The 57,671-nt window shown below is 61.7% G+C and carries 51 protein-coding genes and 1 riboswitch (2 of these 52 cut by a window edge); of the genes, 29 read left to right on the top strand and 22 right to left on the bottom strand.

Annotated features, from left to right (window positions below; translation table 11 throughout):
- The 3 genes in view from FE240_RS06495 to FE240_RS06485 are tightly spaced (at most 12 nt apart) and all read right to left on the bottom strand, a layout consistent with a single transcriptional unit that may run on beyond the window.
- Window positions 1–441, bottom strand: the beginning of a protein-coding gene (locus FE240_RS06495) for a LutB/LldF family L-lactate oxidation iron-sulfur protein (protein ID WP_193003853.1). 996 nt of this gene lie to the left of the window's left edge; 441 of the gene's 1,437 nt are visible here — the first part of the coding sequence; its start codon is at window positions 439–441; its stop codon lies beyond the left edge, outside the window.
- A complete protein-coding gene (locus FE240_RS06490; RefSeq protein WP_193004473.1) occupies window positions 434–1,225 on the bottom strand; it encodes a (Fe-S)-binding protein in 792 nt (263 codons plus the stop codon). The genes FE240_RS06495 and FE240_RS06490 overlap by 8 nt, the downstream gene beginning before the upstream one ends.
- Window positions 1,226–1,237: 12 nt before the next feature.
- Window positions 1,238–2,935, bottom strand: coding sequence for an L-lactate permease (locus FE240_RS06485; protein ID WP_193003852.1), 1,698 nt, complete (start codon window positions 2,933–2,935; stop codon window positions 1,238–1,240).
- A gap of 61 nt (window positions 2,936–2,996) precedes the next feature.
- Between FE240_RS06485 and FE240_RS06480 the strand changes: the two genes are divergently transcribed.
- Window positions 2,997–3,974, top strand: coding sequence for a LysR family transcriptional regulator (locus FE240_RS06480; RefSeq protein WP_226799030.1), 978 nt, complete (start codon window positions 2,997–2,999; stop codon window positions 3,972–3,974).
- Here the strand turns inward: FE240_RS06480 and FE240_RS06475 are convergent.
- Window positions 3,962–4,762, bottom strand: a complete 801-nt coding sequence (locus FE240_RS06475) for an alpha/beta fold hydrolase (protein ID WP_193003850.1) — start codon at window positions 4,760–4,762, stop codon at window positions 3,962–3,964. The two genes, FE240_RS06480 and FE240_RS06475, sit on opposite strands and share 13 nt — an antisense overlap.
- A gap of 78 nt (window positions 4,763–4,840) precedes the next feature.
- Between FE240_RS06475 and FE240_RS06470 the strand changes: the two genes are divergently transcribed.
- Genes FE240_RS06470 through FE240_RS06460 form a run of 3 tightly spaced genes read left to right on the top strand, consistent with a single transcriptional unit; the run spans window position 4,841 to window position 6,049 of the window.
- A complete protein-coding gene (locus FE240_RS06470; RefSeq protein ID WP_193003849.1) occupies window positions 4,841–5,194 on the top strand; it encodes an MmcQ/YjbR family DNA-binding protein in 354 nt (117 codons plus the stop codon).
- A complete protein-coding gene (locus FE240_RS06465) occupies window positions 5,188–5,658 on the top strand; it encodes a GNAT family N-acetyltransferase (RefSeq protein ID WP_193003848.1) in 471 nt (156 codons plus the stop codon). Before FE240_RS06470 ends, FE240_RS06465 begins: the two co-directional genes overlap by 7 nt.
- A 55-nt stretch (window positions 5,659–5,713) precedes the next feature.
- Window positions 5,714–6,049 carry a DUF3802 family protein gene (locus FE240_RS06460; RefSeq protein ID WP_193003847.1) on the top strand — a complete coding sequence of 112 codons (336 nt, stop codon included), beginning with the start codon at window positions 5,714–5,716 and terminating at the stop codon, window positions 6,047–6,049.
- A 204-nt stretch (window positions 6,050–6,253) separates the two neighbouring features.
- On the opposite strand, the gene msrA is transcribed toward FE240_RS06460, so the two are convergent.
- Window positions 6,254–6,886, bottom strand: a complete 633-nt coding sequence (gene msrA, locus FE240_RS06455) for a peptide-methionine (S)-S-oxide reductase MsrA (protein ID WP_193003846.1) — start codon at window positions 6,884–6,886, stop codon at window positions 6,254–6,256.
- 238 nt (window positions 6,887–7,124) lie between these two features.
- Between msrA and argA the strand changes: the two genes are divergently transcribed.
- From argA to FE240_RS06440, 3 genes are all read left to right on the top strand, one after another.
- A complete protein-coding gene (gene argA, locus FE240_RS06450; RefSeq protein ID WP_042045608.1) occupies window positions 7,125–8,453 on the top strand; it encodes an amino-acid N-acetyltransferase in 1,329 nt (442 codons plus the stop codon).
- Window positions 8,454–8,561: 108 nt separating this feature from the next.
- Window positions 8,562–8,751, top strand: a riboswitch (Lysine riboswitch).
- An 86-nt stretch (window positions 8,752–8,837) separates the two neighbouring features.
- Window positions 8,838–10,190, top strand: coding sequence for a lysine-sensitive aspartokinase 3 (gene lysC / locus FE240_RS06445; RefSeq protein ID WP_193003845.1), 1,353 nt, complete (start codon window positions 8,838–8,840; stop codon window positions 10,188–10,190).
- A 140-nt stretch (window positions 10,191–10,330) separates the two neighbouring features.
- Window positions 10,331–12,574, top strand: a complete 2,244-nt coding sequence (locus tag FE240_RS06440; protein ID WP_193003844.1) for an LTA synthase family protein — start codon at window positions 10,331–10,333, stop codon at window positions 12,572–12,574.
- Between the two features lie 82 nt (window positions 12,575–12,656).
- Here FE240_RS06440 and asd read toward each other — a convergent pair whose 3' ends face one another.
- On the bottom strand, window positions 12,657–13,772 hold the full coding sequence (gene asd / locus FE240_RS06435; protein WP_193003843.1) for an aspartate-semialdehyde dehydrogenase: 1,116 nt from the start codon (window positions 13,770–13,772) through the stop codon (window positions 12,657–12,659).
- A gap of 301 nt (window positions 13,773–14,073) precedes the next feature.
- Between asd and sugE the strand changes: the two genes are divergently transcribed.
- From sugE to pflB, 4 genes are all read left to right on the top strand, one after another.
- Window positions 14,074–14,388, top strand: coding sequence for a quaternary ammonium compound efflux SMR transporter SugE (sugE, locus tag FE240_RS06430; protein ID WP_042045614.1), 315 nt, complete (start codon window positions 14,074–14,076; stop codon window positions 14,386–14,388).
- Window positions 14,389–14,501: 113 nt separating this feature from the next.
- Window positions 14,502–16,262, top strand: a complete 1,761-nt coding sequence (gene ycaO / locus FE240_RS06425) for a 30S ribosomal protein S12 methylthiotransferase accessory factor YcaO (protein WP_193003842.1) — start codon at window positions 14,502–14,504, stop codon at window positions 16,260–16,262.
- Window positions 16,263–16,671: 409 nt separating this feature from the next.
- Window positions 16,672–17,520: a formate transporter FocA gene (gene focA / locus FE240_RS06420; RefSeq protein WP_042045617.1), complete on the top strand. Its 849-nt coding sequence runs from the start codon at window positions 16,672–16,674 to the stop codon at window positions 17,518–17,520.
- A 42-nt stretch (window positions 17,521–17,562) separates the two neighbouring features.
- Window positions 17,563–19,845, top strand: a complete 2,283-nt coding sequence (gene pflB / locus FE240_RS06415; RefSeq protein ID WP_193003841.1) for a formate C-acetyltransferase — start codon at window positions 17,563–17,565, stop codon at window positions 19,843–19,845.
- 93 nt (window positions 19,846–19,938) lie between these two features.
- On the opposite strand, the gene FE240_RS06410 is transcribed toward pflB, so the two are convergent.
- On the bottom strand, window positions 19,939–21,159 hold the full coding sequence (locus FE240_RS06410) for an ROK family protein (RefSeq protein ID WP_193003840.1): 1,221 nt from the start codon (window positions 21,157–21,159) through the stop codon (window positions 19,939–19,941).
- A gap of 77 nt (window positions 21,160–21,236) precedes the next feature.
- Window positions 21,237–22,904 carry a methyl-accepting chemotaxis protein gene (locus FE240_RS06405; RefSeq protein ID WP_193003839.1) on the bottom strand — a complete coding sequence of 556 codons (1,668 nt, stop codon included), beginning with the start codon at window positions 22,902–22,904 and terminating at the stop codon, window positions 21,237–21,239.
- Between the two features lie 144 nt (window positions 22,905–23,048).
- Here FE240_RS06405 and FE240_RS06400 point away from each other — a divergent pair, with 144 nt between their 5' ends.
- From FE240_RS06400 to FE240_RS06345, 12 genes are all read left to right on the top strand, one after another.
- Complete coding sequence (locus FE240_RS06400; protein WP_193003838.1) at window positions 23,049–23,501, top strand: YchJ family protein; 453 nt, start codon at window positions 23,049–23,051, stop codon at window positions 23,499–23,501.
- Between the two features lie 54 nt (window positions 23,502–23,555).
- The gene (locus FE240_RS06395; protein WP_193003837.1) at window positions 23,556–24,305 is read left to right on the top strand and encodes a PilZ domain-containing protein; all 750 of its coding nucleotides are present in this window, start codon (window positions 23,556–23,558) and stop codon (window positions 24,303–24,305) included.
- 177 nt (window positions 24,306–24,482) lie between these two features.
- Complete coding sequence (gene glpA / locus FE240_RS06390) at window positions 24,483–26,114, top strand: anaerobic glycerol-3-phosphate dehydrogenase subunit A (protein WP_193003836.1); 1,632 nt, start codon at window positions 24,483–24,485, stop codon at window positions 26,112–26,114.
- Window positions 26,111–27,373: a glycerol-3-phosphate dehydrogenase subunit GlpB gene (gene glpB, locus FE240_RS06385; protein WP_193003835.1), complete on the top strand. Its 1,263-nt coding sequence runs from the start codon at window positions 26,111–26,113 to the stop codon at window positions 27,371–27,373. The genes glpA and glpB overlap by 4 nt, the downstream gene beginning before the upstream one ends.
- A 51-nt stretch (window positions 27,374–27,424) precedes the next feature.
- Window positions 27,425–28,627, top strand: a complete 1,203-nt coding sequence (gene glpC, locus FE240_RS06380; RefSeq protein ID WP_193003834.1) for an anaerobic glycerol-3-phosphate dehydrogenase subunit GlpC — start codon at window positions 27,425–27,427, stop codon at window positions 28,625–28,627.
- A 267-nt stretch (window positions 28,628–28,894) separates the two neighbouring features.
- A complete protein-coding gene (gene nrfA, locus FE240_RS06375; protein ID WP_404800062.1) occupies window positions 28,895–30,283 on the top strand; it encodes an ammonia-forming nitrite reductase cytochrome c552 subunit in 1,389 nt (462 codons plus the stop codon).
- A gap of 55 nt (window positions 30,284–30,338) precedes the next feature.
- Window positions 30,339–30,887, top strand: coding sequence for a cytochrome c nitrite reductase pentaheme subunit (nrfB, locus tag FE240_RS06370; protein WP_193004471.1), 549 nt, complete (start codon window positions 30,339–30,341; stop codon window positions 30,885–30,887).
- Entirely contained in the window at window positions 30,884–31,615 is a 732-nt protein-coding gene (locus tag FE240_RS06365; protein ID WP_193003833.1) for a 4Fe-4S dicluster domain-containing protein, read from the top strand. The genes nrfB and FE240_RS06365 overlap by 4 nt, the downstream gene beginning before the upstream one ends.
- Window positions 31,612–32,571: a cytochrome c nitrite reductase subunit NrfD gene (gene nrfD / locus FE240_RS06360; RefSeq protein WP_404800061.1), complete on the top strand. Its 960-nt coding sequence runs from the start codon at window positions 31,612–31,614 to the stop codon at window positions 32,569–32,571. The genes FE240_RS06365 and nrfD overlap by 4 nt, the downstream gene beginning before the upstream one ends.
- A gap of 55 nt (window positions 32,572–32,626) precedes the next feature.
- Window positions 32,627–34,465: a heme lyase CcmF/NrfE family subunit gene (locus FE240_RS06355; RefSeq protein WP_193003832.1), complete on the top strand. Its 1,839-nt coding sequence runs from the start codon at window positions 32,627–32,629 to the stop codon at window positions 34,463–34,465.
- Complete coding sequence (locus FE240_RS06350; protein WP_226799026.1) at window positions 34,453–34,965, top strand: DsbE family thiol:disulfide interchange protein; 513 nt, start codon at window positions 34,453–34,455, stop codon at window positions 34,963–34,965. The genes FE240_RS06355 and FE240_RS06350 overlap by 13 nt, the downstream gene beginning before the upstream one ends.
- Window positions 34,962–35,975 carry a cytochrome c-type biogenesis protein gene (locus FE240_RS06345; protein ID WP_193003830.1) on the top strand — a complete coding sequence of 338 codons (1,014 nt, stop codon included), beginning with the start codon at window positions 34,962–34,964 and terminating at the stop codon, window positions 35,973–35,975. The genes FE240_RS06350 and FE240_RS06345 overlap by 4 nt, the downstream gene beginning before the upstream one ends.
- On the opposite strand, the gene FE240_RS06340 is transcribed toward FE240_RS06345, so the two are convergent.
- Window positions 35,972–36,550 (bottom strand): LysM peptidoglycan-binding domain-containing protein, encoded by a 579-nt coding sequence (locus FE240_RS06340; protein ID WP_193003829.1) that lies wholly within the window; start codon window positions 36,548–36,550, stop codon window positions 35,972–35,974. The genes FE240_RS06345 and FE240_RS06340 overlap by 4 nt on opposite strands.
- Window positions 36,551–36,909: 359 nt before the next feature.
- Window positions 36,910–37,881: a glucokinase gene (gene glk / locus FE240_RS06335; protein ID WP_193003828.1), complete on the bottom strand. Its 972-nt coding sequence runs from the start codon at window positions 37,879–37,881 to the stop codon at window positions 36,910–36,912.
- A gap of 344 nt (window positions 37,882–38,225) precedes the next feature.
- Here glk and FE240_RS06330 point away from each other — a divergent pair, with 344 nt between their 5' ends.
- Window positions 38,226–39,083 (top strand): MurR/RpiR family transcriptional regulator, encoded by an 858-nt coding sequence (locus tag FE240_RS06330; RefSeq protein ID WP_042045676.1) that lies wholly within the window; start codon window positions 38,226–38,228, stop codon window positions 39,081–39,083.
- A gap of 114 nt (window positions 39,084–39,197) precedes the next feature.
- Window positions 39,198–40,637: a pyruvate kinase gene (pyk, locus tag FE240_RS06325; protein ID WP_193003827.1), complete on the top strand. Its 1,440-nt coding sequence runs from the start codon at window positions 39,198–39,200 to the stop codon at window positions 40,635–40,637.
- A gap of 114 nt (window positions 40,638–40,751) precedes the next feature.
- On the opposite strand, the gene FE240_RS06320 is transcribed toward pyk, so the two are convergent.
- From FE240_RS06320 to FE240_RS06310, 3 genes are all read right to left on the bottom strand, one after another.
- Window positions 40,752–43,076: an acyl-CoA dehydrogenase gene (locus FE240_RS06320; RefSeq protein ID WP_193003826.1), complete on the bottom strand. Its 2,325-nt coding sequence runs from the start codon at window positions 43,074–43,076 to the stop codon at window positions 40,752–40,754.
- A 49-nt stretch (window positions 43,077–43,125) separates the two neighbouring features.
- Entirely contained in the window at window positions 43,126–43,779 is a 654-nt protein-coding gene (locus tag FE240_RS06315; protein ID WP_042045633.1) for a TetR/AcrR family transcriptional regulator, read from the bottom strand.
- A 233-nt stretch (window positions 43,780–44,012) separates the two neighbouring features.
- On the bottom strand, window positions 44,013–44,885 hold the full coding sequence (locus tag FE240_RS06310; protein ID WP_193003825.1) for a LysR family transcriptional regulator: 873 nt from the start codon (window positions 44,883–44,885) through the stop codon (window positions 44,013–44,015).
- A gap of 94 nt (window positions 44,886–44,979) precedes the next feature.
- Here FE240_RS06310 and FE240_RS06305 point away from each other — a divergent pair, with 94 nt between their 5' ends.
- Window positions 44,980–46,191 carry an MFS transporter gene (locus tag FE240_RS06305; protein WP_193003824.1) on the top strand — a complete coding sequence of 404 codons (1,212 nt, stop codon included), beginning with the start codon at window positions 44,980–44,982 and terminating at the stop codon, window positions 46,189–46,191.
- Here FE240_RS06305 and FE240_RS06300 read toward each other — a convergent pair.
- The 4 genes from FE240_RS06300 to FE240_RS06285 form a co-directional block, all read right to left on the bottom strand.
- Complete coding sequence (locus tag FE240_RS06300; protein WP_193003823.1) at window positions 46,188–46,730, bottom strand: VOC family protein; 543 nt, start codon at window positions 46,728–46,730, stop codon at window positions 46,188–46,190. The two genes, FE240_RS06305 and FE240_RS06300, sit on opposite strands and share 4 nt — an antisense overlap.
- A gap of 3 nt (window positions 46,731–46,733) precedes the next feature.
- Entirely contained in the window at window positions 46,734–47,501 is a 768-nt protein-coding gene (locus FE240_RS06295) for a DNA repair protein (protein WP_193003822.1), read from the bottom strand.
- Between the two features lie 108 nt (window positions 47,502–47,609).
- Window positions 47,610–48,335, bottom strand: coding sequence for an oxygen-insensitive NADPH nitroreductase (nfsA, locus tag FE240_RS06290; protein ID WP_193003821.1), 726 nt, complete (start codon window positions 48,333–48,335; stop codon window positions 47,610–47,612).
- A gap of 159 nt (window positions 48,336–48,494) precedes the next feature.
- Window positions 48,495–50,492 carry a putative bifunctional diguanylate cyclase/phosphodiesterase gene (locus FE240_RS06285; protein WP_226799024.1) on the bottom strand — a complete coding sequence of 666 codons (1,998 nt, stop codon included), beginning with the start codon at window positions 50,490–50,492 and terminating at the stop codon, window positions 48,495–48,497.
- Window positions 50,493–51,065: 573 nt separating this feature from the next.
- Here FE240_RS06285 and FE240_RS06280 point away from each other — a divergent pair.
- The 3 genes from FE240_RS06280 (at window position 51,066) to FE240_RS06270 (ending at window position 53,449) form a co-directional block, all read left to right on the top strand.
- Entirely contained in the window at window positions 51,066–51,959 is an 894-nt protein-coding gene (locus tag FE240_RS06280; protein ID WP_193003820.1) for a LysR family transcriptional regulator, read from the top strand.
- A gap of 66 nt (window positions 51,960–52,025) precedes the next feature.
- Entirely contained in the window at window positions 52,026–53,015 is a 990-nt protein-coding gene (locus FE240_RS06275; RefSeq protein ID WP_193003819.1) for a response regulator, read from the top strand.
- A gap of 8 nt (window positions 53,016–53,023) precedes the next feature.
- On the top strand, window positions 53,024–53,449 hold the full coding sequence (locus tag FE240_RS06270; protein WP_193003818.1) for a PAS domain-containing protein: 426 nt from the start codon (window positions 53,024–53,026) through the stop codon (window positions 53,447–53,449).
- Window positions 53,450–53,497: 48 nt separating this feature from the next.
- Here FE240_RS06270 and ltaE read toward each other — a convergent pair whose 3' ends face one another.
- The 5 genes from ltaE to hppD form a co-directional block, all read right to left on the bottom strand.
- On the bottom strand, window positions 53,498–54,511 hold the full coding sequence (ltaE, locus tag FE240_RS06265; protein ID WP_193003817.1) for a low-specificity L-threonine aldolase: 1,014 nt from the start codon (window positions 54,509–54,511) through the stop codon (window positions 53,498–53,500).
- Window positions 54,512–54,615: 104 nt separating this feature from the next.
- Window positions 54,616–55,251, bottom strand: coding sequence for a maleylacetoacetate isomerase (maiA, locus tag FE240_RS06260; protein WP_193003816.1), 636 nt, complete (start codon window positions 55,249–55,251; stop codon window positions 54,616–54,618).
- A 23-nt stretch (window positions 55,252–55,274) separates the two neighbouring features.
- Window positions 55,275–56,264: a fumarylacetoacetate hydrolase family protein gene (locus FE240_RS06255; RefSeq protein ID WP_193003815.1), complete on the bottom strand. Its 990-nt coding sequence runs from the start codon at window positions 56,262–56,264 to the stop codon at window positions 55,275–55,277.
- Window positions 56,265–57,410: a homogentisate 1,2-dioxygenase gene (locus FE240_RS06250; protein WP_193003814.1), complete on the bottom strand. Its 1,146-nt coding sequence runs from the start codon at window positions 57,408–57,410 to the stop codon at window positions 56,265–56,267. It lies immediately after the preceding gene.
- Window positions 57,403–57,671: the 3' portion of a 4-hydroxyphenylpyruvate dioxygenase gene (gene hppD / locus FE240_RS06245; RefSeq protein ID WP_193003813.1), read on the bottom strand. It continues 835 nt past the right edge of the window; 269 of the gene's 1,104 nt are visible here — the last part of the coding sequence; the start codon falls outside the window, past its right edge; its stop codon occupies window positions 57,403–57,405. The genes FE240_RS06250 and hppD overlap by 8 nt, the downstream gene beginning before the upstream one ends.

The following is a 57,671-nucleotide window of genomic DNA, read 5'->3' as shown; positions in this document are numbered from 1 at the left end:
GAGCTGGACGATAAACTCCCCCATGTCGCTCTCAAGGCAGCGGATGCCGTGGCGCGCCATCTCGTGGTTGAAGCCCACCTCCTCGCTCACCATGGACTTGCCCTTGACGATGCTGCTCACCCCGTGTTGCTGGGCGATGCCAAGGATGATGGCGTTGGCCTCATCGGGGGTCTGGGCCCAGTGCACCCGGATGCCGTTTCGCTCGCAGTTGGCTTCGAGCTGCACCAAAAGATCGGGCAGGCGCGAGAGGCAGCGCTGGCGAATGCTCTCGGCGGCATCGCGCACCGCGTCCTCTTCCGCCGGATCGGCAAAGGCATCGCGGCGCTTGGCGCGCAGGTAATCCATGGCGCCGCGAAAATTCTGGCGCAGCACGGGGTCGGCCAGGGCCGCCTCGGCCTGGGGATGGAAGCGGCGCGGCGAATACTTGGCATGCTCACTCATGATGGGCCCCCTGTTTTTGCGCTGGTAAGCCCTGAGCCACCGGCTCGCTGTGGGCGAGCAGGAAGCTCGCCAGGTGCATGGCGGGCAGTGTCTTGCCCTGATAGGCCAAGGAGCCCTTGATGTTCAAGAGACACCCCCAGTCGGCGCTCACCAAGGTGTCGGCGCCGGTCGCCAGCAGGTGGCGGGTCTTGTCTTCGACCATGGCCTGGCTGATGTGGGGATGGCGCACCGAGAAGGTGCCGCCAAAGCCGCAGCACTCGCTCTCGTAGGCCTGCTCGTGCAAGGTGACGCCACCCAGTTGCCCCAGCAGGGCGCGGGCCGTGGTGTGTACCTGCATCTCGCGCCGGGCCGAGCAGGAGGTGTGCATGACGATGCTCGCCTCCCCCACCGCGCGCCAGCGCACCCGGCAGATCTGGGCCAAGAATTCAGTCAGCTCGAACACCCGCTCGCAAAACGCCGCCACCTCGGGGTTGCCCGGAAAGAGGCGGCCATAGTGATGGTGCATCATGCCGCCGCAAGAGCCCGAGAGCACCACCACGGGCCAGGGCTCGGGAAAGAGCGCCATCTGGCTTTTGGCCACCTGGCGCGCCTCCTCTTCATGACCCGAGGTGTAGGCCGGCTGCCCGCAGCAGGTCTGTTTCTCGACAAAGTGCACCCTTATCCCTTCCCGCTCGATCAGGGCGATGGCATCGAGCCCCGCCTCCGGGTCGAACAGGTCCACCAGACAGGTGGCGTAGAGATAGACATCGGCCGGCTTGGCCGGATAGACCCGCATTACCTTCATCACTTGCTCTCCTTACTTCAATTGCAGCAAGACGTCCGAAATGTGGAAGCTGTAGATGATCGCCAACCCGATAAGGCCGGTAGCCAGCAGGTAGTAGAGGGTCGGCAGCGCGGTCTTGCGCAGGGTCGCCCCCTCGCGCCCCAAGAGCCCCACGGTGGCCGAGGCCGCCACCACGTTGTGAATGGCGATCATGTTGCCAGCGGCAGCGCCCACCGCCTGAAGGGCCAGCATGGCGGCGGTGGAAACCCCCAGGGTCTGCGCCACCTCGAACTGGAACTGGCTAAACATCATGTTCGACACCGTGTTGGAGCCAGCGATAAAGGCCCCGAGCGCACCGATAGTGGCGCTCAGCGCCGGGAAGAACTCCCCGACCAGCCCGGCAGCGAAATTGGCAGTGGTCACCGGCATGCTGGCAAGCTCCGCCCCGTTAATGCCGGAGTTGATGAAGATGCGCACCATGGGCACGGTGAAAATCAGCACAAAGCCGGCACCGACCAAGGTGCGACCGGACTCGCCCATGGCCTTGCCAAAGGGGGCGAGGGAGCGGGACTGGATCAAGGTCGCCAGCAGGGCGCACAGCACCAAGAGGCCCCCCGGCAGGTAGAGCGGTTCAATGGACGCGCTCACCCCCTTCTCACCCATAAGATCGGTGAAGGCGAGGCTCACCGACAGGAGGCTTGCCTTGAACTCCGGGCTCACCCGGCTCGCCACCAGCAAGAGGGCCAGCGCCACATAGGGGAGCCAAGCCAGCATGAGCGACATGGGGCGGCCAGCGGCTTCCTTGAGATCGAGCTTGATAGAGCCGAGCCATTCGGCCGGCCACTCTTTTTCGGGGGCAAAATCCCACTGAGTCTTGGGCACCAAAAAGCCGTGGCGCGCCGCGGTCACCACCAAGGCCAGCCCCACCAGGCCGCCGATAAGGGATGGGAACTCGGGGCCGAGCAGCATGCCGGTCAGGGCATAGGGCACGGTGAAGGCGAGCCCGGCAAAAATCGCGAACGGCAAGATGGCAAGCCCCTCGGTCCAACTGCGGTTGCGGCCGAAAAAGCGGGTCAGCATCATCACCATCAATACCGGCATCAGGGTGCCGACGGTGGCGTGAATGAGGGCCACGTTAGTGGTTACCTGCTGCAAATAGATATCCCAGCTGCTGCCACCTGCGCTTAACGTCTGGCCGATGGCCTGGCTATCGAGCCCCTTGTTGATGCCAACGAGGATGGGGGTGCCCACCGCACCGAACGACACCGGGGTGGACTGGATCATCATGCCGAGTAGCACGGCGGCGAGCGCCGGGAAGCCGATGGCCACCAGCAAGGGGGCGGCGATGGCGGCCGGGGTGCCAAAACCGGAGGCCCCTTCGATAAAGGCGCCGAAGCACCAGGCGATGATGATGGCCTGGATGCGCCGATCCGGTGAGATGTTGGTAAAGCCGCTGCGAATCGCCGTGATGGCGCCGGTGTGCTTGAGGGTGTTGAGCATCAGGATGGCGCCGAACACGATCCAGAGCACGGTGACCGTGATGATGAGCCCTTGCAGGGTGGAGGCGAAGACTCGGGTTGGGCTCATCTGCCAACCCCACAGGGCGATGAACACGGTGAGCAGGAAGGCGATGGGCATGGCGCGCTTAGCGGGCCAGTTGAGGCCAACCAGTAGCACGGCGGCCACCAAGATCGGCGAGAAGGCCACTAGGGCCAGCAGGGTGTCGGTCATCATTGCGTCCTTGTCCAGAGGGGGTGCAGGAGGCACCTTGTTGTTGTTTTGTTAAACGGACGTGACCTTACCCTGTTCCTTTTTCGCGATATATGGAAATAATGAACAACATTCATTCCAAAAGTTGATCAATATGGCCCGCACCGACGACCTCATCCTCTTCGCTCAGGTGGTAGAGGCAGGCTCCTTTAGCAAGGTGGCTGAACAAAATTCCCTTACAAATTCAGTGGTTAGCAAACGGATAGGGCGTCTTGAGGAAGAGCTCGGGGTGCAACTGCTCTATCGCACCACCCGTCGGCTCACCTTGAGCGAGGCTGGAAAGGAGCTCTATCAAGGTGCCAAAAATGTGAAGGCTGCCGCATTGGATGCCTTCGATGCGGTGGCTGGATTTGGCGAAAAAGTAAGCGGCCATGTGCGCATGTCGGTACCCACCATCTCGGGAGAGCTACTGCTGGCCGATGCGGTCGCCGATTTTTGCCAGCAGCATCCTGGGCTCACGGTGGAGATGTCGCTCGACAATCGCTTCGTCAATCTGGTGGAAGAGGGGTTCGATCTGGTCATTCGCACCGGGTATCTGGATGACTCGAGCCTGATTGCCCGCCACATCCTCGACTCCCAGTGGGTGATCTGCGCCGCACCTGCCTACGTGCGCCACTTCGGGGCACCGCGCGAGCCATCAGACTTGCGTCAGCACAACTGCCTGCGCTACGCCTACCAGAGCACAGGAGCGTCCGAGTGGGCCTTCAAGGGACGTGAGGGCAACTACCTGGTGTCGGTATCGGGCAGCTTTTCAACCGACAACGCCGGGGCCCTGCGCAAGGCGGCGCTCGGCGGGCGCGGCATCGTCTATGTGCCGCGCTGTCTCGTTTATCACGATCTGATGCAGGGGGATCTGGTGGACCTCTTCCCCGATCAGGTGGGCAAAAAACTCGGCATCTATGCCGTCTACCCCTTCACCCGCCAACCGCCGCGAAAGATAAGACTGCTCATCGAGCACATTCGCCAGCGCTATCTCGACATCGCCCACTACTTTGTCTGAGGGGCCCTGTCGCGCTGGGTCGAGAGAAAGGCCAACGACTGGCGGTTGAAGAGCTCGGGGTGTTCGACGTTGCAGACGTGACCGCAACCGTCGATGACCGCCAGGGTACTGTGTGGGTCACGCGCCACCTGCTCGCGCACCGGCGAGAGGAACAGGTAGTCCTCCTCCCCCATGATGTAGAGAGTGGGGATGCCGGCCGGGCGCTCGCGAAAGTAGCGCATCAGGGGATTGACCTCGGTGGCGAGGCGAAACCAGCGTTTGAACTCTTTTTGGCACAATTTGCGCGCCTCGCGCACAAACAGGAGACGCGACTCCTGGTGGCGCTTGCGCGGCATGATGATGAAGGCAAACAGGCGATAGAGCCACATATAGGGCAGGAAGTGCTGGCCGAGGCGCCCGAGCTGCACCAGCACCCGCGAGCGGATATCGAGCCGCAAAATGGCACCACCAAGCACCATGCTGCACACCCGCTCGGGGCAGAGCTCGGCCAGGTGGCGGATGAGGATGGTGCCAAGGGACATGCCGACAAAATGGGCACGGCGGATCCCCAGATGATCGAGCAGCCGGACTATATCCTCGGTCACATCACGAAAGCTGTATTTCCCCTGCACCACCTGCTGCAACCGGTGCGACTGGCCGTGTCCGCGCAAGTCGAGCAGCAGCACGTTGAAGTGCTCACGGTAGGCCTTGAGCTGACGAAACCAGAGGCTGGAGCTGCCCCCTGCACCGTGGACAAACACCACCCACGGCCACTCAGGGCCCAGTTCATAGGTCTTGTGATAAAGCATGGTGCTCCTTTTCATCATCCCATCGCCTAGGGGTATACTGGGCGGCACATTCTAGCAGAACCCGAACAGGGAACCTTGATGAAGCTCACCCCCTTGCGCGAACGGTTGCTGAGCCTACCCGGCGCCAGCGAAGATACCCCGTTTGGCCCGGACATTCTGGTCTATCGTATCGCCGGCAAGATGTTTGCCCTGCTGAGCTGGCAGGAAGAGCCGATGCGCCTCAACCTCAAGTGCGAGCCCGAGCTGGCCCTGCTGCTGCGTGAACTGCACCCCGAGGTCACCCCAGGCTGGCACATGAACAAACAACACTGGAACACCATCACCCTGACCGACACGCTGGACGAGCGTCTCTGGTATGGCTGGGTGCGCCACTCTTATGAGCGGGTCTGCGCCGGCCTGCCCAAACGTCTGCGCCCCGAGGCCCCATGCTAACCCCCGCCCTGCTGCGCCCCATGGAGCCGGCCGACTACGCAGAGCTGGCCACGCTGTTCGCCGGCACGATTCGCCAGCACGGCCCCGAGCACTACACGCCGGCCCAGGTCGAGGCATGGGCCGCCGGCGCCCACCACAGCCACTTCGTGCAGGAGCTCGCCTTCAGCCATGGCTGGGTCGCCTGGCATGGCGAGCAACGCGTCGGTTTCGTGACACTCGATGACAGCGGCCACCTGGGTCTGCTCTACGTGGCGGCTGGAAAGGTGCGCGGCGGGATAGGCCAAGCGCTGCTGGAGCAGGCCATGCTCCAGGCCCGTGAACTTGGCATGTCGCGCCTTGAGGTGGAGGCCAGCGTCTTCAGCCTCGGCCTCTTTCTCAAGCTTGGATTTACCCTGATCGGCGTTGAGCGAGTCGAGCGCGGTGGTGTGGCGTTTGAGCGCCATCGCCTTGAGCGCCTCTTGTGATCCCGCTATCACCCACTAAAATAGGCGCGGTCTTCACATTCACGGGCAGCACTCTATGGTGGTCAACAGCGAAGGGTATCAAGCGCTTATCGAGTATCTGGTGGAAAGCCTCGGGCTGTTCGAGCAAAAGGATGGCCCCACCTGCGATGACACCATCGAGGATCTGGTCAGCGACCGGGTCGCCACCAGTTTGATGGCCATCTGCGAGCAAAATCCCCATATCGACGCCGAGCTGCGCTTCGTCATCATGCAAGAGGCCGACGCCGTGGTGGCTGACCTGCAAGAGGTGCTCTCCGCCGTCTGGCAACGCCCTGCCACCACCGCCCAGCGCGATTTTCTCATCGAGTTCGTGGATCTCATCAAAAACCTGTTCGACAGCCTGTTGCGCTGAGCCACACCAACCCACGCCAAAAGAAACAGGCCGCCTCGCATCAATACGGGAGCGGCCTGGCTTGCTGTCACCTATCAGTAGTGCAAGAAGTGTCTGGTCTAGGTCTCGTCCTTGAGTACCTATCTGGTTGGGCTACCCCATGCACAGAAAGTTCCCTGTTTTGTCATATTTTTGATCCTGCGTCACTTTTTGCACCCATGTCACTCAGCGTGGTGGCGGCAGGCAGACCCCGATCCCACCCAAGCCGCAATACCCTTGCGGATTCTTGGCCAGATATTGCTGGTGATACTCCTCGGCATAATAGAAAGGGGCCAGCGGCTCGATGACGGTCGTGATGAGGCGCCGATCTCCGCTCTCGTTCATCGCCCTCTGGTAGGCCGCTAGGCTCTCTTCGGCCTCAGCCTGCTGCTGCGCGTCGGCATAGAAGATCACCGAGCGGTATTGCGTGCCGATATCTCCCCCTTGGCGCATGCCCTGCGCCGGATCGTGCTGCTCCCAGAACAGGCGCAGCAGATCGCCATAAGAGATAATGGCGGGATCAAATACCACTTGTACCGTCTCCGCGTGACCGGTGCAGCCAGAGCACACCTCCTGATAGGTGGGATTGGGCGTCAGCCCCCCCTGATACCCGGCTGCCGTGCTCCACACCCCCTCTTGTTGCCAAAACAGGCGCTCAACCCCCCAGAAACAGCCCATGCCAAACCAGGCCACCGCCATCCCGGCCGGCCAGGGGGCCACGGTGGCGTGACCATTGACAAAATGCACCGGGTTGACGGGCATCGGCTCGCTGCGGCCCGGCAGCGCATCGGCAACGGTCACCAGCTGGGTTTTCTCCATGACATACTCCTGACATTCCACGGGTCATCGACAATAAGGGAGTCATCACTGCCAATCAACCATGCGCCTTGCATGGCCATGTCATCGCGCCGTCACCGCCCGCGCTCATCCTCGGCAACGCAAGAGAAACGCCACGCCGGGAGGTGATTCATTCACAAATGGATTTTTAGTCTTGATTTATGAATTTATTCTCATATATTGACCCTTATATTGACTTTATATTTTGTAAGGACCTGCTGTGCGTGAACGGGATCCAGCGCTGGTCGACGCGTTTCGTCAATCCACCCCCTATGTGAATTTCCACCGGGGCGGCACCTTCGTGCTAATGCTCGGGGGTGAGGCGGTCAGTCACCCCAATTTTACCAATATCATCAATGACATCGCCCTGTTACAGACGCTGGGGATCCGCCTCGTGCTGGTATTCGGCGCCCGTCCGCAGATCGACGACGCCTTGGCGCGCCACGGCATCACCCCTGTCTATCACAAGAAGACCCGGGTCACCGACGAAGAGAGCCTCGGCATCATCAAACAGGTGTGCGGTGGTATGCAATTTGAAATCACCTCGCGCCTATCGATGGGGCTCACCAATACCCCCATGGCAGGGGCCCGCATCAGCGTGGTGAGCGGCAACTTCGTCACTGCCCAGCCGCTGGGGGTCGACGAGGGGGTCGACTACTGCCTGAGCGGCCGCATTCGCCGCATCGATGTGGAGGGGGTTCGCCGTCAGCTGGATCAGAACCATCTGGTGCTGATCTCCCCTATCGGCTGCTCAGTCACTGGCGAGAGCTTCAACCTCAACTCCGAAGACGTGGCCCAGCGCATCGCCGTCGATATCAAGGCCGACAAGCTGATCTGCTTCAGTGCCCATCAAGGGGTGCTCGATCGCGCAGGCGAAGCCATCTCAGAGCTGTTTCCGGAAGAGGCGCAAGAGATCTTAAGCCAGCTCGAGCAGGAGGGGGATCACCTCTCCAGCACGGCGCGCTATCTGCGGGCGGCCATCGCCTCCTGCCGTGGCGGTGTGCCGCGCTCTCATCTGGTGAGCTTCATGAACGACGGCGCCATGCTGCAAGAGCTGTTCACCCGTGAGGGGCTCGGCACCCAGATCGTGCGTGAAAGCGCCGAGCGGGCGCGCGCTGCCACCATCGAAGATATCGGCGGCATTCTCGAGCTGATCCGGCCGATGGAAGAAGAGGGGATCTTGGTGCGCCGCTCGCGCGAGCAACTGGAGATGGAGATCGATCACTTCACCGTGATCGCCCGTGACGGCCTCATCATCGGCTGCGCCGCGCTCTATCGCTTCCCCGATGAGGCGATGGCCGAGATGGCCTGCGTTGCCATTCATCCGGATTACCGCAGTGGTAACCGGGGCGACATGCTGGTCAACCGGGTCACCGATCAGGCGCGTCGGCTCGGCATCGAACATCTGTTCGTGCTGACCACCCGCTCCGTCCACTGGTTCCAGGAGCGCGGTTTCTCACCGGTTGAGGTGGAAGCCCTGCCGGTGGCCAAGCAGCGCCTCTACAACTGGCAGCGCCGCTCCAAGATCCTGATGAAACGGATTTCATAACTATCTGATTTTAAAAAAACATCCGCATGAAGTTGTCTTTTTAATCATATTGATTGACAGGCTCATGTCGTGCGGGGTATTTGTTAAGTCAAGCCACCATCCCAAGGTGGTACCAGAAGAGGAGCGCTGCCCAGGCAGCCCGAGCGAGGAGACCGGTCTCCGTAGAACTCGGGCGAGGGGGAGCAGCGCCGAGATGTGCCAGACCACCCGGTGGTCGGCATGTCGGCTGCGGGGGCTGAATCCCCCGGGCTGTCATCGGTGGGGGACATCTCTCCCTAGGTGGAGCGCTTCTGGCCGGGATGTTCACCTATTCCTGCCATTTTCCCGCTTCCCCTGTCTTATGCCCGATGGACCGGCTTTGTATTAATAGACAGGAGTTTTTGCATGACCGCTCTCAACGTTGCCAAGTTCGGCGGCACCAGCGTGGCCGACGCCACCGCGATGAACAACTGTGCCGACATTGTGCTCGGCAATCCCGCCACCCGCCTGGTGGTGCTCAGTGCCAGTGCCGGCGTCACCAACCTGCTGGTCGCCCTCGCTCAGGGAGAACTGAATGACGAGGAACGGGCCGAACAGTTGGCCCGCTTGCAGCAGATCCAGTTTGCCATCCTCAACGACCTCGGCAATCCGCCGGCAGTGCAGGAGGCTATTCTGGCCCAACTGGCCGAGATCGAGGCCATGTCTCGCCAGGCCTGCCTACATACCGATGCCGAGCTGGCCGATCGCCTGATCGCCTGCGGCGAGATGATGTCGACCCGCCTTTTCACCGAGCTGCTGACCCAGCGCGGAGCCCGCGCCACCTGGATTGACGTGCGCCAACTGATGCGCACCGACAGCCGCTTTGGTAAGGCGAGCGTGGAGCTTGATGCCACCCGCGCCCAGTGCCAACAACAGGTTGGCCCGCTGCTCGGCGACAGCATCATCGTGACCCAGGGCTTCATCGGTGCCGATGCGCAGGGACGCACCACCACCCTGGGCCGCGGCGGCTCTGACTACAGCGCGGCCCTGCTTGGTGAAGCGCTCGGCGCCACCAGCATCGAGATCTGGACCGATGTCCCCGGCATCTACACCACCGATCCCCGCCTGGTGGTACATGCCCGTCCCATCCCGGAGATCAGCTTCGCCGAAGCCGCTGAGATGGCGACATTTGGCGCCAAGGTACTGCACCCCTCCACCTTGCAACCGGCGGTGCGCAGCGATATTCCAGTGTTCGTCGGCTCGAGCAAGGACCCGGCTGCCGGCGGCACCTGGATCCGCGCCAAGACCGACGCCACCCCGCTGTTTCGCGCCGTGGCACTGCGCCGCAATCAGGTGCTGGTCACCCTGCACAGCCCCAACATGTTCCACGCTTACGGCTTCCTGGCCGAGGTGTTCGGCATTCTGGCGCGTCACCGCATCTCGGTCGATCTCATCACCACCTCCGAAGTCAGCGTCTCGCTGACCCTGGATCACACCGGCAGTCAGAGCAATGGCGAGGCCACCCTGAGTGACAAGGTGCTGGCCGAGCTCGGCGAGCTGTGCAAGGTGAAGGTGGAAAGCGGCCTGACCCTGGTCGCCCTCATCGGCAACCGCATGAGCGAGATGAGTGGAGTCGGCAGCCAGGTGTTTGCCACTCTGGAAGATCACAACATCCGCATGATCTGCTATGGCGCCAGTGCCCATAACCTCTGCTTCTTAGTCGGCGAGAGCGAAGCCACCGCCGTCCTCAACAAGTTGCATCAGGCCCTCATCGGCTAACGCCCTCAGGCCCGCTCCAGGTGGGCCTTTTTATTCTTTCGCACAAATTGTTAAGCATCTCTTCATTTAACGGTCATTAAATTGACAACATCAGCGGGTTGACCGCACCATCGGCGCTCTTGCTCAAGGATTGGGCCGTCATGAGACTTGCCGGATTTGCACTCCCTGCGTCGCCAGCCTGGCGCCGCCTCTTGCTCCACTGTCTGTGGGGTCTGCTCTTTTTTACCCTATTGCTACCTTGGCTGCGCCTCGATCAGTGGCTGAGCCGCTTCGAGCCCATCACCTTCCACAGTGGCGCGCTGCAAGTGGCCCGCCTCGAGCAAGTCTCCCCCCTCTACAAGAGCGATGCCCGCGGCATGTACGTGGTGTTGCAACACAGCTGGCGCCTGGCCGAGCCACTCACCGCCGACGATCGCCTGCTCTTTATCCTGCGCCGCGACGATGGCGGCGAGGCCGGGCGCCTCTCCCTCGACGGCAGCAAGCGCCAGCGCTGTGACTCGCAGGGGTGCCGCGTCCGCTTCAACAGCGCCATGCGGGTGCCGGACGAGGCGGCCGGCAGCGAGTACTCCCTGTGGGTCAAACCCGAGCTCAAGGGGGCGCCGGTGGGCCTGCAATTTCTGCGGATGCTGCCAAGCCGTGACATCGGCCTGCCCCACCTGCTGCTGGTGCTGGGGCTCATCGTGGCGCTCAACGCCCTGCTGCTGCGGGCCCTGCTGCCCCTGTTCCGTCGCCGCCTGCGCTCGCGGGTGGCCGCCAGCCTGCTGCTGGGCAATCTCACCTTCCTGCTGCTCTACGGGGTCGCCTTCTTTCGCGTTGGCGAGTTCAGTCTCTGGTCCGGTTTTCGCGCCGAGCTCTACTACCTCTCCTGGGGCACCATGGTGCTCGGCTGGGGGGCCTGTGCACTGGCCGGTTTTCACCTCTACATGGGGCTCACCTTCACCCTGCTGATGGGGGTTGGGCTGCTGGCCAACTTCACCAAGATCGCCATCTACGGCGTGCCCCTTGGCGGCAATGATCTAGGCAACCTGCTCGGTCTGTTGCAGATCCTGCGCGAGGAGCACCCTTGGGCCCCCTGGGCACTGGCCGCCCTGCTGGCTGTCGGTTGCTGGCGCTTTGCCCTGTCGCGCTGGCTGCTGCGCAGCGCCGCCGCCACCCTCGCCTTCTTCGCCCTGTGCGTCTTTGCCACCCAGGCCGGCAACCGACTGCTGGGGCCCAACGTGCGCTACTTTCAAGACAGCGTTACCTACCACCGGGATCTCATCCGCTCCGGCCCCGGCCTCTACCTGTTCAATCTGGTCGATGACATGGTGAGCCGCGGCTCCATCTTCCGTTACCCGCTCAACAAGAGCGCCCTTTCACCCAGCCGCGAGCCGACCCTGGCACCCGTCGCGCCGCTGTGGGATCAGGTGATCGTGCTGCAATACGAGTCGCTCTGGCTCGACTGGCGGGGAAAGATCTGCGCCAAGGCGCCCACCCTCACCCTGCCTGCCGGGGTGCGCGAGTGGCGCAAGACCATCCACTCCCCCACCACGGGCGGAATGACGGTGCTGGCGGAGTTCGAGATGAACACGGGGCTGCCGGTCGGGCTGCTCAAACAGGGCATAGTACCCTACTACTATTTGCAGCAAGCGGTGCCTGGGCTGGCCCACACGGCCCGCGCCAACGGCTACCAGACCCTGTTCGTGCATCCCTACTCGGAGAGGTTCTGGGGCCGCGATCAGGCCGTTCCGGCCCTTGGCTATCAGACCCGTTGGTTCGACACCCACTTCAACGCCATGGCGCACAAGGGGCTCTATGTCTCGGATGACGCGCTGATAAGCCAGCTAATCAGCACGGTTCAAGCGGGGTCGCCGCGCTTTGCCTACGCGGTCTCGATGCAGGGGCACGGGCCGTTCGACGCGCCGCGTTATCAGGGCGCCGAGCGCGAGGGGGCCTGCCCCGGCCTGCCAGAGAGGGAGCGGCAAACCCTCAACACCTACTACACCGGGGTGGTCGATGCCATGGCCTCCTTGCAGCGGCTGCTTGAGCACCTCAATGCCAGCGACTCACGCTATCTGGTGCTGGCGTTTGGCGATCACCAGCCGTTTTTGATGTCGGCAGGCGACGGCATTCTCGGCGACAAGCCAAGCCGGGCGGCGCGCTACGAGATCCCCATGATGGTCTTTACCCGCCAAGATGACTCACTCGATGTGCAGCAGCAATTTGGGGACGTGCGCCAGATCTACCAGATGGGGCAGACGCTGCGCCGGCTGCTGGCAGGCAACCTCGCTCTGCCGGCCGCGCAACCTCTGCTGCACCCCGTACTGGGGGAAGAGGCCGGGTTTGACCCCACCCCCTTGCTGCCGCAGCTGCGCGCGACCTTCCGCCCCGATGTGCTGCCCTAGGGCTGCGCGCGTGCTGCTGAGCCCATAAAAAAAGAGGGCCTAGGCCCTCTTTTTTACTGTATTGCGTTTACGGCAACGCGGCTCAAGCGCGATCGAGCAGGATATTGAGCATGCGACGCAGCGGCTCGGCGGCGCCCCACAGCAGTTGGTCACCCACGGTGAAGGCCGAGAGGTACTCAGGCCCCATGTTGAGCTTGCGCAGACGGCCGACCGGGATGGTCAGGGTGCCGGTGACGGCAGCCGGGGTCAGCTCGCGGGCGCTGATGTCGCGCTCGTTAGGGATCACCTTGACCCAGTCGTTGTGGGCCGCCAGCAGTGCCTCGATCTCGGCAAGGGGCAGATCCTTTTTCAGCTTGATGGTGAACGCCTGGCTGTGGCAGCGCAGGGCGCCGATGCGCACGCACAGGCCATCGACCGGCACCGGCGCGTTCTCGATGCCGAGGATCTTGTTGGTCTCGGCCTGACCCTTCCACTCCTCGCGGCTCTGGCCATTGGGCAGGGCGGTATCGATCCAGGGGATCAGGCTGCCCGCCAGCGGCACGCCGAAGTTGTCGACCGGCAGGGTGCCGGAGCGAGTCTTCTCGGTGATCTTGCGCTCGATGTCGAGAATGGCAGAGGCCGGATCGGCCAGCTCCACCGCCACTTCGTCACGCAGCAAGCCCATCTGGGTCACCAGCTCGCGCATGTGGCGCGCGCCGCCGCCGGACGCAGCCTGATAGGTGGCCACGCTCACCCACTCGACCAGATCGGCATCGAACAGACCGCCCAGAGCCAGCAGCATCAGGCTGACGGTGCAGTTGCCGCCAACAAACGTCTTCACCCCATTGTCGAGCGCCTGCTCAATCACCCCACCGTTGACCGGGTCGAGGATGATGACTGCGTCTTTTTCCATGCGCAGGGTGGAGGCTGCATCAATCCAGTAGCCCTGCCAGCCGCTGGCCAGCAGACGCGGATAGACATCCTTGGTGTAGTCGCCACCCTGACAGGTGATGATGATCTCCTGGCTGGCCAGCGCCTCAATATCAAAGGCATCTTTCAGGGTACCGGCATCCACGCCGAAGTTGGGGGCCGCCTCGCCAGCTTGCGAGGTGGTGAAGAAGGTGGGCTGGATGCGGGCAAAATCCTTCTCTTCCTGCATACGGCTCATCAAGACCGAGCCCACCATACCGCGCCAACCGACTAAACCGACTTTTTTCATGATTACTCCTACCCTGGATAGCTGATAAATCTGGATGCACCCGCAGCAGTGCCTCGGCAGCAACATGCCGATAACATGCGGGGTGCAGCAAAAAATGTGTTACTCCACATTACGGATTGTGCGCCGCCGTGCAAGTCGATTTCTGCAATATTTCCCTTCATCTGCTGCAACGGAGCGAGATCTGGCCGCCCAGTCCCCCTGCCGCTATGATGGTCACTCGTGGCAATCACTGCCCCGCCAGGGACGACCCCGGCGGCCCTTCTGTTCGCCGGGACGACCCGGCCCGATGGCGTTATCTATTATGTCTTGGACGCTTCTGCTGCTGGCTGGCCTGTTCGAGGTCGCCTGGGCCATTGGCCTCAAATATACCCAGGGATTTACCCGCCCCCTCCCCACTCTGTTGACGCTGGCCGCCATGGCGGTGAGCGTGCTGTTGCTTGCCCAGGCGGTGCGCCACCTCCCTCTTGGCACCGCCTATGCGGTATGGACCGGCATCGGCGCCGTCGGCACCGTGCTATTGGGGATAGTGCTATTCAACGAGCCGGCCAGCGCCACACGGCTACTCTGCGTCGGGCTCATCATCGCCGGTATCATGGGGCTCAAGCTCATGACATAAGGGGGAAAGCCCCCCATTTTCGCCAATTTTCCTGCCAAGGTTCTGTCAAAGGGGCAGTCGCCTGCTATCATCTGCGCCCGAAACATGAGCCAACACCATCAGGAACCATAGAGATGACCGACCACACCTTTATTCCCGGCAAGGACGCGGCGCTGGAAGACTCCATCGAGCGTTTCCAAAGCAAGCTCCAGGCCCTGGGCTATGACATCGAGGAGGCCTCCTGGCTCAACCCGGTGCCCAACGTCTGGTCCGTGCACATCCGCGACAAGGAGTGCCCGCTCTGCTTTACCAATGGTAAAGGTGCCAGCAAGAAGGCCGCGCTGGCCTCGGCTCTTGGCGAATATTTCGAGCGACTCTCCACCAACTACTTCTTCGCTGACTTCTATCTGGGCGAGGAGATCGCCAACGGCGATTTCGTCCACTATCCGAACGAGAAGTGGTTCCCCATCACGGGCGACAAGCTGCCGGTCGATCTGCTCGATGAGTTCACCCGCAAGTTCTATAACCCGGAAGGGGAAGTGACCGCCGACATGCTGGTGGACTTGCAATCGAATAACGAGGAGCGCGGCATCGTTGCCCTCCCCTTCGAGCGCCAGTCGGATCACCAGACCGTGTATATCCCGATGAACATCATCGGCAATCTTTATGTCTCCAACGGCATGAGCGCCGGCAACACCAAGACTGAGGCGCGCACTCAGGGGCTCTCCGAGGTGTTCGAGCGCCACGTCAAAAATAAGATCATCGCCGAGGCCATCAGCCTGCCGGAGATTCCGGCCGAGGTGATTGCCCGCTACCCCGGCATCAAGGCGGCCATCGATGCCCTCGAGGCCGAAGGCTTCCCCATTCTGAGCTATGACGCCTCCCTGGGCGGCCGCTACCCGGTCATCTGCGTGGTGCTGCTCAACCCGAGCAACGGCACCTGCTTTGCCTCCTTCGGCGCCCATCCGCGCTTCGAAGTGGCCTTCGAGCGTACCGTGACCGAGCTGCTGCAAGGGCGCGGCCTCAAGGATCTCGACGTCTTCATGCCCCCCTCGTTCGACAACGAGGAGGTAGCGGATCACCACAACCTCGAGACCCACTTCATCGACTCGTCGGGTCTCATCAGTTGGGATCTGTTCAAGCAAGAGGCTGACTTCGAGTTCGCCGACTGGAACTTCGCCGGTACCACCCAAGAGGAGTTCGATCACCTCATCGGCATCTTCCACGAGCTTGAGCAGCCGGTCTACATCGCCGATTACGAGCACCTCGGCGTCTATGCCTGCCGCATCCTGGTGCCCGGCATGTCCGACATCTATCCGGCCGAGGATCTGCTGCTGGCCAACAACAACATGGGCGCCCACCTGCGTGAGGTGATCCTGGCCCTGCCCTCGCTGGAGTGGGATGCCGAGCAGTACATGGCCCTTTACGACCAGCTCGAAGAAGAGGGGCACGACGAGCGCACCCGAGTGCGCGAGCTGCTCGGCATCGCCGCCAGCAAGGGCACCGCCCTGCACACCCTGCGGGTGGGCGAACTCAAGGCCATGCTGGCCCTGGCCGCGGGCGAGCTGGAGACCGCGCTGGAGTGGATCGACTGGACCATGGAGTTCAACCAGTCAGTCTTCACCCAGGCGCGCGCTAACTATTACCGCGCCCTCAAAAGCGCGGTGGAGCTGCTGCTTGATGAAGAGCGCGATCCGGAGCAATACGTCGCCGTGTTCGCCCGCATGTACGGTGAAGCCGCCTTCCAGGAGGCGTGGCAACATGCCACCGGAGCGGCCCGCTTCCATGGTCTTGAGAGCGGTACGCTGTCACTGACCCAGTTCCCGCTGCACCAACAGCTGCTGGCCGCCTATGAGAAGCTGCAACGGGCCAAGCGGGCCTTTAACTGGTCATGATCGAGGCACATTGACAAAGGGGAGCGTGAGCTCCCCTTCTGCTTGTTGAGGGCACCCATATGCGGAGTAGTCAGGCTAGGATGAGTGTGGCAACCATCACAAATTGAAGATAAAAAACAAAAACCACTTATAAAGGGATAGATTAAACAACCTTGTTAACTCATTGATGTAACAAGCAAAACAAACGCAACTTTATCATCAGTCCATAAAATAATCGTTTCATATCAAAAGATTACATTGACTTTCCCATTGATTTCATGTGTAACTCCACCCCAAAACAAAGACCCATTAAGGTCTCAATGTTGTAGTAAAATTACATTAAGGATTGGTCAAGGTTGATCATGGTCAAATTTGGGGTTGCCCCCCTTTGCTATTATCCTTCCAGGCTAAATTCTCAGGTGAAACCGAATTGAAAGCAGAATCCCCTTTTGATTGTCTGAAGCCGGAAGCCATCGCCGCACTGGCCGAAGACATTACACATGGAAAGGCCACGAAACCCGCCTATAAGGCCTTCCCTTTGGCCATCACGGCCGGCGCTTTTATCGCCATTGCCTTCATCTTCTATATCACGGTCACCACCGGTGCTGGCTCCATGGCGTGGGGCATGACCAAGCTGGTCGGCGGTCTCTGTTTCTCTCTTGGCCTTATCCTCTGCGTCCTGCTCGGCGGTGAGCTGTTCACCTCCACCACCTTGACTCTGGTTGCCAAGGCCGCAAATCGCATCACCTGGGGCCAACTGCTGCGCAACTGGGGTGTGGTCTACTTTGGTAACCTGATTGGTGGCCTCATCATGGTGGCACTGATCATTCTTTCGTCCCAATACATGGCCGCCGATGGCCAGTGGGGACTCAACGCCATGAAAGTGGCGCAACACAAGATCCACCACACCTTCGTCGAGGCTGTGGCTCTGGGCACCCTGTGCAACCTGATGGTGTGCCTGGCCGCCTGGATGGCCTTCGGCGCCCGCAGCGCGACCGATAAAGTCGTGGTGATGCTGCTTCCGGTTGCCATGTTTGTCGCCTCCGGCTTCGAGCACAGCATCGCCAACATGTTCATGATCCCGGTCGGTATCGCTATCCACAGCGTCGCCGGTCCGGAATTCTGGCAGGCTATCGGCCAGGACCCGGCTCAGTTCGCCGACCTGACCGTATCCCATTTTGTCCTTAACAACCTGATCCCTGTCACCATCGGTAATATTATTGGTGGCGGAGTCATGGTAGGACTGACTTACTGGTTTATCTTCCGTCGTCATCATTAAGGATGAAGGCGGACTACATCAATACCGTGAGAGGTAATGAAAATGGCAGAACTTAACGAACAGTTCCAAAAAGCATGGGAAGGCTTCGCGGCCGGTGAATGGCAGACCTCTGTCAACACCCGTGACTTCATCCAGAAGAACTACACCCCGTATGAAGGTGACGAGTCCTTCCTGGCTGGCGCGACCGAAGCCACTACCAAGCTGTGGGACAAGGTCATGGAAGGCATCAAGATCGAGAACCGCACTCACGCGCCGGTCGATTTTGATACCGACCTGCCCTCCACCATTACCGCTCACGATGCCGGCTATATCGACCAGGGTCTGGAAAAGATCGTGGGTCTGCAAACTGACAAGCCGCTCAAGCGCGCCATCATCGCCAACGGCGGTATCAAGATGGTAGAGACCTCTTGCAAGGTGTACGGCCGCGAGCTGGACCCCATGGTCAAGAAGATCTTCACCGAATACCGCAAGACCCACAACCAGGGCGTGTTCGATGTCTACACCAAGGACATCCTGGCTTGCCGTAAGTCTGGCGTCATCACCGGTCTGCCGGATGCCTACGGCCGTGGCCGTATCATCGGTGACTACCGTCGTGTTGCCCTGTACGGTATCGACTTCCTGATGGCCGACAAGCTGGCCCAGTTCAAGTCTCTGCAAGACGATCTGGAAAACGGTGTCAACCTGGAAGCCACCATTCGCCTGCGCGAAGAGATCGCTGACCAGCACCGTGCCCTGGGTCAAATCAAGGAAATGGCCGCCAAATATGGCTGCGACATCTCCGCTCCGGCCAGCAACGCTCGTGAAGCCGTCCAGTGGACCTACTTCGCCTACCTGGCGGCTGTGAAGTCCCAGAACGGTGCTGCCATGTCCTTCGGCCGTACCTCCAGCTTCCTCGACATCTACATCGAGCGTGACCTGCAAAAAGGCCTCATCACCGAGCAAGAAGCCCAGGAGCTGATGGACCACATGGTCATGAAGCTGCGTATGGTTCGCTTCCTGCGTACCCCGGAATACGATTCACTGTTCTCCGGCGACCCGATGTGGGCCACCGAGACCCTGGCCGGTATGGGCGTTGATGGCCGTACCCTGGTCACCAAGAACAGCTTCCGTATCCTGAACACCCTGTACACCATGGGCCCGTCCCCGGAGCCGAACCTGACCATCCTGTGGTCTGAGAAGCTGCCGACCGCGTTCAAGAAGTACTGCGCTAAGGTTTCCATCGAGACCTCTTCCGTGCAGTACGAGAACGACGACCTGATGCGTCCGGACTTCAACAACGACGACTACGCGATCGCCTGCTGCGTATCCCCGATGGTAGTGGGTAAGCAGATGCAGTTCTTCGGCGCCCGTGCCAACCTGGCCAAGACCATGCTGTACGCCATCAACGGCGGTGTGGACGAGAAGCTGAAGATGCAGGTTGGTCCGAAGACCGCTCCGATCACCTCCGAGTACCTCGAGTACAACGAAGTGATGGACAAGCTGGATCACTTCATGGACTGGCTGGCCAAGCAGTACGTTGCTGCCCTGAACATCATCCACTACATGCACGACAAGTACAGCTACGAAGCCTCCCTGATGGCGCTGCACGATCGTGACGTGTACCGTACCATGGCTTGTGGTATCGCCGGTCTCTCCGTGGCCGCCGACTCCCTGTCCGCCATCAAGTACGCCAAGGTTAAGCCGGTACGTGACGAAGACGGCATCTCTGTCGACTTCGAAATCGAAGGCGAATACCCGCAGTTCGGTAACAACGACGAGCGTGTCGATGCCATCGCCTGCGACCTGGTTGAGCGCTTCATGAAGAAGATCCAGAAGCTCAAGACCTACCGTGGTGCCGTTCCGACCCAGTCTGTGCTGACCATCACCTCCAACGTGGTGTACGGTAAGAAGACCGGTAACACCCCGGATGGTCGTCGCGCCGGTGCACCGTTCGGCCCGGGTGCCAACCCGATGCACGGTCGTGACCAGAAGGGTGCGGTTGCCTCGCTGACTTCCGTTGCCAAGCTGCCGTTCGCCTATGCGAAGGATGGTATCTCCTACACCTTCTCCATCGTGCCGAACGCACTGGGTAAGGACATGGACTCCCAGAAGGCCAACCTGGCTGGTCTGATGGACGGTTACTTCCATCACGAAGAGAACCTGGAAGGTGGTCAACACCTGAACGTCAACGTGATGAACCGCGAGATGCTGCTCGACGCCATGGAAAACCCCGAGAAGTACCCGCAGCTGACCATCCGCGTATCCGGTTATGCCGTTCGCTTTAACTCCTTGACCAAGGAGCAGCAGCAGGACGTGATCACCCGTACCTTCACCGCTTCCATGTAAGCTGTTGAACGGATGCAAAAACCGGCGCCATGTGCGCCGGTTTTTTTATGCCTTTACCACAGAGGAAAGCCAGGAAGATAAAGGAAAAGTGCCCTATTCGAAGCTGGTATCGGCACCAGGGCGCAGCAGCGTCATCAGCAAACTGCCATCACGCAGCGCCTTGTGTACCTGCACCGAGGTCGGCTTGGTGGGATCTTCGTAGAAACGGGTCGATTCGATTTGCAGCCGCACCAGATACTCCCCCGGCAACTGGCTCGCTAGGGATTGGTGCAACATGGGAAACAGCAGAGTGTCGGCGCGGGTCAACTCACCACCGAGCAGCAGCTTACCCGGATTGAGCAGACAGATGAGGTTTGCCAGCACCTTGGCCAGCCGGCCGGCGGCCTGATGCAAGATCTGCTGACACAAGGGGTTGCCCTCGAGCGCCAGCTCGCACAGCTCGCGGATGGTGATCTGCTCGGGCAATTCACTAAGCCCCATGCGTTCACGCAGGTCTCGATACTGGGCCTCCAGCGCCTGATTGGTCACCAAGGTGCAGGCGCAGCCAAAACCACCGCAGTAGCAGCGCTGACCATAAGGCTCGAGCTGTAAATGGCTGAGATCGCCGAGCAAGGCGTGCTCGCTCTCCATCAACTGGCCATTGACCACCATCCCCACCCCGATGTCGTTATGCACGAACACCAATACCGCGTCAGCGCAATCTTTGGCCGCCCCCCACTCGCGCTCGGCCTGGATCCAGGTGCGCACGTCGCCGCTGACCAGCACAGGGACACCGAAGGTGGTTTCCAGGGTCGGGCCAAGCGGCCAGTTGCGCAGGTCGTAATAGGGAAAGTGGCGCACCATGCCACTGTGGCGCTCCACCTGACCCGGCAGACACAGCGCCACACAGGCCAGTCTCACGCCCCGCTCGGGCAAAAAGCGGCGGATCGCCTCGATCAGACTATCGAGCAGCGAGGTGCGCTCTTCCTGACTGAACTGATGGCGGTGGCGAGAAAGCGAGCGCCCCGCCAGATCAAACAGCGCCATGTCGACATAACCGCGGCCAAGACGCATGGAGAGAAACTGGTAGCGACGCTCGTTGATGCGCAGCAGGGTCTGGCGGCGGCCGCGCCCCACACTGCTCTCACCACAGGGAACCACCAGCTCGTTGTCGAGCAGCTCGCGGGTGATCTTGGTGATGCTGGCCGGTGACAGGCCGGTGAGACGGGACAGATCAGTCCGAGACAGCTCCTGATGCTCCTCCAGACTGGCGTAGACCAGCCCATAGTTGAGCTGCCGGATGAGATCGATGCTGCCTTTGACCAACTCGTTCATGAAGTAGTGATGCTAAAAAGGGAAAGATAATGGAGCAGATTGTCCCACACTCTGCCCCATTACCCAACTCATTCGCCTTAGTAGCGGAACTGGCCTACCAGCGTCTTGAGCTCTTCACCACTGCGCGCCAGATCCTGCGACGTACCGTGGGTATCCTGCGACACTTCGCTCAGCTCACTCACTATGTGCTGGATGGCCACCAGGTTGCGGTTGATCTCCTCGGAGACCGCATTTTGCTCCTCGGCGGCGGTGGCAATTTGCAAGTTCATGTCGTTGATGGTGGCTACCGCGCTCACCATGGTATCGAGAGAGCTGGCGATGCGTCCTGCCTCGCTGATGGTCTCCTGGCTGCATACCTCGCTCGCCGCCATCGCTTCCACCGCCTGACGCACCCCGCCTTGCAGGCGCTGGAGCATCTCGTTGATCTCCTTGGTGCTCTGCTGGGTACGTCCGGCCAGTGAGCGAACCTCGTCGGCCACCACGGCAAAACCACGCCCCTGCTCACCGGCCCGGGCCGCCTCGATGGCCGCGTTAAGGGCGAGCAGGTTGGTCTGCTCGGCGATACCGCGGATGACCTCGACCACCGACTCTATCTTGCCGGTCTCATGGGCCAGCTGCTCGATAACACCGGAGGCCGCGTGCACCTCGTTCACCAGCCGGTTGATACTGGCGATGGCATCGTTGACCACGACGCGAGCGGCATCCGATTCACGGGCCGCCTCCGAGGTCGCGCTGGCCGCATTGGAGGCACTCGATGCCACCTCCTGCGCGGTCGAGCTCATCTCGGTCACGGCGGTCACCACCTGATCGGTCTCACGGCTGTGCCCCTGCATCTGGTGGGCGCTGCGCTCGCTCAGTTGCTGCAACTTACCGACCGCGACAAACAGCTCGCCACTGGTCTGCCCCACCTGCCCGACCACACGTTGGATCCGCTCGACAAAGCGGTTGAACGCGCGGGCCAACTGACCGACCTCATCATTGCCATGCACCTTGAGGCGCTGGGTGAGATCCCCCTCCCCGGCGGCGATATCGTTGAGGGCGCTCACCGCATCGACCAGCGGTCTGGCCACCCGGTTGCCCACCACCAGCGTGACCACCAGCGTCACGGCGAGGATGAGCAGGGTGATGAGGCCATTGCTGACGATTTCTGAATAGAGGGCATCCTCACGTTCGGCACGCAGGGCGCTGAGTTCATTTTCGATGTCGTCGATATAAAAACCGGTACCGAGCACCCATTGGTACTTATCGAGCACCACGTTAAACGACAGCTTGGGCGCATCTCGCCCGATGGACGGTTTGTTGGTCCAGTATTCCGAGTAGCCATCCCCCTCGCGGGCCACCTTGATGATCTCCTGGATGAGGTACTTGCCCTTGGCATCCTGATCCTGCCAGCGATTTTTCCCCTCCACCTCGGGACGGGTCGGCAGCAATACGGTGTTCCCCGTGAAGTCGTAGATAAAGAAGTAACCGTCGCTGCTGTAGCGCAGCGCCCGCACCGTTTCACGCACCGCCTCGCGCGCTTGCGGCGAGTCGGGATCGGCATACGCCTTGGCGAGCGCCGTCTGCGCCAGCATCAGGTAACTGCCGAGCTGGGCCTTACGCGCCCCGATCGCCTGCTCCCGATTCTGGGCCAGCTCATGGTCAAGATCGCTTCTGGCCATCAGATAACTGCTCACGTTCATCGCCAGCGCGACCAGCAATACAGGGACGGCTCCGAGCAACAACACCTTGTGTTTCAATATCATGTTCCTGACTCCTTATTATTGTCATCCGCACCCCAAGCAGAGTCTTGTCTGCGCGTTCCCGCATCGTCTCGCTGGCGTCCGGCTGGCCGTATCATTAAAATCCGGCGCAACTCACTCCTTTATATCGACCGGGCATGAACAACAATGAGCCACGATTCACCCTGTCCCTGCGGGTCAGACCTCTTCTATAGCGCCTGCTGCGCCCCACTGCACCACGGCGCGATCGCCACCAGCCCAGCAGCACTGATGCGTTCGCGCTACAGTGCCTTCGTGCTGGGCCTGGGTGAATATCTGGTTGCGACCTGGCACCCCGATTTTCTCGGTGAATTGGATGCCCTGACCCTCTCGAAACAAGAGACACAGTGGGATCATTTGGATATTCTGGGCAGCGGCGAACAGGGTGACCAAGGCTGGGTCGAGTTCCGCGCCTGGTATCGTGAAGCGGGGCAGCTCGGCTGTCTGCACGAGCGCTCGCGCTTCGTGCGCGAAGCAGGGCGCTGGCACTACACAGAAGGCGACATCATCCCCCTGCGCGCCGGTCGCAACGATCCCTGCCCCTGCGGCAGTGGCAAGAAATACAAGAAGTGCTGCGGTTAACCATAGGGAGCCGGCGAGCACAGGGATTACCAACAACCGTTTAAAGGTGTCATCTTGAGCGTTTCCACTCAGGCATCTTCCATCCGACAACGCATCATGGCGAGCCCGGTGCAAGAGACGCTGGTGCAAGGATTGCCCGTTCTCGACTATCTGCTGCACGGCAGCGAGGCGATGATCGAACTCACCACCCCGATCGGCCAAAATCATGCGGTGACCACCACCCTGATAGGCTCGGATCGGCAGCGCTATCTCTATTTCGTGCTGCCGGAGCTGCCCGCCTATCAGCGCGATCGCTTCTTCGTTGAGGGCTACCGCCTCTCGGTCAGCCTCATCTCTGAGCGCGGCAACGGCGCCATGGTCGCCTTTCCAAGCCAGATAGAGCACCTGATGGTGCGCCCGCTGCCGCTGTTCACCGTCAAGCTGCCCAACCAGATCACCCTCTACCCCCTGCGCGGCGAGACCCGCTACCCGGTCTCCTTGACCGGTAGCGTCATGGTGACGAAGCGCCAGATAGAGGTGCAGCTACGCGACCTGTCGATCCATGGCTGTAGCTTCAGCACCTCGGCGCTGGCGCCGACCTTTACCAACGAGCAACCCATCATGTTGCGCCTCGAGTCAGCCGGACTCGGCCAGAAGTTTCTGTTAAGCGGCACGATTTGCAATCAGCGCCGCATCAGCAGCAGCCCCGTCTACGGAGTGCGCTTCGATCGCGAAGGGATGCGTCACAGCCAAGAGATCTTCAAGTGGCTGCGCTTTGACGGCAGCCAGATGGTGTTTCGAGAGCCGGTTCGCCAGGGCGCCTGAACCTTCGCCCCGACCTTCACACCGGGGCCCACCCAGCCTCTTGCGATCATCATCACAGTTCGCCCATTTGCACGCCCCACCATGAGCGTTTGCGCTCATAATTTTGGCCCATATCAAACATTTCACTCTCGTTTGTCGCCACACTAGGGCCAAACGAGAAGCAGTGAGATGGGCAACATGAAACGGATCACCACCCAGGTCGTCATCATAGGCGGCGGCGCCACGGGGGCAGGCATCATGCGTGACTGCGCCCTGCGCGGTATCGACTGCATCCTGCTCGAGCGCGATGACATCGCCTCAGGCACCACAGGCCGCAACCACGGCCTGCTCCACTCCGGCGCCCGCTATGCCGTCACCGATCAGGAGTCGGCCCGCGAGTGCATCCAGGAAAACCGCATCCTCAAGCGCATCGCCAGCCACTGTGTCGAGGCGACCGGGGGGCTGTTTCTGACCCTGCCCGAGGATGACATCGGTTTTCAAAAGACCTTTATGGAGGCCTGCGCCCGCGCCGGCATCGAGACCCGCCAGCTCGATCCGCGCGAGGCGCTGCATCGTGAGCCAAACGCCAACCCGGCCCTCATCGGCGCCATCGAGGTGCCGGATGGCACGGTCGATCCCTTCCGCCTGACCGCCGCCAATGTGCTCGATGCCAAGGAGCACGGGGCGCGCATCTTCACCCACAGCAAGGTGCTCGGACTCTTGCGCAGCCAGACCCGGGTCTATGGGGTCAAGGCCATCAATACCCGCACCGGCCAGACGTTCGAGATCGAGGCGCAGGAGGTGATCAACGCCGCCGGGATCTGGGGCCAGCAGATCTGCGAATACGCCGATCTCGGCATCCGCATGTTTCCGGCCAAGGGCTCCTTGCTCATCATGGACTACCGCATCAACCAGCTGGTGCTCAACCGCTGCCGCAAGCCAGCCGACGCCGACATCTTGGTGCCGGGCGACACCATCTCCCTCATCGGCACCACCTCGAGCAAGGTCGACTACCACAGCATCGACAACCTCAAGGTCACCCCGGAAGAGGTGGAGGTGCTGCTGCGCGAGGGGATAAAGCTCGCCCCCATCATGGCGCGCACCCGCTTGCTGCGCGCCTACGCTGGGGTACGCCCGCTGGTGGCGGTGGACGGTGACGAGTCGGGGCGCAACATCAGCCGCGGCATCGTGCTGCTCGATCACAGCGAGCGCGACGGTTTGCAGGGGTTCAACACCATCACCGGCGGCAAGCTGATGACCTACCGCCTGATGGCCGAGTGGGCCACCAATCTGGTGGCCAAGAAGATAGGTAACAGCGCCCCGTGCCGCACCGCCGAGTTGCCGCTGCCCGGCTCACGCGAGCCGGAGAAGGTTTCGGCCCCCGGCCTCAGCGCCCCGGCCGAAGGATCGGCCCAGTATCGCCACGGCGAGCGGGTGATCGCCTTCTTTCGCGACAACCCCAGGGCCAACGCCCTCATCTGCGAGTGTGAGATGGTGACCGCCGGCGAGATTGAATATGCCCTGCGCGAGCTGGACGTGGACAACCTCATCGACTTGCGCCGTCGTACCCGAGTCGGCATGGGCCCCTGCCAGGGAGAGCTGTGCGCCTACCGCGCCGCCGGCCTGATGCACGAGTACGGCAAGGCCGACGGCCGTCAGGCCTGCGTCATGCTGCGCCAGTTCATCGAGGAGCGTTTCAAGGGCACCCGCCCCGTGCTGTGGGGCGACGCCCTGCGTGAGGCTGAATTTACCTACTGGATCTATGAAGGGCTGTTTGGGCTTGGCAGCTGGACCGGCGAGCCAGACTCGCAGCAAGGAGCCGCATCATGACCTTCGATTGCATCATCATTGGCGGCGGCGTGGCCGGGCTCTCTGCCGGCCTGCGCCTGGCTGAGGCCGGCCGCAAGACCCTCATCATGGCCTCGGGCCAGAGTGCGCTGCACTTCTCCTCAGGCTCGGTCGACCTGCTCGACGTGCCGGGCGATCCGCGCGCGGCGCTGCCGGCCTTTATCGGCGCCCACCCGGATCACCCCTATGCCAAGGTCGGCGCAGACCACATCATCGCCAGCCTGCAAGCGCTACAGGCCCACTGCGCCGCCGAAGGGCTGATCCTGCAACACGGCGAGCGCAACCACCAGCGCATCACCCCCATCGGCACCCTCAAGGCGACCTGGCTCTCCCCCGATAGCTGTGCCATCGCCGGCGAGGCCGCGCAGCCGGATACCCTGCTGCTGGCCACCCCGGAGGGGTTTCGCGATTTCCACCCGGCGCTGGCCGCCGCCAACCTGGCGCGCCAACCCGGTTTTACGCACTGCCGCATCCTCACCGGTGAGCTGCGCCTGCCCCAATTGGCCGAGTTCAGCCGCAACCCCCACGAGTTTCGCTCCGCCGACATCGCCCGCCTGTGCGATCGCCACGATCTGCTAGCGGATCTGGCGGCCGAGATCTCGCGCCTGACCCACCAGGCGCAGGGGCCATGCCGCCATGTGATCCTGCCGGCCTGCCTCACCCTAGGAAGGGTCGACGAGCGCCTGCACGAGCTGGAAAAACGCACCGGCTGCACCATCCGCGAGGTGGCCACCATGCCGCCATCGCTGATCGGCATGCGCATGCAAGAGGCGCTGCGCCGCCGCTTCGTCGCCCTCGGTGGCACCTTCCTCACCAGCGAGCGGGTGCTGGGCGCCCGCTGCATCGGTGATCGGGTGCAGGGACTCTACAGCCAAAATGGCGAGGATCTCTTGTTCGAGGCCGAGCACTTCATTCTGGCCAGCGGCAGCTTCTTCAGCCGTGGGCTGGAGTCGCGCCTGCGCGGTATTCGCGAGCCCATCTTCGGCGCCGACGTGCACGGATCTTCAGAGCGCGACCGCTGGGCCGATCAGCGCCTGTTTGGCCGCCACCCTTTCCTCGGCTTCGGGGTCAAGACCGACGAGCGGCTGCGAGTGCTGCGCGAAGGGCTGCCGCTCGCCAACCTCTACGGCGCCGGCAGCGTGCTGGCCCACTATGACCCGGTGCAAGAGGGCTCCGGCTCCGGCGTGGCCATCGCCACTGGCTGGCAGGCCGCCGGCCACATTCTGAGCGAGGCCCTATGACCCCGATCCCCCATATCCTGCGCCTTCATCTCTGCCAGGAGGAGAACTGACATGCTGCTCGATCATGCCAACCAGACGTTCGATCAGTGCATCAAGTGCACCGTCTGCACCGCCTACTGCCCGGTGGCCAAGGCCAACCCGGCCTACCCCGGCCCCAAGCAGGCCGGCCCGGACGGGGAGCGGCTGCGCATCAAGAGCCCCGCCCTCTATGACGAGGCCCTCAAGTTCTGCACCAACTGCAAGCGCTGCGAGGTGGCCTGCCCGAGCGGAGTGCGCATCGGCGACATCATCGCCAAGGCCAAGCACCGCTACGGCGACATCAAGCCGGGCGTGCGCGAGTTTGTCCTCTCCCATACCGATCTGATGGGCAGCATGTCGACCCTGATGGCGCCGGTGGTCAACTTCTCGACCGGCCTCAAACCGGTCAAGGCGGTGCTCGACAAGGCGCTCGGGGTCTCCTCCCACCGCACCTTGCCCAAGTACTCCCAGGGCACCTTTCGCGGCTGGTACAAAAAACAAAAAGCGGTGCAGGCGAGCTATACCCGTCAGGTGGCCTACTTCCACGGCTGCTACGTCAACTACAACCACCCGCAGCTCGGCAAGGAGCTGGTGCAGGTGCTCAACGCCATGAACATCGGTGTGCAGTTACTGGATCGCGAGAAGTGCTGCGGCGTGCCGCTCATCGCCAACGGCTTCATGGAAAAAGCCAAGGCGCACGCGGCCTTCAACATCAGGCAGATGGAAAATGCGCTGATGGGCAACGAGATCCCGCTGCTCACCACCTCGTCGACCTGCGGTTTCACCCTGCGTGATGAGTACCCACACCTGCTCGAGCAGGACAACCACAGGGTGCGCGGGCGCATCTCCCTCATCACCCGCTTTTTGTGGCAGGAGTTCCAGAAGGGCAATCTGCCGCACATGCAGCCTCTCGATCTGCACATCGCCTATCACACCCCCTGCCACCTGGAGAAGATGGGGGGGGTCATCTACACCCTCGAGATCCTGCGCGCCATTCCAGGGGTGCGTCTCACCGTGCTCGACTCCCAGTGCTGCGGCATCGCCGGCACCTATGGCTTCAAGTCGGAGAACTACGCCACCAGTCAGAGCATCGGCCAGGGATTGTTCGAGCAGATAGGCCGGCTCAAGCCCGATCTTGTGGTCACCGACTGCGAAACCTGCAAGTGGCAGATAGAGATGAGCACCCCCTACCGCTGCGAACATCCCATCCACCTGCTGGCCCAGGCACTGGCCTGATCCCCGCGAGCCGGCACCCTGCCGGCTCGCCAGTTTCTACTGACTAAAAACTGAATTGTTATCCCGATCCCACTTCATAAACTTGCCCCATTCGAGACTTGATCCAGAACAAACAAGTGGCGAACAAATCACCATCTCAGTTGTGCATTTATTACTATCCCCAACGAGAGAAAATGGGCATTACAAAAGCCCATTCACATGACAACCCGGTCCCGGGCCATGCGGGACCCTCATCTGGGAGTGATGATGGTGGGAGCACAAGCAAGCATGAGATGGAGCCTCGGCCTCCTCGTCGCCGGCGCCCTCTTTGCGGGACAGCCGCATGCCGAGGTGGAGGCACGCAACGACCTCTTCGCCAAAGACCACGCCACGCAGTATCAAAGCTGGGAGCAGACCCAACAGAGCGGGGAGCGCACCGATGCCCTGGCCGAAGACCCCAACATGGTGGTGTTGTGGGCCGGTTACCCCTTCGCCAAGGACTACAACAAACCACGGGGCCACTACTACGCCCTGACCGATGTGCGTGAAACCCTGCGCACCGGCGCCCCCAAGAGCGCGGAGGATGGCCCCCTACCGATGGCCTGCTGGAGCTGCAAGAGCCCGGACGTGGCTAGGGTGATCGAGACCCAGGGCGAAGAGGCCTACTTCAAGGGGATGTGGGCCAAGGGCGGGCCGGAGATCGTCAACACCATCGGCTGCGCCGATTGCCACGACACCGGCAGCAAGGCCTTCCAGACCGGCCAACCGGCACTGCACCTCTCACGCCCCTATGCCAGTCGAGCCATGGACGCCATCCAGATGCCGTTTGCCAAACAGGGGCGCTTTGATCAGCAGGCGCAGGTGTGTGGCCAGTGCCATGTGGAGTACTACTTCGCCGCCCCGACCAAGTCGGTGACCTTCCCCTGGGTCAAGGGCACCACGGTCGATGACATGGAGCGTTACTACGACGACATCGGCTTCGCCGACTGGGTGCACGGTCTCTCCAAGACCCCCATGCTCAAGGCCCAGCACCCCGAGTACGAGACCTGGCGCGCCGGTATCCACGGCAAGAACAACGTGGGCTGCGTCGACTGTCACATGCCCAAGGTGCGTGGCGATGATGGCAAGCTCTATACCGATCACAAGGTGGGCAATCCCTTCGATCGCTTCGAGCAGACCTGTGCCAACTGCCACACCCAGAGCAAGGAGGCATTGCAGGCGGTGGTCAAGGAGCGCAAAGCGGCCGTCAACGAGCTCAAGCTAAGCGTCGAGCGCCAACTGGTGCACGCCCACTTCGAGGCCAAGGCCGCCTGGGATGCCGGTGCCAGCGAGGAGCAGATGAAGCCCATCTTGCAAGATATTCGCCACGCCCAGTGGCGCTGGGACTACTCAATCGCCTCCCACGGGGTACACATGCACGCCCCTGACGTTGCCCTCAAGACCCTAGGTACCGCGCTCAACAAGGCCGCCGACGCCCGCACCAAGCTGGCTCGCCTGCTCGCCACCAAGGGGATCACCGGCGAGATCCCACTGCCGGACATCAGCAGCAAGGAGCAGGCCCAAAGGGCCCTCGGCATGGACATGAAGCAGTTCATCAGTGACAAGCAGCAGTTCCTCAAGACCACGGTTCCGGCCTGGGAGAAGCAGGCCAAGGACGCCGGACGGCTCAGCAAGTGAGTCGTGTATCACAGGGCCCCGCCAGACGGGGCTCCGACAGGATGAGATGATCATGATGAAACGGTTGAATTTGCGGCTGATAGGCCTGGTCATGCTGGCGGCCACCCCACTGGTGCAGGCCAACGAGCCCCCCGCGCAAAGCGAGGCGCTGCCCCAGCGCAGCCCTGACTACGCCTGTACCCAATGCCACCAGCAAGAGCGCGAGGCGATGCATGGCAAGCACGCCCTGGCAACCAACCCCAACAACCTGGGGCCAGTTACCTGCACTCACTGCCACGGCAAGCCCTCCCCTCAGCACAGAGAGGGAGTGAAAGACGTGATGCGCTTTCATCACAGCCTTGATGAGATGCCGGGCGAGATGGCGTTCCCCATCGCCGAGCAAAACGGTGTGTGCCTGAGCTGCCATGAGCCTAAACCGCTGCGTGAGGCGCTCTGGGCCCACGACGTGCACGCCACCAAGCTCACCTGCACTAGCTGCCATGCGCTGCACCAAGCCAAGGAGCCCATGGTGGGCCTGAGCGACAAGGCGCGTATCGGCCTGTGCGTCGACTGCCATGGCAAGCAACATGCCAAGAAGCTCGCTATGGGCAAGGAGGCACCATGAGCTGCTCGCGCCGTGGTTTTCTGGCTGGGATGGGCGCGGGCGCCCTCATCATGATGACCGGCCCGGCCCAGACCCTGGCAGCCAGCATGACGATCAATGGCCGCCGCCTTGGCATGCTGCACGATGAGAGGGCCTGTATCGGCTGCACCGCCTGCATGGATGCCTGCCGCGAGGTCAACCAGGTACCCAAGGGGGTGTCACGCCTGCAAATCGTACGAAAAGGGCCCATCGGGGCCTTCCCCGAGGCGCGCTATCACTTCTACCGCCACTCCTGTCAGCACTGCGACAACGCCCCCTGCGTACACGTCTGCCCCACCGGCGCCTCCCATATCGATCCGGCCACCGGCATCGTCGATGTGACGGCAGATCTCTGTGTCGGCTGCCAGTACTGCATCGCCGCCTGCCCCTACCGGGTGCGTTTCATTAATCCGCAAACCCGGGTGGCGGACAAGTGCGACTTCTGCCGCCACAGCAACCTGGCCCAGGGCAAGCTGCCCGCCTGCGTGGCGGCGTGCCCGACCCAGGCTCTCACCTTCGGGGATCTCGACGATCCACACAGCGACATCAGTCGCAAGCTGATGAGCCACCCCACCTACCGGGCCAAGGCACATCTGGGTACCTCGCCCAAGATGTACCGGGTCGCCGCCCCCGGCAGCGGCGAGGAGCTTGCCATCGGTCGTGACGGCGTGCCGGCCGGCTATGTCAACAGCCAGGAGGTGAAGTCATGATACTGCCCGCCGATCCGTTCCACTTCCCCTCGCTGGTGTGGGACTGGCCTATCGCCATCTATCTGTTCTTGCTCGGGATCTCGGCCGGCAGCGTCACCTTTGCCGTGCTGCTCAAGCAAAAGAGGCTGGGGCGTGATGCCGCCCGCAGCGGGGTGGTGAAGGCCGCCGCCATTCTGGGGCCGGGCGCCGTGATCCTGGGGCTGCTCATCCTCATCTTCCACCTAGCCCGGCCATGGACCTTCTGGAAGCTGATGTTTCACTACCAGTTCGACTCGGTGATGTCGATGGGGGTGATGCTGTTCCAGATCTACATGGCGGTGCTGTTGATCTGGCTGGGGGGGGTGTTTGCCCCCGCTATCGCGGCCCTGCGTGCACGCCTGCTCGGCGAGCGCTTTGGCTGGGTTGATGCTCTGCTCGCCCGATTGCCGCACGCCGATCGCTTCGTTGAACCCCTGCTATTGCTGCTCGCCGCGCTGCTCGGCGCCTACACCGGCTTTCTGCTCTCGGCCCTCAAGAGCTACCCCATGCTCAACAACCCAGTACTCCCGGTGCTGTTTCTGGTCTCGGGCCTGAGCTCAGGGGTAGCCAGCTGCATCCTGATGGCCACCACCGCCTTCAAGACCGACGCTCATGGTGAAGAGGTGCACTTCCTGCACCGCTTCGAGACGCCACTGGTGCTTATCGAGGCGCTACTGCTGCTCTGCTTTTTCACCGGCCTCTGGTTTGGTGATGGCCAGAAGGTGGTGGCGCTGACCAGTGCCATCGGAGGCGGCTTCTGGGCCCAGGTGTTCTGGTTCGGGGTGGTGGGCATCGGGCTGGCGGCGCCGTTGCTGCTCGGCCACCTGCTGCCGGGCCACGGGCGCGGCAAACTGCTGATCATCTCGGGTTGCAGCCTCACCGGCATCCTGCTGCTGCGCTACTTCATCCTCTACGCCGGTCAGATGACGGTGGCCTGATGGGGAATATGACCGTGACAACCTGGCGGGCTTCCTCCCGGATGAGGGGGTAAGAATGCTGCCCGAGCTGGCCCTCTTCGCCCTGCTGCTCGCTACCTCGCTCGCCTTCTGCCTGGGGGGGCTTCCCTGGTTACCCACCCGCCTCGGGGCCATGGCGCTGGCTCGCCCGCTCGGCTGGCTCAGCGCCGCGTTGGTGGGGCTCTCCCTGCTGCTGCTGGCCCATGCTTTCGTGACCGACGACTTCACCCTCAACTACGTGGCTCAACACAGCAACAGCCGGCTGCCACTTCCCTTCAAGTTCGCGGCCGTCTGGGGCGGCCACGAGGGATCGTTGCTTTTCTTCCTGTTCGCGCTCACCTTGTGGAACCTGCGCCTCGGTGCCCTTGCGCTACCACTGGCGACCCGGGCTCGGGCGCAGAGCGTGCTGGGCTGGCTCATCCTGCTGCTCGGCCTGTTTCTGCTGACCGAGAGCAACCCGTTTGCTCGCGCCTTCCCGCCCCCCTTCGAGGGGCGCGATCTCAACCCCATGTTGCAGGATGTGGCGCTGATCCTTCACCCGCCGCTGCTCTATCTCGGCTACGTGGGGTTTGCCGCAAGCTTTGCCCTGAGTATCACAGCCCTGTGGGAACGCCACCTTGATGCATCCTTGGTACACGCCTGGCGGCCGCTGGCCCGCGCGGCGTGGGGCTGGCTCACGGCGGGCATCGCCCTCGGCGCCTGGTGGGCCTACCATGAGCTCGGCTGGGGGGGCTGGTGGTTCTGGGATCCGGTAGAGAACGCCTCCTTGCTTCCCTGGCTGTTTGGCACCGCCCTGCTGCACGCCCTGACCGCCTTCGCGCACCGTGGTCAATGCGGCCACGCCATACTGCTGCTGGGCCTGCTCACCTTCGTGATGAGCCTGCTCGGCACCTTCATGGTTCGTGCCGGGGTGATAAGTTCAGTACACGCCTTCGCCATCGATGCCGGACGCGGCCAGCGGCTCCTGTTGTTGCTGGGGGCCACCGCCCTGACGGGGCTTATCCTCTATGGCTGGCGTGGCCGGCTGCCGAAGGCCCCAGAGCGCCTACACTGGCGGGACGGATTCATCGGGGCCATCGCACTGCCCTTGCTAGGGGCTACCGTGGTACTGATCGGTACCTTCTACCCCCTCCTTCATCCCCTGCTCGGTGGCGGTGCCATCTCGGTCGGCGCCCCCTACTTCAACACCCTGTTTGTGCCCCTGCTGCTGCTGGCCATGCTGACCCTGATCCTGCTACCGCAGACCCGCTCTCGCTGGGCTGGATTGCTAGTGGCACTGCCCGTTACCCTGTGGCTCGGGAACGGGGTGACCGCGCCCCCTCTGCCAGCCCTGGCCACCCTGCTGGCCCTCTGGCTGGCCTGCGCCACCTTGCAAAGAGTGTGGCGCTGTGGTGTGCAACGCGGCCATCTGGCCCACCTGGCGCTGGCCATTCTGGTGCTCGGCGCCAGCCAGTTAGCTGGCCATACCCATGAACGCACTCTGCTACTCGCTCCCGGCGAGGGCGCAACCGTCGGCCCCTACCGGCTACAACTAGAGGCCATCACCCCTGAGCTTGGCCCTAATTACAGCGCCGAGCGCTATCACCTAGTGGCCCGGCACGGTGAAAGGGTGATCGGCCATCTCTATCCGGAGCGGCGCCACTACAGCGTACGCACCATGCCGATGAACGAGGTGGGGATCTTGCGGCTGGCCTCCGGCGATCTCTACGCCGTGCCGGGAGAAAAAAAGAAAGGACGGGTCGCGCTGCGTCTGGCCTATAAGCCAGGGGTAAGCGGACTTTGGCTTGGCAGCGCCCTGCTCGCACTGGTCGGCCTGCTCCCCCTTGGATGGCGTCTGCACCGAACCGCTACCAAGGAGGCACAGTGTCACGACTGATCCGCTGGTTCCCCCTGCTGCTTGGCGCCGCTCTGTTTGCCCTGCTCTGGCATGCCCTCACCCCGGTAGGTGATGCACGCAATGATGCGGGGCTTGGCCGACCCCTGCCCACGCTGCCACTGACCACCCTTGAAGGACGTTCCCTCACCACCGAGGCTCTGCTCGGCCACCCTTTCCTTCTCAATGTCTGGGCCAGTTGGTGCGCCAACTGCCGCGCCGAGCACCCGCTGCTGCTTGAGCTGGGTGAGACGGTGCCCGTGGTGGGGCTCAACTACCGGGACAAACCGGCGGCGGCCCAGGCCTGGCTCACCAGTGCAGGCAACCCCTACCGCGTGGTGCTTGATGACGGTGATGGACGGCTGTCGCTCGCCCTTGGTGTGGTCGGTACTCCTGAAACTTGGCTGGTGGGGGCTGATGGACGGCTACTGGCCCGCCACACCGGCATTCTAACTAAGGCGCTGTGGCAGACGCGCTTTGCCCCCCTGCTGGAGGCGCCATGAGGGGGGTGTTGATACTGATCTGCCTGCTGCCCGCCCTGCTGCTGGCCGCAGACGACGTTCCCTTCACCAGCCCCGAGCAAGCCGAGCGGGCCGAGGCGCTGGCACGCAGCCTGCGCTGTCCCACCTGCCAGAACCAGAATCTGGTCGAGTCCAACTCCCCGCTGGCGCAGGATCTGCGCCTTGAGGTGTACCGGAGGGTGGCGCAGGGGCAAAGCGACGACACAGTGCGTGATACGCTGATCGCACGCTACGGAGTGTTTGTCTCCTACCGCCCACCACTGCAACCCTCAACCTGGCTGCTATGGGGGGGGCCGCCTCTGCTGCTGGTACTCTGCACCCTCTGGCTCGTACGAAGAGGCCACCACTCGGCCCCCCCGCCTGTAGCGCATGAAGCGGCGCACGATGGGTCCATTCGGGATCGCAGGCTAGTCCCACCGACAGCCCCCTGGCTGCTACCGGCGCTGCTGCTGGTCTCTTTCGCCATGGCCGGGCTCGGCTATCGGGAACTGGGTCATGGCGAGCAGTGGGCTGACTGGCAAGCCAACCCGGATCCCCTGCACAAGCTCGATGGTGAGGCCCTCAAGGCCACGGCCGGGATGCGCCTGCGCGAGCGCATCAACCGTGCGCCGCGCGACAAGGAGGCCTGGGCCGAGCTGGCCCAATGGTTGCTGTATCAGAACCACTTCGATGCGTCACTCTGGGCCTATGCAAGGCTCGCTGAGCTGGAGGGAGAAGTGAGTGCCGCCACCCGCGCGGCCAGGGCAACCGTCTACTACTACCGGGCCGGCCAGCGGATGACACCACTGACTCAGCAGGAGCTGAGCGCGGCGCTAGCGCAAGATCCGGGCGAGGTCACCGCCCTGATGTTGCTCGCCTCGGATCACTTCCTCTGCGGTCGTTATCGTGAGGCAGCGCTGCTGTGGCAACGGCTGCTCGATGAGGGGCGCCCACGCCTGAACCGCGAGGCCGTGACAAGGGCGCTACAAATGGCGCGGGTGCTGGGTGGCTAGCCGCCGGAGCGAAACTTGACCGCCTCGTCAAACAGCCGCTTGGCATGGTCTGGCGCAATCTGCTCGACCAATGCGGGGTGGGGACAGAGCAGCTCCCGGCTGCGCAGCCGGCTGATGTCTTCATCGGCGAAGGCCGTCTTGTTGGTGAGAAAGAGGGCATAGATGTTTTGGTAGACCGTCGCCTTATTGCGCTTGGCCAACTCGCTGGCAACGCGCCACAGGGTCACGCCTCCGGTGTCAATCATGCAGCGGTCCTGGCGAGAGAAGATACGCACCTGCGGCTCAGGAGGCGGCGGCGGGGCACACTGCTGGGGCGGGATCTTAGCCGACATCAGCATCTTGCCAGAGACGGCCCAATAGAGGGTCTGCTCCTGCGCCAGCCAGGCGCAGGGCACCGGCACCCGCAGGGTGAAGAGGTTCTCCAGCGCCGCCCCCTCCAGGGTTTCGAGCTTGCCATCGCGACGCAGCAGCACGTCTCCCTGGATGCTGGGACTAACCAAGGTCATGCGCAGCATACCGTGGCGATAGCTCTGAAAGGTGAAGTTGCTCTCCTCCGCCCGCAGCGACGGGGCCACACACAGCAGCAAGGGGAGAAGATAAAGTGGAAGAAAACGAACAAACATGAGGGGTGTAATTACAGTTCTGATGAGCACCATGCTAACACACCGACAAAGGGGATGACGGGCATCTCTGGATAGATGCTAGACCAAGGCCCCCCTACCGGGATATGGGCGACACGACCAGACGCCACTGGTTATTTTTTGCACAACCTACAAATAAAAAGAACCGGCCATCATGGCCGGTCAAACAGTTCAGGCTTGTCAGGTGACAACGCAACCCAATAGAGGTGATGCTCCGCCTCAGACTCCTTCCCGATTCGGTTCATCGTGGGTGCAGGGTCAGAATAACGCCAAGTTACTGAATTAGGACTGAATCAGCCGATCAAATGGCCAAGGCTCTGGCGCAGGTAGGCGCCAGCCCCGAGCAGACCCGGCCCCTCATGGGTGATGAGGAACACCGGGATCGGGTGCAGATAGGACTTAAAGCGCCCCTTATCTTCAAACGCCACCCGAAAGCCAGAGGCCAGGAAGAACTCCTGGAAGCGCGGCACAATACCGCCGGCGATATAGATGCCGCCAAAGGTGCCCATGTTGAGCGCCAAGTTACCGGCAAAACGGCCCATCAGCACACAAAAGAGGCTCAAGGTGCGGCGGCAATCGAGGCAGGAGCCTTCCAGCGCGCGCTCGGTGATGTCCTTGGGGGCCAGTGTCTCGGGCTCGCGGCCATCGGATTTCACCAGACCACGGTAGAGGTTGACCAGCCCAGGGCCAGAGAGAAAACGCTCGGCCGAGACGTGGCCCAGCTCGCCGCGCATCACTTGCAGCACCGCATCCTCTTCCTCGGTGTTGGCGGCAAAATCCACGTGCCCCCCTTCACCCGGCAGACTGATCCACTGCCCCTGGGCCTGCAACAGGTGGGCCACACCGAGCCCGGTGCCCGCACCATAGATGGCGATCGGCTTGCCGGACTGCGGAGCCTCGCCGCCAATCTGGATGCGATCGCCCTCCCCCAGCATCGGAATAGCCATGGAGACGGCAGTAAAGTCATTGATCACATGCAGCTGCTCAAGCCCCAGATTCTGGCGAGTCTCTTCAATGGAGAACTCCCAGCTGTGGTTGGTCATGGCCACCCAGTCCCCCTGGATCGGACAGGCAATCGCGATACAGGCTTGGCGCACCGGCTCACTCACCTCGTCAAGGTAGTGACGGATCACCACTTCCAGGCTGGGATGCTCGGCACCGGCAAAGGTCTTGGCATGGCTGATGGCGCCGGTGGCCAGCTCGCACAGGGCCAAACGGGCGTTAGTCCCTCCCACATCCCCCACCAGGGCATATTTCTGCTGCATGAAAAACTCCTTCGTTACGTCGTGGCGAATGGCGGTTCCCGGACCACCACCTTGTTATTGGCGGCCATTCTACTCCTGTGACGGCGGGTTACGTCAAAGTAGGCTCAGCAAACGTGCACTCGGTCACAATGTCGTTGCTTTGCCACATTTGTAACCCGATAACGGGTTTCAAAGGATGCCCACGTCACCTGAAAGAAATTATTAGACATCTGTCATACTTTACAGGGTCTATATTGGTGAGCATAACGGCTTGTCAGGTATCATCTTGATGCCTAACGGTCCCGTGCATGAGCAATAAAATCAGTGCAACGACACTGAAGCTAAATTACAAACCCCTGGTGGTGATGATGAATACACTAGAAAAAATTACCAAAAACTTGGAAAGTTTCAGTAAGTCGGAACGCAAGGTCGCGGAAGTGATCCTGGCCGCGCCTCAGACGGCGATCCACTCCAGCATTGCGGCACTGGCCAAGATGGCCGATGTGAGTGAACCCACCGTCAACCGCTTCTGCCGTCGTCTCGACACCAAGGGGTTCCCCGATTTCAAACTGCACCTGGCCCAAAGCCTGGCCAACGGCACCCCCTACGTGAACCGCCACGTCGAGGCCGAAGATGGCCCCGATGCTTACACCGCCAAGATTTTCGAATCCACCATGGCCTGCCTCGATGCTGCCAAAAACAGCCTCGATACCTCCATCATCAATCGCTGTGTCGACATCCTGACCCAATCCAAGAAGATCAGCTTCTTTGGCCTAGGCGCCTCCTCTGCCGTCGCCCGCGATGCCCAGAATAAGTTCTTCCGCTTCAACATCCCCGTGGTCTGCTTCGATGACATCGTCATGATGCGCATGAGCTGCATCAACAGCAGCGAGGGGGATGTCGTGGTGCTCATCTCCCATACCGGCCGCACTAAGGCACTGGTCGAGATCGCGGCCCTGGCCCGTGAGAATGACGCCACCGTCATCGGCATGACCTCCAAGGACTCCCCGCTGGCCCGGGAGTGTAACCTGGTGCTCTCTATGGATGTCCCGGAAGACACCGACGTCTACATGCCGATGGCCTCGCGTATTGCCCAACTGGCGCTTATCGACGTGCTGGCCACCGGCTTTACCCTGCGCCGTGGCATGAAATTTCGGGAGAACCTGAAGAAGGTCAAGGAGGGGCTCCGCGAGTCCCGTTTTGACAACTCCACCGCCGGTTAAACAAGCAGGGGCAAATGCCCCTGCTCTTTTTTGTGGCGGCCACGGCTCTGGTGTATGGTAAGGGCATTTCGCATCGCCACTCGTCCGCTTTCATCATCGCAATGGAGTCTTTTCATGCCAAGACGCACTAAAATCGTGACCACGCTCGGCCCGGCCACCGACCGCGAAGGGATCCTCGAGGGGATTATCCTGGCCGGCGCCGACATGGTACGGATGAACTTCTCTCACGGCACCGCTGACGATCATATCGTTCGCGCCGATCAGGTGCGTGCACTGGCCGCCAAGCATGGCCGCCATGTCGCCATCCTCGGCGATCTGCAAGGCCCCAAGATCCGCGTCTCCACCTTCAAAGATGGCAAGGTCTACCTCGCCATCGGCGACCAGTTCGTGCTCGATGCCGCCCTTGGCAAGGGGGAAGGCACTCAGGAGCAAGTCGGTATCGACTACAAAGAGCTGCCGAACGACGTCGAGCCGGGCGATATCCTGCTGCTCGACGATGGCCGTGTGCAGCTGAAAGTCGAGCGTGTCGAGGGCAGCCGCATCCATACCACCGTCACCGTGGCCGGCCCCCTCTCCAACAACAAGGGGATCAATAAAAAAGGCGGTGGCCTCTCCGCGCCGGCCCTGACCGACAAGGATAAAGAAGACATCAAGACCGCAGCCCGCATCGGCGTCGACTACCTGGCGGTCTCCTTCCCGCGCAGCGGCGATGACCTTCGCTATGCCCGCGAACTGGCCCGTGAAGCCGGCTGCGATGCCAAGATTGTGGCCAAGGTCGAGCGTGCCGAGACCGTTGCCACTGACGAGGCGATGGAAGACATCATCCTCGGTGCCGACGCCGTCATGGTCGCCCGTGGCGATCTCGGGGTAGAGATCGGCGATCCTGAGCTGGTCGGCGTGCAAAAGAAACTGATCCGCTTCTCCCGCCGCCTCAACCGCGTGGTCATCACCGCCACCCAGATGATGGAGTCGATGATCAACGCCCCGCTGCCGACCCGCGCCGAGGTGATGGACGTGGCCAACGCCGTGCTGGACGGCACCGATGCCGTGATGCTCTCGGCCGAGACCGCCGCCGGCAACTTCCCCATCGAGACCGTCACTGCCATGGCCGATGTCTGCGTTGGTGCCGAGAAGCACCCGAGCATCAATGTCTCCAACCACCGCATGAACTACACCTTCACCTCGGTGGAAGAGACGGTTGCCATGTCGACCATGTACGCCGCCAACCACCTGCAAGGGGTCAAGGCGATCGTGGCACTGACCGAATCCGGCACCACCCCACTGCTGATGTCCCGCATCAGCTCGGGCCTGCCGATCTTTGCCCTCTCCCCCCACGCCCGCACCCTGGCCTGGACCAACCTCTACCGTGGCGTCACCCCAGTGATGTTTGACGGTGAAGAGAGCAAACCGGTCTACGAGGTGTGCCGCGACGCCCTGGCCGTGCTCAAGGCCAAGGGGCTGCTGCAAAGTGGCGACATGGTGCTGCTCACCCACGGCGACAAGATGGAAACCGTCGGCAGCACCAACACCTGCAAGGTGATGACGGTCGAGTAACCCCAGCCCAGACGAAAAGAGCGCCACGATGGCGCTCTTTTTTTTGCCTGATGGAGGGTGCCACATAAAAAAGGGCGCCCGATGGGCGCCCTCCTTGCTTTAGCGTGGCCGGGATCAGGCCGCGTCGCTCATGCCATTGCCGGGCTGAATGTTCTCCAGCACACCCGGCTCGAAGTGATCGACCTGGATCGCCTCGTAGCGCAGGGCATCGGCAGCGCGCAGCTGATCCCCCTCGTCCTGGCTCAGCACCCCCTTCTCGAGGGCCGCCGCCAACAGCTCGGCAAACGGCAGCTTGCGCGGCAGACGCCCTTCCTTCTGGGCTTGGTAGATCTTCTTCTCATAGGGCTGCACCGCCACCATGGCCAGGAAGGCGCGCTCGATGAGGCCAACCGGATCCTGATCATCCTTGCCGACATAGCACAGGGCGGTGAGGCGTTCGCGCTGCTCGCCCGGCTTCATCATGGCGCTACAGATGGCGTGGCAGCGATCGTCGCCCGGCATGCGATAGCCGATGCCAAACGGGAACACCACCCGCTTGAGCAGCATGCCCACCACCTTGTTTGGGAAGTTCTGGAAGAAGCCGTCAAACGCCTTGCCAATCAGGTAGAGGTTGCGCTCCACCGCGTACTGGACGAACGGCAGATCGGCCACCACCCGCCCCTGATCCTCGTAGTGCTTGAGGGTGGCAGAAGCCAGATAGAGGTGGCTCAGCACGTCCCCAAGACGGGCAGAGATCATCTCCTTGCGCTTGAGCTCGCCGCCCAGCATCAGCATGGAGATATCGGCGCACAGGGCCAACCCCTTACTCATGCGGCCCAACTGCTTGTAGTAACGGGCGGTGGCGCCGCTAACCGGAGCCGAGTTGAACTGACCCAGGGTCAGCCCCTGGAACAGGGCACCGAAGAAGTTGCCGGTACCAAAAGCGATGTGCTTCATCAGCAGGCCGTCAAACTTCTCGAGACCGCGCTCGAAGTCAGGATCGGCGGCCGCTTCCATCTCACCGAAGACATACGGGTGGCAGCGGGTCGCCCCTTGCCCGAAGATCATCAGGTTACGGGTCAGGATGTTGGCCCCCTCCACCGTGATAGCGACCGGCACGCCCATATAGGCATAACCTGTGTAGTTCTTGGGCCCGAGCTGGATAGCACGACCGGCGTGGATATCCATCGAGTCATCCATCACCTGACGGGCCATCTCGGTCATGTGGTACTTGGAGATCGCGGTGACAATGGCCGGCGCCTGACCAAGATCCAGTGAGCCGGCGGTCATGAGACGAGCCCCTTCCAACTGGTAGGTCAGGCCACCGATACGGGCCAGCGCCTCCTGAATGCCCTCGAACTTGCCGATGGACATGCCGAACTGCTTGCGCACATAGGCGTAAGCACTGGCGGTGCGGCTGGTCATGTGGCCACAGGCGGTGCCGAGTGCCGGCAACGAGATGCCGCGACCGGCAGAGAGGCACTCGACCAGCATGCGCCAGCCACGGCCCGCGTAGTCGGGGCCACCGATGATCCAGTCGAGCGGGATGAACACATCCTTGCCGAAGGTCGGGCCGTTGAGGAAGGCCAGCCCCATCGGGAAGTGGCGATCGCCGACGCGCACGCCGGGGTGGCTGGTCGGGATCAGGGCGCAGGTGATGCCGAGCTCCTCCTTGTCACCCAGCAACTTCTCCGGATCATACAGCTTGAAAGCCAGACCCAGCACGGTGGCGCGTGGCGCCAGCGTGATGTAGCGCTTGTTCCAGTTCAGGCGGATGCCAAGCACCTCCTTGCCCTGGTATTCGCCCATGCAGACGACGCCCTTGTCGGGAATAGAGCCGGCATCGGAGCCCGCCTCGGGGCCAGTCAGGGCGAAGCAGGGGATCTCCTTGCCGTTGGCCAGACCCGGCAGCCAGTAATCCTTCTGGGCCTGGGTGCCGTAGTGCATCAGCAGCTCGCCCGGGCCAAGGGAGTTCGGCACCATCACGGTCACGGCAACGCTCAGGCTCTTGGTGGCGATGCGGGTGACGATGGTGGAGTTGGCAATCGCCGAGAACTCGCGGCCACCATAGCTCTTGGGAATGATCAGGGAGAAGAATCCCTCTTGCTTGAGGTAATCCCACACCTCTTCCGGCAGCTCCTTGGCTTCGTTGACGATCTTGAAGTCGTCGACCATGGAGAGCAGGGTTTCGACCTGATTGTCGAGGAAGGCCTGCTCCTCGGCGCTCAGCTCAGCCTTGCCGTAGCCATGCAGCTTCTTCCAGTCCGGTTTGCCGCGGAACAGTTCGCCGTCCCACCAGACCGAGCCAGCCTCCATGGCCTCCCGCTCGGTGGCCGAGAGGGGCGGCAGTATCTTCTTGAAGATGCCAAAGACAGGGCGGGTCACCAGCTTCTTGCGCACCGGGGCAACCCCCAGCACGACCGCGATGGCAAGGACCAGCAGGATAAGCAGTGTGGTCATAGGTCAGTTCCTTTTACGTTCACAGTTCCGTTGATGCTTGTTGTGGTTGTTAGCCGGCCAGCGAAAGCCGGGTCGGATTGACTGGCGCACCGACACCGGACGCCAGGTAGGGGATCACGTTACGCACCAGCCCCTCGACATCGAGCTGCTGGCCAAAATCGGCCTGCGCGATATCGCGCAGGGCATCGGCCGAGGCCATGGTGAACACGACGGTGCCGAGGGTGAAGTGCAAGCGCCAGAAGAGATCGGCTGGAGAGAGGGCCGGATTGGCCCGGGAGATGGCCTGAGTAATGTGACCGAGCACCTCGCCATACTCGCTGGTGATAAAGCGCCGCAGGTGGCCCTGACTATCGATATAACCGCGACCCAACAGTTGCATGAACAGGGCCGGGCCGTTGCTGCGCACCTCGGTCAGGGACATCAACGGCTCGACAAACGACTCAAACACCGCGAGCAGGGTGATCTCCTCTTGCTGCTGCAGGGCATCAAGCTGGGCATCCAGGCGCGGCATGAAGAGGCTGAGATAGCGATCCAGTACCGCCTGGATCAGCTCCTTTTTCGAGCCAAAGTGGTAGTTGACCGACGCTAGATTGACATCGGCCTCACCCGTGATGAGGCGCAGGGAGGTATCGGCGAAACCGCGCTCGGCGAAGAGCACTTCGGCGGCATCCAGAATACGGTTCTTGGTGTCGGTCTTGGTCACGAAAACGCCCTCTTAAACGAATGTTTAAAAAGTACGTTTCACCCCCAGCAATGTCAATAGCATGTTAATGAGATTGCAAAACTGTTTTCGTGGATTGTGATGTATGAAGTGAAATGTTTTTTTGAACTTTCACCACAGGGGGCAGTCTATATCTATGCCACTGCAATTAAGCATTAGTCTTTGCCCAACATTCCCTGTGTAAGTTGGGCATTTTTTTGTCCGCAATTTCCCCTTCACCCCTTCTGCTCAAGCAGAAAGTCGCGCAGTGCCCGGTTGGCCCGCGACAGAGGGTCTTCCCGCCGCCACGCCACGCAAAGATCCAGATGAATGGGCGGTGAAAAGGGCACCGCATAGAGATCGGCATCCTCCTCTATCGCCATGCGCAGCAAGGTCGTCACCGCAAACCCCTGGCGCACCACCGCCTTGTGCAGCGGGATAAGATTGCTCTCAAAGGCGATGCGCGGGGTAATACCGGCCTCGGCGGCCAACTGATCCATGTACTCCCTGTGATAAAAACCGTGACGAAACAGGGCCAGCTCCTCGGCGAAGAACTCCGGCAAGCTGATGGCGCTGCGCCCGCGCCAGGGGTGATCTTCTCCCACCACGGCCACCATCTCCTCGCGCACCAGCCGCTCCCCCACCAGCTCGGCCGGCAGATCAGAGGCAATAAGAATGGCCAGATCGAGCTCCCCTTGCGCCATCCTGGCCAGCAGGGCCCGGGTCCCCGCCTCTTCCACCTGGATCCGCAGCCCCGGATAGCGATGCTTGAACGCCATCAAAATTGGGGGAAAAAAATAGGAGCCCAGCATAAAGGGAATGCCGATGCGTACCTCGCCGCTGACCAAAGAGCGTAGCTCCGCCATCTCCTGCTCGGCCCGCTCGGCCTGTAACAACAGACGCCGAGCATGGCCGAGCAGCACCTCACCTTCCGCCGTGATGCGCACCCGCCGCTCCTGGCGCTCAAACAACTTAAGCTCGAGTCGCTGCTCAAGCCTGGCAATCGCCATGCTGACCGCCGACTGGGCCACATGATGACGCCGGGCCGCAGCAGTAAAGGAGCCGGTCTCGGCCACGGCAACCAGATAAGCGAGCTGGCGCAGATCCATCTATCACCTCAAGTGATGCGTTTGATAATTTAAATATATTATCTTTATGTATGGCTGCTCCACTACTCTCTCCCCATTACATGGGAGTGCCGTCATGCTCGAACTCGGAAGTCGCCCCTGGTGGCGCGCCACCCTGGCCCTCGGCCTCGGCTCATTTCTGGTCTTTCTCAATCTCTATCAGGCCCACCCCCTGCTGCCTTTGCTCACCGATCAGTTCGGCGTCTCGGCCTTGATGGCCGGCGGCGCCCTCTCGGCCTGCACAGCCGGGTTGGCCGTTGGCCTGCTACCGGCTGCGCGGCTGGCCGATCGCCTAGGGCGGCGCCACGTCATGCTCGGAGGTCTGCTTGGCGCCATCCTTTTTTCTCCCCTTGTCGCCCTGTGCAGTCACTTCGAGGCGCTACTACTGCTGCGCTTTATGCAGGGGTTGCTGCTGGCAGGACTGCCGGCCACGGCGATCGCCTATATGGGGGAGGAGTTCAGTAAGCGGGGATTGATGAGCGCGGTCGGCATCTACATCGCCGCCAATTCCCTCGGCGGTATTGCAGGAAGAGTGGTCGCCGGTCTGTTTGCCGGCTGGCAAGGAAACTGGCAGGCCGCATTCTGGGGGATTGGGCTGCTCAGCCTGCTGCTGCTGCCGCTGGTCATGTGGCTGTTGCCAAGGCAACAGGGATTTGTCCCCAGTCAGCCTCGGCGCGGCGAGCTAGTCAGTGCGCTGCGGCGGCACCTTGGCTCCCCGCTGCTGGTCGGCGCCTATCTTATCGGTGGGATCAACTTCATGGTCTTCCTAAACCAGTTCAGTTACCTCACCTTCTTGCTGAGCCATGCCCCCTTCTCACTGCCGGCCCAGTGGCTGGGGTTGCTGTTTCTCACCTATCTACCGGGCACCCTCGCCTCTTCCTTGAGCGGACGAGTGGGGCAACGACTGGGCACGGCCCACGCCATGACCCTCGGCATCCTCATCATGATGGGCGGCGCCCTGCTGCTGCTCGGTGGCACGCTGATGACGATCCTGAGCGGGCTGATGGTCGCAAGTTTTGGGTTTTTCCTGACCCACGCCAGCGCCAGCAGCTGGGTCGGCCAGCATGTGCAAAGCCACAGAGCGATCGCCTCGTCCCTTTACCTCATCGCCTACTATCTGGGCGCCAGCGTCGGCGGCGCCTACCTGCACCCCTTCTGGGAGGCAGGAAAAGTCACGGGGATGGTAATAGGAGTCTTGCTTGGGTTGCTCACTACCATGGCCATTAGCCTCTGGCTGGGCCGAAGTGAACACCCGAGGCGAGCTGGCCCACGATGTTGTCAGCGCTAAGGCTGATGCCAGTAGTCGGCAGGCACGGGCGTCACCGCCACCGTCGCTTTTTCCTCAGCGATCACTGCCTCAAGGGGGCGTAAATGAAACTTCACCTGACCCCCGACAAGCGGTAGCGACACGTCGGGGTTGCGGCCATCAAACTGGTTTTCGGTGCGAAATGCCAACTGAGGATGCGCCGCGACCAGGGCGCTCAGCGAAGGCACCACCAACTCGATATGCTCAAGCCCGGCCTGATGGCTGCGCCCCAGTTTGGGAGCGGCCAACTCGATGCAGGGCACCCCATGCCGTGCCAGCTGCACCGGCTGGTGATAGCGAAAGGTGGCGATCGGCCTTCCCCCTATCATCCCCTCGACCAGCAGCTCGCCGGCCTGGGCCAGCGCTGTGCGCAAGCGCAGATACTCCTCCCGGCTGGCGGCGCGGTAACAGAGGTGATCGACAGGATGGGAGGTATCGATCCCCAGTTCAGTCAGCTGATCAAGCAGCGAAGAAACAAAAGGGGCCTGCGGCCCCAGTAGTGTGTCCAGCGGGTGAACCATGAATTACCACTTCTTCTTGGGTTGAAACAACATGTCCAGCTCGTCGGCTTCCTTGTCCTTGATATTTTGCAGCTCTTTCTGGCTCTCGCTTTGCAGCCGATGATCGAGTTCAGCCAGCCCCTGGCGCAGATCCTCTTCGCGGGCGATGAGGTAGGCATCCTTGTCGCTCACGTTGCCAAGCACCGCCAGTCCCTTAGCAAGCAGCTGCCGGCAAGAGCCAAACTGTTTGCTGTTCATCGCCTCACGGGCCCGCTGCAACAGGTTGGCAATGTTGACTTTGAGCAGCATCAACTCAAGGCGGCGATCCTCATGGGCAAAGCCCTGTGGATCGATCTTCCCCTTGTTGTGCTCCACCCGCAAGACGGCCCGCATCTTCTTGATGGTCTGCAACATCTGGATCGCCTGGCGATCCGACTCGGGGGGACGGAAACTGCCGTCATCGGGTGAGCGGTAATTCTCCTGAACGCTGGCGATCTGCGCCTGGGCATCTTGGATACGCTGCTTGATCTGGACATGCCCTGGCGAAGCCTGGGCGATGGCACGATAGGCATCGAGGATGCGGTGTTGCAGGATCAGTACCAGTGATTTGGAAAAAGGCAGCAAATTGACATTGAGCAGCACCGCCTCGGCCTCGTCGGCAATCGCCTTGTAGCGTGCCACGGTGGCGCGCCGATCAGATGCCACTTTTTGCTTGTACTGCTGCATCACGTTATAGGCGATCACTAAAAACAGCAGCGCGCCTATCGACAGCAGCACCAAGGTCAAAATCATGGCATCCCTCGCTCAATTTAAGCCCAGTCGTGTGATCCTACATCAAGCAGCAACCTTGTGACAGCCTGCCTGTTGCTATGCATCGGCATCAATAGAGGCTTTCTGAAGCTACTTGAGTAAAAAACCCTGCCGCTGCAACGCCGCCAACATGAAGGGACGGGCCTCTTTGCCGAGGATGGCGCGGATTTGGCCACTCCAGGTCACGCTCTTTTGATTGCTGCTGCGCCCTTGATAGTAGCTGTGCATGGTGTCGTCATAGGCCGCCAGCAACGTACTATCCACCTCTGCCGGATAGTGGTTCTCATGCACCACCAGCGCACGCGGCAAGCGTGGCTTGCGCTCCGGGATCTGGGCCGGGTGGCCAAGACACAGCCCAAACAGCGGAAAGACGCCAACAGGCAGGGAGAGCGCCTCCACCACCTTATCGGGGTGGTTGCGCAGCCCGCCGATGTAAACACCGCCCAGCCCCATCGATTCGGCCGCCAACAGGGCGTTTTGCGCCATCAGCGCCCCATCGATGGCCCCGATCAGCAGTTGTTCGGTAAAGCCAGTCATGGCATCGGGGGCCACCGCCAGATGGCGGCGGTAATCGGCGCAAAAGACCAGGAATTCGGCCGCGTCGGCCACATAGGCCTGCTGGCCCGCATACTCGGCTAACCGCTCGCGCAGCTCGGGCTCCGTAACACGGATGATGCTGTTGGCCTGCAAAAAACTGGAGCTGGAGGCCGCTTGGGCACTGGCCAAAATGGCATCAAGCTGCTCGCCCTTGATGGGCTCAGGAGTGAACGAACGAATGGAGCGATGGTTCAAAATCAGATCGACAACGGAATTCATGGTTCCTCCTTGCGTGGGGAAACCACTCTAAACCAAAAGCCGGGGAAGGCCCAGTCTTCGCGCCGAAGTCACATCCTCGGTTACAGTCTGCCTAGTCGGGCCGCACCAAGGGGTGGCCAAGGCGTAACCATGGCGGGAGCACCGCCACCGCCTTGGGGATTATTGTTTCGCCAGGGTAAAACTGCCGATGCAGCTATCGATGACAAAACCATTCAGCTCGAGATCCGCCGCCGCCATCGGCCTGCTGATGAGATAGCCTTGAATGCGATGACAGCCTTGCCGACGCAGCGCCGTCAGCTCTTCTTCGGTTTCCACCCCTTCGGCGATGAGATCGATCCCCAAGCTCGATGCCATGGCGACGGTGGCGCGGATCACCGGCAGGTTGAACCCAACCACGAAGGAGCGGTCGAGTTTGATCTCGTTAATCGGCAACCGATTGAGGTAAGCCAGCGACGAATAGCCGGTACCAAAGTCATCGATGGAGATGCGGATCCCCAACTGGCCCAACGCCTCCAGCACTTGGCTCGAGCCACGAACATCCAGCATCAGCACCGTCTCGGTCAGCTCCAAGGTGAGCAGGTGGGGGGCGATGGCATGGGCCGCCAACTGCTGCGCCACCCAGTCCGGCAGCTCGGCGGTGATCTGCATGCCCGACAGGTTCACGGCCAGCGGCACCTCAACACCGAGGCGCTCGCGCCACCTTGCCTGCTGGGAGAGCGCGCTGCACAGCACCCAAGCGCCAATCTCACGGATCAGCCCCATCTCCTCGGCCAGTGGGATAAACTCAGCCGGCGATACCTGGCCAAGTACCGGATTGTGCCAACGCAGCAGCGCCTCACAGCTATCGATGATGCCCCGCGCCAGATCCACCTTGGGCTGGTAGACCAACGACAGCTCACCGCGCCCGATGGCCTTGGCCAGAAACTGCTTGAGGGTCAACTTACGGTGCAGCTCCTGCTGCATGCTGGGGGTAAAACGCTGCCACAGGAAACGCCCCATGTGCTTGGCCTGATACATGGCCATGTCGGCTCGGGTGATGAGGTTGTCACCATCATCGGCGTCGTCGGGATAGATGGCGATGCCAATACTGCCACCGATGCTCACCTCAGGCAGGCCACTGAGCACGAATGGCTTGACCATCTGGGACAGCATCTGGTCGGCAAATTGCTCGGCCCGCTCGCTGCCCTGCTGCAAGGGCACCAGGGCAGTAAACTCATCGCCGCCGAGGCGAAATAACTCCACATCGCGCGGGCAAATCTCTTTGAGGCGACTGGCCACCCGCTCTAGCAGGCGATCCCCGGCACGGTGGCCGAAGTTGTCATTGATAAGCTTGAAGTTGTCGAGATCCATAAACAGCATGGCAAAACGGGAGCCCAAGCTGCAATTGATCTCAAGGGATTTCATCAGTCCGTAACGATTGAGCAGGCCGGTCATCGAGTCGTGGCGGGCCAGGTGACGATGTTCGAGCTCCTCAAGCTTGCGATCCGTAATGTCACGCAAAGTCAGCAGGATCTGGCCCTGTTGAGGCACATAGCGAAACTGGTACTGGAACCAGCGCCTCCCCTTGAGGGTATTGCCCTCCCCCTCACAGACCACCTCCTCCTGAGCGCGCAACCGCTGATAGAAGGGCTCATCGGCCCCCCTAAATAGCTGCGCCAACTGGGTGATCTGCGCGCCAAAACAGTGATGGAAATAGCTATTGCCGCTAACCAGCCGTCCCGCGTTATCAAACAGGCAGGCTATCGTGTCCCCCCGCACCATGGCGGCCCCATGATAGAAGCTGTCAGCATCGAGCATCGCCTCACAGATCATCATCATCCTGCCGCTGGTCTCGATACCGGAGAGGCGCAGATAAACCTGCTTTTTGATGCCACGTGGCGAGAGGCTCCACCACTCACTGAAACTGCGGCCGGCCCGGAACTCGTCGAGATAGCGCTGCAACAACAGATCCACCGCGGGGGCCATCTCTTGCGCAAAGTCGCGCTGACGTAGCTCCTCGAGCGAATGGGCCTCCCACAGAGAGAAGGAGGCATGATTGGCCCAGAAGATACGGTGCTGCTGAATGTCATAAATCCAGACGGGGGTGTGCAGCAGATTGAGCGAGGCGAGGCCCCTTTCCTGTAGCGGCATTGGGTGGATCACACGAAACGGTGTCATACGACACATTATGGGTCAGGCCGACATGCCGGGCTCACGCCCTTCGCTGCCGACGGTGGTCACACTCTAGTCTGTCCGATAAAACCAAGAAAAAAGCCCATAGAAGGCCACAAGCTCCCTAGTTCCACCGGTAAAGAGAACGCTATCTCTTTGATATTAATCGGATCAGTAATTAGTAGTTTCATGATTTTTATACTTTTTTTATTTTCACTACAACTATCATGACCACGCACAGGAGGGAATGTGGCCCCTGGTGCGTCCCAGCCGCCAGCCTATCTGGCCGCGATGAGCTCTCCCTCAGTCTCACTCGCGCCACAACGGTTGACATCGTTTAACTATCTGCTGGCACGACAGCGACGTTTCCTTCGTTATCGCTCGTATGACAGAGTATCTTTTCAGCAGATGGCGACTTGTCCCTACATGGGCGGCTTATTCTTGCGCCAGTATCTGGCTCTCGATACCGCGCAGCGTCACCAAGAGACAAAGCAGATCAATGAAAGTGCGCTTAATGGTTGCCAAGCCCGGAGCATCCTCCTAGATTCGGTTCCTTGGTGCATTTGATTGCGGTTGCCCATGAAACACCTCGACGATTTCTATTTATTTGTCAAAGTCATCCAAGAAGGGGGCTTTTCGCATGCGGCGGCGGCACTGGACATGCCCACTGCCACCATCAGCCGACGAATTACCCAGCTTGAGGAACACCTCGGCTATCCATTGCTACAGCGTTCAACCCGCAAGCTGCGTCTTACTGATGAGGGATTGCGCTACTACCAGCGGCTGTGTGGCCCGCTACAGGAGCTGGAGCAGGCTACCGGCGAAATCTGGGGAGAGGGGCAGGATCTCTGCGGCCTCATCAAGATTGCCTCCCCCATCTCGGTCTCCAATACCCTGCTCATCGAGCTGCTGGCCGATTTTAGCCGGGCCTATCCGCGCATCCGCTTCGAGCTGGAGCAGACCAACGACCATCACCGCCTATTCGACGCCGAGTGGGATCTGGTGCTGTTCAACGGCGACCTGCCCAAGCAGGTGCCACATGCCCAGTTGCTGGGCCAGATTGACTATGCCCTGTATGCCTCCCCGCTCTACCTCCAGCAATTCGGTACCCCTAACCACCCCGGCCAGCTCGCTGAGCATGCCCTTATCTACTGCTGGCCTTACTCTAGCTGGCAACTGCGCAAGCGCGATGGAGAGCACGCCGAAGTCGTCCAGCCCGGCCGCTTATCGGTGAATCAGTCACCCGCCGCAGTACTGGCAGCCTGTAATCACCTCGGCATCGTCAATGTGCCGCGCCACTCGGCCATGCCCCAACTGCGCAGCGGACAGCTAGTGCCAGTACTGCCCGACTGGCAGGCCGGCCAGCGTGACTTCCAGTTGCTGGTCAATAACCCGGCCTTCATCCCGCTGCGGGTCACCCTGCTGGTCGATTTCATCAAGCGCCACCTGCAACAATACAGCACAGCCCAGTGAGCCGAGGTTGCAGCGACCTCGCCACTGGCCACACTATAGGAACATGTCAGGCTGCCAGGGATAATCATGAACGTATTGATCTGCGACGATTCTGCCTTTGCCCGTAAGCAGTTGGCCCGCGCCCTGCCCGCCGGCTGGCCGGTGACTCTGCACCAGGCGACCAATGGCCTAGAGGGGGTGGAGCAGGTGCTGATGGGCCACGGGGATCTGCTGTTTCTCGATCTCACCATGCCCGAACTCGATGGTTACGGCGTCCTTGAAACCCTCAAGCGCGAGGGGATCCGCAGCAAGGTGATCGTGGTCTCGGGAGATATCCAGCCCGAGGCATACCAGAAGGTGATGAGCCTTGGCGCCATCGACTTCATTAAAAAACCGGCCAGCGGCGAGCAGATCGTCGCCCTGCTCGAGCGCCACGGCCTGTGGCGCACCGATGAGGCCCGCACTGACGTGGCCCCCACCATGGCGCTGACGGTCGAGGCGCGCGATGTCTATCAGGAGCTGGCCAACGTGGCCATGGGCCAGGCGGCGGATCTGCTGGCCCGCCTGCTCGATGCCTTTGTCGTGCTGCCCATCCCCAACGTCAACGTGCTTGAGGTTTCCGAGCTGCACATGGCCCTCAACGCTGCCGCCAAGCAAGAGACCCTGTCGGCGGTGTGCCAAGGCTTTATCGGTGCCGGCATCGCCGGGGAGGCGCTGCTGCTGTTCCACGACTCGAGCTTTGCCGATCTGGCCCGGCTGATGAAGTTTGAAGGGGAGCTCGACCGACGTGCCGAGCTCGAGCTGCTGATGGACACCGCCAACGTGCTGATCGGCGCCTTTTTGCGCGGCTATGCCAACCAGCTCGATACCCCCTTTAGCCAGGGGCACCCGGTGGTTCTTGGCCAGCACAGGCCCATCGAGGCGTTGATCCAGACCAACCAGAGCCGCTGGCGGCGTACCCTGGCCATCGAGATCAACTACCGGGTGGATGGATATGCGGTGCAGTGTGACCTGCTGCTGCTGTTTACCGAAGATTCGATTGCCACCATGAACAACAAGATCATGCACATGCTGTAGGAGTACTCATGGAGATCCGGGAGTTTCACTGGTTGATGAACATAATCCAGAATCTGGACGTCGGGCTGGTGATCCTCGACACCGACTACCGCATCCGGGTATGGAATGGCTTCATGGAGAGCCACAGCGGTCGCCTCACCCATGAGGTACAGGGGGGCTCGCTCTTTGAGTTGTTCCCCGAGGTCGACCGCAAGTGGTTCGAGCGCAAAGCCAACATGGTGTTCAAGCTCAACAACCGCGCCTTCAGCACCTGGGAGCAAAAACCCTATCTGCTGCGTTTTTCCAATTACCGCCCCATCACAGGCGCGGCGCCGCACATGTACCAAAATCTCACCCTGGTGCCGCTCGCCGACTTCAATGGCGAGGTGACCCATATCGCCATCATGATCTACGACGTCACCGACGAGGCCATGCTAGCTAGCGGCAAACAGTAAGGGCGCCTCTGGCGCCCTCTTCGTTTCTGCACGTTGCCGCCGGCTGGCTCAACGCTCCAGCATCAGCTCGGTGAAGGCGTCGATCACCTCCTCCACATCGTCATCGCTCACCTGTAAATGGGTGACCAGGCGCAGCATCCCGTAACCGGAGCAGAGGATGCCGCGCTCTTTCATGAACTGGGTGACCTCAGCCAGATCGCGCCCCGCTATGGTCAGAAACAGCATATTGGTCTCGGCGCTGGCCACCTCGATGCCGGGCAAGGCTCCCAGCCCCTCGGCCAGACGGGCGGTACGGCGGTGATCGTCTGCCAACCGCTCCACATGATGCTCGAGGGCAAACTGACCGGCCGCCGCCAGCACGCCAGCCTGGCGCATGCCCCCTCCGAGCATCTTGCGCAGGCGCCGGGCGCGCACAATCAGAGCGCGAGAGCCCACCAGCAGCGATCCCACCGGTGCCCCCAACCCCTTGGAGAGACAGACCGAGATGCTATCAAAATGGGCCGCGATGTCGCGAGCCGGGACCCCACTTGCCACGGCGGCGTTGAACAAGCGGGCCCCATCGAGGTGCATGGCCAGTCCAGCCCCGCGCGCCCACAGCGACACCTCGGCCAAGTAATCAAGCGGCAGCACCCGGCCGTTGTGGCTGTTCTCAAGGCAGACCAGACGGGCCTGGGCAAAATGGGCATCATCGGGCGCCACCGCTGCCTGCAACGCCGACAGTGGCAAGATGCCGTCGGCCTGCATCGGGATGGCATTGAGCACCACAGATCCCAGCACGGCGCTACCGCCCGCCTCATAGCGATAAATATGGGCGTGATCCCCCACCAACGCCGCCTCCCCGCGTTGGCAGTGACTCATCACCCCCAACAAGTTGGACATGGTGCCGCTTGGCACAAACAGGGCGGCCTCCTTGCCGAGCAGATCGGCGATAAACGCCTCAAGCCGGTTGACGCACGGATCCTCCCCGTACACATCGTCGCCCACCTGGGCATGCAGCATCACCTGACGCATGTCATCGCTGGGCTGGGTCACCGTATCACTTCGCAGATCAATAAAACGCATAGATCCCTCCTTGCTGACCCGACGTTACAAAGCCCTCGCAGGGCAGGCAAGTCATGGTTGACGGGAATGTGAGATAAGTGGCGAGGCGGTGGCCCCGCCCGAGGTTACGAGGCGTCGCTCTGGCGCTCGGGCGCCGCGTCGGCGAAGGCCTGCAACGCCATGCAGCGATCATGGATGCGACACAGGGTGGGGTAGTCAGACAAGTCCATGTTATAGCGGCGAGCGTTATAGACCTGTGGCACTAGCATGCAGTCGGCCAGGGTCACCTCGTTGCCGACACAGTAGACGCCGGAGCTGGAAGCCAGCAACTGCTCAAGGGCCCAGAAGGTCTCGCGGATCCAGTGGTGATACCAGCTTTCCCGCTGCACCTCGCGCACCCCGAACTCGCTCTCTAAGTAGTTCAACACCCGCAGGTTGTTGAGGGGGTGCACGTCGCAGGCGATCATGTCGACAATCTGGCGCACTCTGGCGCGCTCCTGAGGGGATGAAGGAAGCAGCGGATAGGCAGGATAGGTCTCGTCGAGGTACTCCATGATGGCGACCGACTGACCAATTCCCCACTCGCCATCGACCAGAAACGGCACCAGTCCCTGGGGGTTGAGCCGGCGATAAGCCTTCTCTTTTTGTTCACCGCCGCGCAGATTGACCGCGACCTGCTCGTAGGCAATCCCCTTGAGACCCAGCACAATGCGCACCCGAAAGGTGGCCGACGACCGCCAATATCCATACAGCTTCAGCATAGTGTTCCCCACAGTGGTACTCCCTAACGCGGCGGGCAGGCCATGACCTCCTGCTCGATACGGCCAAAGAGCGGCTGGCCGGCCCGATCGCGCATCATGATGGTCACTCTATCACCAAAGCGCAAAAAGGGAGTAGAAGCTGCGCCGCAATCCATGATCTCAAGCATCCTTCGCTCCGCTAAGCAGGATGAGCCGGCGCTGCGATCATAGTTAGAGACGGTACCGGAGCCGATAATAGTGCCCGCCCCGAGTGGCCGGGTACGGGCGGCATGGGCAATCAGGGTGGGAAAATTGAAGGTCATGTCGCAGCCTGCATCGGGGGCGCCAAACAGGGCGCCATTGAGCCAGGTTTCGAGCTTCAGATGCACCTTGCCCCCCTGCCAGGCATCACCCAGCTCATCCGGGGTGACCGCCAGCGGAGAAAAGGCGCTCGACGGCTTGGACTGAAAAAAACCAAACCCCTTGGCCAGCTCCCCCGGGATCAGATTTCTCAGGCTCACGTCATTGACCAGCATCAGCAGCTTAATGTGATCCAGCGCCGCGGCCTCGCTCACTCCCATGGGGACGTCGTCGGTAATGACCGCCACCTCGGACTCAAAATCGATGCCCCACCCCTCATCCGCCATCCGGATCGGATCGCGCGGGGCGATAAAGCTGTCACTCCCCCCCTGATAAATGAGTGGCTCGTGCCAGAAATGCTCGGGCATCTCGGCGCCGCGCGCCTTACGCACTAGCTCGACGTGGTTGACGTAGGCGCTGCCATCGGCCCACTGATAGGCGCGCGGCAGGGGCGAGAGGCAGGCGGCCTCATCAAACGGGAAGGCCTCGGCCTGCACGCCGTCGCACAAATCGCGATAGACCTGTGCCAGGCGCGGGGCCAGGCTCGCCCACTCGTCGAGCGCCGCCTGCAAGGTCGACGCGAGATGGCCCACCCGGCAGGCGCGGGTCAGATCCCGGCTCACCACCACCAGCTCGCCGTCGCGGCGACCATTTCTCAATGTGGCCAGTTTCATTTACTGCTCCTTACTCTGGCGCTGCCAGCTGTTGACATATTCCCGCACCTCAACGGCCTCGCACACCGGCCCCAGAGTGAGTGCGTCGCGACAATCGAGCATCACCGCCACCTCGTCGGTGACGGTCTTGGCGTGGGCCTGCCCGGCGGCAAACGCCTTGGGGTGCGGCCCGTGGGTAAAACCGGCCGGGTGGAGAGTGAGCATGCCGCGCTCGATGTTATCGCGGCTGAAAAACGCCCCGGCGTGGTAGAACAGCACCTCGTCGTAGTCGTCGTTGTTGTGGTAGAAGGGCACCCTAAGGGCCCCCGGATCGCTCTCGATGGGGCGCGGCACGAAGGTGCAGACCACAAAACGGCTCGCCACGAAGGTGGTGTGGGCCGAAGGGGGCAGGTGATAGCGGTGGCTCATCAGAGGGCGGATATCGCGCCAGTTGAGCCTGACCACACACAGATCCCCGTGCCAGCCGATGGCATCGAGGGGGTTGAACGGCCAGGTGACGACCGACACCTGGTTGTGGCGTTTTATCTGCAATGACCAGGGCGTTTCATCCTGTTGGGCGAGAAAGCGCTCATCGATGGCCGGCACCTCGAGCACAGCCGGATCGAAGATGGCGTGGTTGCCCACCAGCCCCCGCTCCGGCAACTGGAAGCTGTCGTTGGTCGCCTCGATCAGCAGCACAAACAGGGGCGCGCTCGGCTCAATGCGCCACATGGTGCCGCGCGGGATGAGCAGGTAATCCCCCTGACTGAAGCTAAGATGGCCGTAGTCACAAAACAGCTCCCCTGCCCCTTCGTGGATGAACAGCAGCTCGTCCCCGTCGGCATTGCGCACCAGACACGGCATAGGCTCGTGCAAGCGCCAGATGCGGTAACGGCAGTGGGCGTTAAAGAGCAGATCGGGCACCACCCAGGGAGAGGGGCTGCTCACTTCTTCACCGAGCGCGTTGAGGTTGAGCAGATGGGGGCGCAGTGGCCCCTCCCAGCCAATCCAGTCGGTCGGAGGATGGCGGTGATGAAGATGGGAGGCGGGGCCGAAGAAGCCGGCTCGCCCCAGCTCCCGCTCGTAGATGGCCCCTTCCGGAAGATCGGCGTGGGCCTGCCGTGAACTGATCCCCTCACGGTGGGGGAAGCTTATCCATTTACGCATGACGCAGTACCCCGCGACGGATCTGATCTTGTTCAATCGATTCGAACAGGGCCTGGAAGTTGCCCTCCCCAAACCCCTCGTTGCCCTTGCGCTGGATGATCTCGAAAAAGACCGGGCCGATGACGGTGTCGGTGAAAATTTGCAGCAATATCCCCTCCTTGGTGGGGGCCCCGTCGATGAGGATGCGCAGCTCGCGCAGCGCATCGAGCGGCTCCCCATGGCCGGGCACCCGCTCGTCCACCTTCTCGTAGTAAGTATCAG

It is taken from the genome of Aeromonas simiae, assembly GCF_014892695.1.
Classification (GTDB): domain Bacteria; phylum Pseudomonadota; class Gammaproteobacteria; order Enterobacterales; family Aeromonadaceae; genus Aeromonas; species Aeromonas simiae.
This window is presented reverse-complemented; position numbering and strand designations above follow the sequence as displayed.

Excerpts from the sequence above, each read along its gene's own strand:
- FE240_RS06490 (WP_193004473.1), bottom strand. The coding sequence starts at position 1,225 with ATGAAGGTAATGCGGGTCTATCCGGCCAAGCCGGCCGATGTCTATCTC.
- FE240_RS06485 (WP_193003852.1), bottom strand. The coding sequence starts at position 2,935 with ATGACCGACACCCTGCTGGCCCTAGTGGCCTTCTCGCCGATCTTGGTG.
- FE240_RS06475 (WP_193003850.1), bottom strand. The coding sequence starts at position 4,762 with ATGCTTTATCACAAGACCTATGAACTGGGCCCTGAGTGGCCGTGGGTG.
- FE240_RS06470 (WP_193003849.1), top strand. The coding sequence starts at position 4,841 with ATGAAGCTCACCCCCTTGCGCGAACGGTTGCTGAGCCTACCCGGCGCC.
- FE240_RS06465 (WP_193003848.1), top strand. The coding sequence starts at position 5,188 with ATGCTAACCCCCGCCCTGCTGCGCCCCATGGAGCCGGCCGACTACGCA.
- FE240_RS06460 (WP_193003847.1), top strand. The coding sequence starts at position 5,714 with ATGGTGGTCAACAGCGAAGGGTATCAAGCGCTTATCGAGTATCTGGTG.
- msrA (WP_193003846.1), bottom strand. The coding sequence starts at position 6,886 with ATGGAGAAAACCCAGCTGGTGACCGTTGCCGATGCGCTGCCGGGCCGC.
- lysC (WP_193003845.1), top strand. The coding sequence starts at position 8,838 with ATGACCGCTCTCAACGTTGCCAAGTTCGGCGGCACCAGCGTGGCCGAC.
- FE240_RS06440 (WP_193003844.1), top strand. The coding sequence starts at position 10,331 with ATGAGACTTGCCGGATTTGCACTCCCTGCGTCGCCAGCCTGGCGCCGC.
- asd (WP_193003843.1), bottom strand. The coding sequence starts at position 13,772 with ATGAAAAAAGTCGGTTTAGTCGGTTGGCGCGGTATGGTGGGCTCGGTC.
- sugE (WP_042045614.1), top strand. The coding sequence starts at position 14,074 with ATGTCTTGGACGCTTCTGCTGCTGGCTGGCCTGTTCGAGGTCGCCTGG.
- ycaO (WP_193003842.1), top strand. The coding sequence starts at position 14,502 with ATGACCGACCACACCTTTATTCCCGGCAAGGACGCGGCGCTGGAAGAC.
- pflB (WP_193003841.1), top strand. The coding sequence starts at position 17,563 with ATGGCAGAACTTAACGAACAGTTCCAAAAAGCATGGGAAGGCTTCGCG.
- FE240_RS06410 (WP_193003840.1), bottom strand. The coding sequence starts at position 21,159 with ATGAACGAGTTGGTCAAAGGCAGCATCGATCTCATCCGGCAGCTCAAC.
- FE240_RS06405 (WP_193003839.1), bottom strand. The coding sequence starts at position 22,904 with ATGATATTGAAACACAAGGTGTTGTTGCTCGGAGCCGTCCCTGTATTG.
- FE240_RS06400 (WP_193003838.1), top strand. The coding sequence starts at position 23,049 with ATGAGCCACGATTCACCCTGTCCCTGCGGGTCAGACCTCTTCTATAGC.
- glpA (WP_193003836.1), top strand. The coding sequence starts at position 24,483 with ATGAAACGGATCACCACCCAGGTCGTCATCATAGGCGGCGGCGCCACG.
- glpB (WP_193003835.1), top strand. The coding sequence starts at position 26,111 with ATGACCTTCGATTGCATCATCATTGGCGGCGGCGTGGCCGGGCTCTCT.
- glpC (WP_193003834.1), top strand. The coding sequence starts at position 27,425 with ATGCTGCTCGATCATGCCAACCAGACGTTCGATCAGTGCATCAAGTGC.
- nrfA (WP_404800062.1), top strand. The coding sequence starts at position 28,895 with ATGAGATGGAGCCTCGGCCTCCTCGTCGCCGGCGCCCTCTTTGCGGGA.
- nrfB (WP_193004471.1), top strand. The coding sequence starts at position 30,339 with ATGAAACGGTTGAATTTGCGGCTGATAGGCCTGGTCATGCTGGCGGCC.
- FE240_RS06365 (WP_193003833.1), top strand. The coding sequence starts at position 30,884 with ATGAGCTGCTCGCGCCGTGGTTTTCTGGCTGGGATGGGCGCGGGCGCC.
- nrfD (WP_404800061.1), top strand. The coding sequence starts at position 31,612 with ATGATACTGCCCGCCGATCCGTTCCACTTCCCCTCGCTGGTGTGGGAC.
- FE240_RS06355 (WP_193003832.1), top strand. The coding sequence starts at position 32,627 with ATGCTGCCCGAGCTGGCCCTCTTCGCCCTGCTGCTCGCTACCTCGCTC.
- FE240_RS06345 (WP_193003830.1), top strand. The coding sequence starts at position 34,962 with ATGAGGGGGGTGTTGATACTGATCTGCCTGCTGCCCGCCCTGCTGCTG.
- glk (WP_193003828.1), bottom strand. The coding sequence starts at position 37,881 with ATGCAGCAGAAATATGCCCTGGTGGGGGATGTGGGAGGGACTAACGCC.
- FE240_RS06330 (WP_042045676.1), top strand. The coding sequence starts at position 38,226 with ATGATGAATACACTAGAAAAAATTACCAAAAACTTGGAAAGTTTCAGT.
- pyk (WP_193003827.1), top strand. The coding sequence starts at position 39,198 with ATGCCAAGACGCACTAAAATCGTGACCACGCTCGGCCCGGCCACCGAC.
- FE240_RS06320 (WP_193003826.1), bottom strand. The coding sequence starts at position 43,076 with ATGACCACACTGCTTATCCTGCTGGTCCTTGCCATCGCGGTCGTGCTG.
- FE240_RS06310 (WP_193003825.1), bottom strand. The coding sequence starts at position 44,885 with ATGGATCTGCGCCAGCTCGCTTATCTGGTTGCCGTGGCCGAGACCGGC.
- FE240_RS06305 (WP_193003824.1), top strand. The coding sequence starts at position 44,980 with ATGCTCGAACTCGGAAGTCGCCCCTGGTGGCGCGCCACCCTGGCCCTC.
- FE240_RS06300 (WP_193003823.1), bottom strand. The coding sequence starts at position 46,730 with ATGGTTCACCCGCTGGACACACTACTGGGGCCGCAGGCCCCTTTTGTT.
- FE240_RS06295 (WP_193003822.1), bottom strand. The coding sequence starts at position 47,501 with ATGATTTTGACCTTGGTGCTGCTGTCGATAGGCGCGCTGCTGTTTTTA.
- nfsA (WP_193003821.1), bottom strand. The coding sequence starts at position 48,335 with ATGAATTCCGTTGTCGATCTGATTTTGAACCATCGCTCCATTCGTTCG.
- FE240_RS06285 (WP_226799024.1), bottom strand. The coding sequence starts at position 50,492 with ATGACACCGTTTCGTGTGATCCACCCAATGCCGCTACAGGAAAGGGGC.
- FE240_RS06280 (WP_193003820.1), top strand. The coding sequence starts at position 51,066 with ATGAAACACCTCGACGATTTCTATTTATTTGTCAAAGTCATCCAAGAA.
- FE240_RS06275 (WP_193003819.1), top strand. The coding sequence starts at position 52,026 with ATGAACGTATTGATCTGCGACGATTCTGCCTTTGCCCGTAAGCAGTTG.
- FE240_RS06270 (WP_193003818.1), top strand. The coding sequence starts at position 53,024 with ATGGAGATCCGGGAGTTTCACTGGTTGATGAACATAATCCAGAATCTG.
- ltaE (WP_193003817.1), bottom strand. The coding sequence starts at position 54,511 with ATGCGTTTTATTGATCTGCGAAGTGATACGGTGACCCAGCCCAGCGAT.
- maiA (WP_193003816.1), bottom strand. The coding sequence starts at position 55,251 with ATGCTGAAGCTGTATGGATATTGGCGGTCGTCGGCCACCTTTCGGGTG.
- FE240_RS06255 (WP_193003815.1), bottom strand. The coding sequence starts at position 56,264 with ATGAAACTGGCCACATTGAGAAATGGTCGCCGCGACGGCGAGCTGGTG.
- FE240_RS06250 (WP_193003814.1), bottom strand. The coding sequence starts at position 57,410 with ATGCGTAAATGGATAAGCTTCCCCCACCGTGAGGGGATCAGTTCACGG.